This is a genomic window from Jutongia huaianensis (genome assembly GCF_014384985.1).
In the GTDB taxonomy this organism is placed as follows: domain Bacteria; phylum Bacillota; class Clostridia; order Lachnospirales; family Lachnospiraceae; genus Jutongia; species Jutongia huaianensis.
The window spans coordinates 1-57,671 of sequence record NZ_JACRSX010000010.1 but is presented as its reverse complement, the minus strand read 5'-3'; the positions used below and the strand labels follow the sequence as shown (position 1 = coordinate 57,671).

The window sequence follows — 57,671 nt, the reverse complement described above, 5'->3', positions numbered from 1 at the left end:
ATGTAAAACAATACTGTTCTTCTTTTCCCCGCAGCAAAGCAAACACCTTATCAATCCATTCTTCAAAATGATTATTCAGATCAAAGAAAATCTGCTGCCACTGAGATTCCGGCAGATGAATTGCCTTTAATATATCCTCAAAAAAATCCTGTGTCTCCATAATGGACTTCATATGTCCCATAGACATAACACCTAATCCAAAGCAATAGGTATACTGAAATGACGCATTCTTTTTCCAAAACGGATGATGCTTCTCCATACGAATAACCATTCCTTTCCGGGAAGCCACTTCCCTTAATTTTTTCCAAAACGCCTCATCATATCAGGCTTTCCAAGATATGTCATATTTTCCTTCAACATAATAACTGCCCGCTTGACTTCTCCCATCAAATATTCATTCTCTGCCCTGCTGCTTTTCAAATAGTTTCGATTCAGAAATGGTATCATTCTTCCCTCATTGGCCGCAATATGTAAATCAATGTTATAGGGAATGACAGCCATTTTACCTCTCGGAATATGATATTGCTTCTGTATTAACTCCAGATTAAACGGATTTTCCTTCTCATACCGGCCAATCAGAAATACAGATTTTTCCAGCATCGAGGCATAATTTTCAAAATAATCGTCCCAGTCTTCTTTGTCCTGATCTATATTAACTACCACCAGGTCCGCTTCCTCCAGAATCTGTACCGAACTGGCATTTCCCCTTGATTCTGTATCGATGAATACCATATCTGAAATGCTCTCCAGACTTTGAAACAGGTCCTTATGTGCCAGTTCAAACTCATAATCAAACACTTCTCTATTTACGATATAACTCTGAGGAAGATAATAGATACTTGAATATAATAGAGGAATAGACGCTTTTCTGATCAACTGCTCACTTGCTGTACCGGTATATAGCCGCTTTAAAATATACTCAATCCCATATTTATTGTAATACTGCCCGGTTTCATGAAGCATTGCGATCTTTTCCTGGGACAGGAGCATTCCATTGAGATTATTGACATTGTAATGATTTTCCAGTAAAACACTCCTGCCAATTCCCGCTATGGCAGATACGGCTGCAATGCATACCATATTGGTAGATACACCACCCTTTTTCCTGATATTACTCCAAAATGCAACTTTCATACGAATAACCACACCTTTCCAAAAACTGTATGTCAATCATATGATAATTTCATACCCCCGTAAAGATGTTTTTATTTTTTCTACGTTTTTAATAAATACGCAGCTTACATTTTGTCAGTAAAGACAGAAAATGCCATGTATGACAATGCAATTTTCTCTTTCCGCCTTCTGTGAAGCGACAGCCGGAATTTAACAGCAATCTTTCTCCATTATGTTATTCAAGATATTCTAATGATTATTTCGGCTAAATATTCTAATTTTTTAAATTTGTCCTTTAACAATGACGTAAATTGATCGGATCGCCTTTTACTATGGACGCAAAAACGATACATCCAATTAATCTCCGCCACAACAGAAGGCAAATCATCCCGGTGTATTGTATGATAACGGCTGAACCGCAGAATATAAAACAAAAATAATTCCCCTGCCACCGTAAACAGACATTTCTGACTGGATTCCTCCGGGAACTCCAGGCACCGGCTGTATACTCTGTACAACATATAATTTTTTGTAAACTCCCGCAGCTTCCCTCTAAAATTTTCCTGAAACGTCATCATTTGACTGATAATTTCTGCCGCCCCATAATCCTTTTCAAAGTAATCAAAGCTTCCCTCCAGATAAGAAAGCTCCGGCGAAGACGCCAAAAGCTCCAGACAGCCCTCCATCAGATCGTACATTCGTTGATACATGTTCCATAAAAAATGGACACTTTCTTCCATAGAGTCCGGAGCTGCCTCAGATTGTTTTCTGAGAGAATCCATAAACCACTCCAGCCATTCCTTTCGCTCCTTATCATATGGAAGCTCTGTCCAGTCAATCTCCTGACTTATTTCGCCATCTGTCATATACCAGCCTACGGTCTTCGTCCAGAGATACCCGGCTGTCACAGGGCAGGATGCCGCCATCGACATCCAGTAGTCCTGCTGCACTCTGCCTGCCAGTCTTGGAAACTTCCGGCAGGTAATACAAAGCATCTCCTCCCTGCTGTTTCTCTGTATACGGCACAAACCGTCCGGATCAAGCATCATGCAGCTTCCATCCGGACGGTTCATAAAATAATATCCATCTTGCTTTTTTTGTATATGCTGCAGGATATCCTCTTTCAGATCCGATTCCGGCAATGCATCAAACCGTTCCAACGCCTCTTCATCCACCCGAATACTCCATCCTGCACAGCATGTAGAAGGGCATTCCCCTGCCATACAGGAGAATGTCTTGTAAATGTCTAAATAATAATATCTCATCGCTTTAAAATGTCAGATCTGACTTTGCCTGAAGCAGCTTTGCCCCATTAATGATCACTGCAACGCCGGCAGCAATACCACCAACGATCAAAAGAATCCCTGTAACCAGACTAAATGCTCCTACTGATTTCATCGTTTTATAAACCTTCTCTGCCATAACGCTCCTCCATTTCTTACTTACATCCATACTCTTTATAATATGCATCAATGGCTGTTTTAATCGTATCATCGATCACGATCTTGCCCTGACACTCCTTATTGTACAGACATTCTACTACATCCTCCATGGTTACAATGGCATTGGCACCAAATCCATACTTCTCCTGAATCTCATCCAATGCACTGGCATTGCTGGAAAGACCTCTCTCCATACGGTTGAGAGAAACCATCAGACCAAGGATCTCCACATCTCCCTGTGCCTGAATGATCGGGAATGTCTCCTCGATCGACTTACCGGATGTGGTGACATCCTCAATAATAACCACCTTATCTCCATCCTTGATCTTGCTGCCCAAGAGGATACCGGTATCTCCGTGATCCTTTACTTCCTTACGGTTGGAGCAGTAACGGATCTCCTTGCCATACAGCTCATCGAAAGCCATAGTCGTAGCGACACTAAGAGGAATCCCCTTGTAAGCCGGTCCGAAAAGGACATCAAAATCATCTCCGTAATGCTCGTGGATCGCTTTTGCATAATACTGCCCCAGCTTGCGAAGCTGTGCCCCTGTCACATAGGCTCCCGCATTCATAAAAAATGGCGATTTACGTCCGCTCTTTAATGTGAAGTCGCCGAACTTCAATACGTTGCTCTCCACCATAAACTCGATAAATTCCTGCTTGTACTGTTCCATTGTATAATACCTCCTTAATTTTTCATAAAACTCTCCCACTACACCGTCTGCGAAAATCTCGACAAGAACTGTCTCGTCCTCTCCTCCTGTGGATTCTCGATCACCTGCCTGGCATCGCCCTGCTCTACGATCACACCACTGTCCATAAAGATCACCTGATCTGCCACATCTCTGGCAAATGCCATCTCATGGGTTACAATAACCATAGTCATATTCTGATCCGCCAGGCTTCGGATCACCTTTAAAACCTCTCCGGTAAGCTCCGGATCCAGAGCCGAAGTCGGCTCATCAAAGCAGAGGATATCTGGTTTCAGTGCCAATGCTCTGGCAATCGCCACACGCTGCTGCTGACCGCCGGAAAGCTGATGCGGATAATGCTCCATCCGGTCGGACAACCCCATCTTGTCCAAAAGCTCCTTTGCCTCTGTCTCGATTTCCTCGTAAATCTTCTTTTTATTTTCCTTAAAGCCAGGCTTTCCTTTCTCCAGAAGCTGTCTTGCCAGCATGACATTCTGCAACGCCGTATACTGCGGAAACAGATGAAATGCCTGAAAGACCATGCCAAAATGAAGACGCTTCATACGGATATCCTTCTCCTTGATGGAAGAGGCATCCTGTGCATCAAACAGCGTTTCTCCCTGCACAATGATCTTACCTTTGTCGGGTCTTTCCAGAAAATTCAGACAACGTAAAAGTGTTGTCTTACCGGAGCCGGAGGAGCCAATGATCGCCAATGCCTGTCCCTTTTCCAGCGAAAAGGAAATATCCTTCAGAACCGGGGTACGGTCAAAGGATTTCTCGATATTTTGTACTTCTAAAATTGCCATCCGATTGTCCTCCTATTTGAAATATTCCAGTTTATGCTCCAGCCATCCAAGGAACAGCGTGAGTATGCCACTAAATACAAGATAATAAACTGCAGTAAAGAATAATGGCCAGATCTGTCCGGAAATACCCTGAGATCCCTTTAAGAATGCCTGCCCTGCCCAGATGATCTCCTGCAGTGCAATGATACGCGCCAGCGAGGTATCCTTCACCAGCGTAATGATCTCATTGGAGATTGGAGGGACGATCCGCTTGATCATCTGCAACAGAGTTACCTTGAAAAAGATCTGCCGCTTTGTCATACCAAGTACAAGACCGGCCTCCTGCTGTCCCTTCGGCACGCTCTGGATACCGCCACGGTATATCTCGGAAAAATAGCAGGAATAATTGATGATAAAGGACACTGCTGCCGCCATAAATCTGCCTTCCTCACCACCGCTCCAGATCGTTTTGCCCAGAACCAGCCCCGGAAAGTAATAAATGATCAGAAGCTGGATCATCAACGGAGTTCCCCGGATGATCCATACGATAAGCTTCGTAAGATACCTTAGCGGACGAAATCCGGATAACGATCCAAAGGAAATGATCAGTCCCAGTGGAAAAGCCCCCAGAAGTGTCACAAAAAATAATTTTAACGTTTGTAAAAAGCCCACATTTAATGCATGAAATACAATGGGCATCTGTTCCATAATCGTTGACATCATTATACCTGCCTTTTAATATTTCTCTCTTTGCATAGCAAAAGCTGCCGCAAATGTAACATCACGGCAGCCATACTTTTTTGTATTACTGTTCGATGAGTGCCGCCTGGACACCATATTTCTCGGCTGTCTTCTTCATACTTCCATCCTTATAGCTCTCTGCAAAAAAGTCATTTAACTTCTCTGCCATATCAGATCCTTTGCGGAAACCAACACCATACTCCTCACTATTAAAGCTTGCGGTATAGGTAAGCTTCTCATAACCGGTACCCTCGCCAACCATAGCAGCTGCCATCAGGGAATCGATCACAGCGGCATCGGATGTTCCGGCAGAAATCTCCATCAGTGCATCTGCCTGCGCCTTAACGGATGTGTAATTGTAACCAAGCTTCGAAAGCTCTTTCTCACCGGCTGAACCTGCCTCTACGGCAAAGTTCAAATCCTTCATACTCTCTACAGTGCTGTATTTGTCCTTATCTGCCTCTTTTACGATGGCAACCTGCGCATTATTGCAGTATGCATTCGTGCAGGCCATAGAGCTTGTCACCTCATCAGTGAGTGTCATACCGTTCCATACACAGTCGATGGATTTTGCATCCAGCTCCAGAACCTTATTATCCCAATCGATCTCTACGAACTCAGCTTTAACGCCAAGACTCTTTGCAAATGCCTTTGCCATATCTGCATCAAAACCGATCCACTCATCGGATCCCTTCTGATAATCCATTGGCTCAAAATCCGTAATACCCACGATCAATGTTCCCTTATCCTGAATATAAGCCAGATCGGAACTGTTATCACTCTTAGAGCTTCCTTTACTTTCTGAGGATGCCTTATCGCTTGTTGTGTTGTCTGCGTTGTTCGTACTTCCACAGGCTGTCATACTAAAGCACATTGCCAGTGAAAGCATCATTGCTAATACTCTCTTCTTCATTATGTAACTCCTTCCTCGTGTCACTGTCTGTTTTCCCACTCCGGCTATTTAAAAACGCCTTATTGGGATTCGATGCTGTGCAAATCAGCTCACTCACACAGATTTCATAATATCATAGCCCAATGCAAGTGTAAAGATATTGTTAAATTTTCATGCCAATATAGCGGATAATAAACTGAAATCATCGCATACGCCAATAAATTTGTTATTTTGTATATTAAAATTAAGCCTCAACACATCCGATCAGCTCATGTATATCCTCAATGTGATGCTCCTTCATAAACTGCTCGATTCCCTCGATCACGTCCACTGTCGCTGTAGGATTATTGAAATTTGCCGTTCCCACAGCAACCATAGAAGCTCCTGCCATAATAAACTCCAGTGCATCCTCTGCGGTACGGATGCCTCCCATACCAAGCACAGGAAGCTTTACGGCGTGAGCAACCTGATATACCATCCGGACTGCCACCGGCTTTACTGCCGGGCCGGACATTCCACCGGTCTGGTTTGCCAATGCAAACCGGCGGCGGTTAATATCAATCTTCATCCCCGTCAATGTATTGATCAGGGACAGGGCATCAGCTCCACCTGCCTCTGCTGCTTTCGCCGTCTCTGTGATATCTGTTACATTGGGACTCAGCTTCATGATTACCGGCTGCTTTGCTTTCTTCTTGATCTCTGCGGTGATCTGCTCCACCAGCTTGGGATTCTGTCCGAAGGCAATGCCGCCCTCCTTGACATTCGGGCAGGAAATGTTGATCTCCAGCAGATCCACATCCTGATCTGCCAGACGCTCTACCACCTCCAGATATTCTTCTGTGGTATGACCACACACATTGACAATGATCCGTGTATCATACTGTTTCAGATATGGAATATCTCTCTCCACAAATACATCTATGCCGGGATTTTGCAGACCAATGGCATTTAACATGCCACCGTATGTCTCACAGACTCTCGGCGTTGGATTGCCCGGCCACGGTACATTTGCCACTCCCTTGGTGGTCACTGCTCCGAGACGGCTCAGATCCACATACTCACCATATTCTGCACCGGAGCCAAAGGTTCCAGATGCTGTTGTTACCGGATTCTTCATAGTCACCCCGGCAAAATCAACTGATAAATTCATATTCATCCTCCATGTCCTGTGTTTCTATAATGTGACATCCTCTGCATTAAAAACAGGACCATCCTTGCATACCCGCTTATTATGTACATGGCTGTGACTGTCTACGTCTGTAGAATTGCAGACGCATCCCAGACAGGCACCAATACCACAAGCCATTCTCTCTTCCAGAGAAATCTGCGCCTCTGTCTCCTTCTCTGCTGCATATGCCTTAACACCACGAAGCATCGGCATAGGACCACAGGCGTAGATCGTATCTGCGTCCAGACCATTTTCACGGATCGCATCAATGACATTTCCCCTCGTTCCTACACTGCCGTCCTCTGTGGATACATAGACATCTGCATATGGTTCAAATTCTTTCTTTAAGAAGAGATCTCCATCCCGATATCCCAGAACAACGGAGACCTCTGCACCTTCTTCCTTCAAAGCCTTCGCCAGAGCAAGCATCGGCGGGATTCCGATGCCTCCTCCGATCAGCACTGCCTTTCCGCTCTTTCTGGTAAAGCCATTGCCCAAAGGTCCCATAACAGGAATCTGCGCACCTTCCTCCAGTCCGGAAAACTCCTCGGTTCCCTTTCCTGCTACACGGTAAACGACACGAAGCTTTCTCTGTGCCGGTTCGATCTCACAAATGCTGATAGGTCTTGGAAGCAGACGGCTTCCCTCACCACAGTACATTGAAATAAACTGTCCCGGCACTGCCATCCCGGCAACATTATAATCCTCCGGAAACTGCAGCCACATGCTGTAGATCCCTTCTGTGATTTTCTCCTGGCTTACCACAACAGCCAGACATTTTTTCTTATCTGCCATTCTTATCTCCATTCTGTTTCTGCAATCAATGAACATCACAGGATACTGCATTATTATATGCTTTTCCCATGCGCTCCGTTATTTACGACCCTCGTTGATGTCCTGGATCATATCGATCACTGCCTGTCTGGATGCCTCCGCATAATTTCCGGCACCAAACTTTGCATATTTCTCCTGCTTGTAAGCACAGATAATACCACGGGAGGAATTAACGATGGCACCCAGACCATCTTTATTGAAGTACGGTGCCAGATCTGATGCCTTTCCGCCCTGCGCACCATAGCCCGGTACAAGGATATATGTTTTTGGCATGATCTTTCGAAGGATCTTGCCCATCTCCGGATACGTTGCACCTACGACACAGCCTACATAGCTGTAATCATCTCCCATACACTGGCTGCCCCATTCGGCAACCTTCTCCCCTACCAGCTCATAAAGCGGTCTGCCATCGATCAGGCGGTCCTGAAACTCTCCACTGGACGGATTCGATGTCTTGACCAGCACAAAGATTCCCTTTTTCTCTTCCTTACATACATCAATAAACGGATTGACACCATCACTTCCCAGATATGGATTCACGGTGACAAAGTCCTCATCAAAGCCGTAATACTGCCTGCTGCCTACCGTAACCTTTCCCAGGTGACCCACTGCATAAGCGGTGGAGGTAGATCCGATATCACCGCGCTTGATATCACCGATCACAACAAGTCCCTTCTCCTTACAGTAATCCACTGTCTTTTTGAACGCCATCATACCTGGAATACCAAACTGCTCATACATAGCAATCTGTGGCTTCACAGCCGGGATCAGATCATAAACTGCATCCACGATACCCTTATTATACTGCCAGATTGCCTCTGCTGCTCCCTCCAGAGTCTCCCCGAACTCCTCAAAGGCTTTCTTTGTCAGATGCTCCGGTACATAACCAAGCATCGGATCCAGTCCAACGACTACCGGTGCATCTTTCTTCTTAATCTCTGCCACTAATTTATTGATCATTTTTTACCTGTCCTTTCCATTATCTACTATATTCATAAACAATTTTACCATCTACAATGGTCGTTACCACCCGTCCTGTAACCTTTTTCCCGTCAAATGGGGTATTTCTGCCCATAGAAGCAAAGCTGCTGCTGTCAATCTCATATTCATGCTCCACATCGGCAATCACCAGATCCGCCGTTTTTCCCACAGCCAGATTTCCTTTATCAATTCCCAGCACTCTCGCCGGGTTGACACTCATTTTCTCTACTAACTGGGCTAAAGACAGATATCCACCCTGTACCAGTTCTGTAAATCCAAGCGCAAAGGAGGTCTCCAGTCCAACAATACCAAACGGAGCTTTCTTCATACTCTGTGCCTTCTCCTGAGCTCCGTGAGGAGCGTGATCCGTAGAAATGACATCCATAACACCTGATGCCAGAGCATCTTTTAAAGCCTGTACATCCTTTGGACTGCGCAGTGGCGGATTCATTTTAAAACGACCGTCATCCTCGGTGATCTCCTGATCCGACATCGTAAAGTGGTGTGGACACACCTCTGCCGTCACACGAAGCCCCTGATCCTTTGCCATTCCTACCAGCAACGCACTGTCTGCTGTAGAACAATGGCAGAGATGAAGCTGTGCTCCCGTCTCCTTGCTGATCAGAATATCCCTGGCAACGATCACATCCTCTACCGCATTGGTAATACCCGGAAGTCCCAGTTCTTCTGCTTTATCTCCTGCATTCATCACACCGCCGTCTACCAGCGCCTTATCTTCACAGTGTGAAAACATCGGAATCTCATATTGTGCTGCCTGCTCCATGGCATGACGGAATAACAGACTGTCCATCACTGATTTGCCATCCTCACTCAAAGCAACAATACCGGTCTCCTGCATGCCTTCAATATCTGCAAGCTCCTTTCCCTCCTGTCCAATGGTTACGGCTCCGATCGGTAACACATGTACCGGTGCATCCTTTGCCCGCTCCAGCAGATTCCGGACTCTCTCCGGAGAGTCAATGACCGGCTTCGTATTTGGCATCGGACATATACTGGTCACACCGCCGTGGGCGGCAGCCTCACAACCTGTCCTGATCGTTTCTTTATATTCAAAACCCGGCTCTCTCAAATGTACATGCAGATCAATAAAGCCCGGCATCACAACCTTGCCAAAGGCATCGATCAGTCTGTCTCCCTCTCCCAGAATATTCGGATCAATATCCTGTGAAACACGAGCTACCTTATCCTCCTCGATCAGCACATCATAAAACGCATCAATATCATTTGCCGGGTCCACCAGCTTTCCATTCTTGATCAAAATTTTCATTGCATCACCGTCCATTTCATTTCGTACTAAAAACAGGGATGTCAGCCATCCGGCATTGACACCCCTTTTCTTTTAATATAATTCTGCTTTCTCGATATCCTCCAGCATCCTCTGATTGGATATGAACTCACCAAACTCATCAGCGGATACCCAGCGGCAATCGTGAAGATCCTCAGATAGCTGTACGTCATCTTCTTCCATATCTGTATAACAAAGATATGTCAGACCAAGACTGCATACGGAACCCACCATAAATGTCCAGGTATATAAGATGCGGTCAACCTCCGCCGTAAGACCTGTCTGCTCCTGGATCATACGGATCACAGCCACATCCGGCGACTCGCCAAACTCGGCTTCTCCATCCAGAAACTCCCACTGGTAAGGATCCATGATATTATCATCGTACCATTTTTCAATAATGAGATATTTATCATCTCTCTTTACAATTCCTTTAACTAAGATCCTATATGCATTCATGCAGCCACCTCACTCCCTTATACTCATCGAAATGTGTCTTATTATACTGCAGTTAATGAATCCCTTGATTATTTTGCTGTAATATATTTCTTGGCTGTCAGAAGCTCTGCAGTAAGTACGGCACCGCCGGCTGCTCCTCTGACTGTATTGTGGGATAAACCTACAAACTTATAATCAAATACAGTATCCTCACGGAGACGTCCCATAGATACGCCAAAACCATTTTCATAATCTACATCCATGGATACCTGTGGACGGTTATCATCCTCAAGATACTGGATGAAATGCTCCGGTGCACTAGGAAGCTTCAGCTCCTGTGGTACTCCGGAATACTCTCTCCATACGCGGATGATCTCTTCCTTAGAAGGCTTCTTGCCCTCCTCGAAAGTAACAAATACAGCCGCTGTATGACCGTTTAATACCGGAACACGGATACACTGTGTCGTGATCACCGGACCGTCAGCCTTTACGATCTCGCCATTCTCAATATGACCCCAGATACGAAGCGGCTCCTGCTCGCTCTTCTCTTCCTCACCACCGATAAACGGAATGATATTGCCCTCCATCTCCGGCCAGTCCTTAAATGTCTTACCTGCTCCGGAAATCGCCTGATATGTGGTAGCAACAACCGTCTTTGGCTCATAACCTGCCTTCTTTAATGCGTGAAGTGCAGGCGTGTAGCTCTGGATAGAGCAGTTCGGCTTAACTGCGATAAAACCTCTGGTCGTTCCCAGACGCTTCTTCTGTGACTCTATTACCTCTAAGTGCTCCGGATTCAACTCCGGCACAACCATCGGTACATCAGGAGTCCATCTGTGGGCACTGTTATTGGATACAACAGGAGTCTCAGTCTTTGCATACTCTTCCTCGATCTTCTTGATCTCGTCCTTGCTCATATCAACTGCGCTGAATACGAAATCAACCTTAGAAGCAACCTCTTCTACGTTGCTGACATCCTCAACGATAATGTTTTTGACAGCTTCCGGCATCGGTGTTGTCATTTTCCAGCGTCCGCCAATGGCATCCTCATACTTCTTGCCTGCGCTTCTTGGGCTGGCTGCAATTGCAACAACCTCAAACCAAGGGTGGTTTTCCAGCAAAGAGATAAATCTCTGTCCTACCATTCCGGTACCTCCAAGGATACCTACTTTTAACTTCTTATCCATGATGACCTCCAAAATAACTTTTTCTGAAAATTGCGTATAATTCTTCTTTCGCATTTTCTCCGATTTTACACTATTATAAAGCATAAGTCAAACATCCGGCATATATTATTCCCTACAGTGCACTTGTGATTTAGGACTTGCTGTGATAAAATCATTTTTGTTACTATATAACAAGAAAGGAATGTCAATTATGAAAGCTACACCAGTCAAGGGAACCAGGGATTATCTTCCAAAGGAAACAGAGATCCGGGATTATTTACAGAATATTATTATGGAAACATACAGCAGCGCAGGATTTCAGCGTATTACCACCCCGATCATCGAGGATTCTGTCAATCTGGACAAAAGTGAGGGTGGAGAAAATCTGAACCTGATCTTTAAAATATTAAAACGAGGCAAAAAACTGGACAGTGCCCTTGCAGGGGTGCACCCGACCGAGAAGGAGCTTGCGGATATGGGACTGCGTTACGACCTGACGCTGCCTCTTTCCCGTTACTATGCCAATAACCGTAACGAACTTTTGTCGCCGTTTAAAGTGATCCAGATGGATCGTGTATACCGTGCGGAACGTCCCCAGAAGGGTCGTCTCCGCGAGTTTATGCAGTGTGATATTGATATTATCGGAAACGAATCCAGAGACGCGGAGATCGAGCTGATCCTGACTACCACAAAGGCCCTGAACCGCGTGGGACTTTCTGATTATAAGGTAAAGATCAATGACCGCCGGATCTTAAGCGATATCTTTGCTTATGCCGGCTTTTCAACGGAGGACAATGAAAAGCTTGCGATCATCTTTGATAAGCAGGATAAGATCGGTATTGACGGTGTGAAGGCAGAGCTGGAGGAAAATGGCTTTAACCAGACCTGCATTGATAAATTTATTGCTCTTTTTGCAGACGGCACCCTGACATTGGATTCCGTAGCAAACGTATGTGATGCTTCGTATGTAACGGAACTGCAGCGTATCATTGATGCTGTCACAACCGTTTCAAAGGGTACGATTCCTGTGGAATTTTGTCCTTCCCTTGTACGTGGACAGGGCTATTACACCGGCACTATTTTCGAGGTGGAAGCAGCAGGCTACAGCGGTGCCGTGGCAGGTGGCGGACGTTACGACAATCTGATCGGCAAGTTCCTGAATGAAGATATCCCGGCCGTCGGCTTCTCGATTGGCTTTGAGCGTATCTTCGGTATCTTGATGGAGCAGAACTGCTCTATTCCAAACCGCAAAAAGAAAATTGCCGTATTCTACGATACCGACACCTATGCAGAAGCTCTGATCTACGCAGAGGACTTACGGAATGACTATATCGTTTCTGTTATTGCCCGTCCAAAGAAGCTCGGAAAATATCTGAACAAGCTGGAAACACAGGGCTTTGATGGATTTGCTGTCTATGGACAGGAGGATGGCGTGAAGCTGTTTGGTGAATAAACAGCCCCGGCATATCATCCGGATAAATACCGGCGTCTTAATTTATAAATATCAAAAAGTCATCACAAATGTTCTGTGATGACTTTTATATTTTAATCAAACTATAAAATTCAATGTTCTGATACATCAAATAAACATTCTTTACGATACCCGCTCCTTCTGATACCGGCAGATCTCCTCCTCAATGTTACTGTCAATCCTGCCAAGAATATCCGGATTTGGTCTGGCCGTGTAGTACCCCTGGATCAGATCTACCCCAAGCTTGATCACCGTTTCCAGCTCCTCCGAAGTCTCTACACCCTCGGCAAGTACCTGAAAATGATTTTCATGGGCGAAGATCACAATATCCTTAACAAAATGCTGTTTCTGTGGATTATCCTGAATCCCGCTGAGCAGCATCCGGTCTACTTTCACATAATTCGGCATATAACGCAACAGATTCACAATATTAGAATATCCTGTGCCGTAATCGTCAACCGCTGTCTCAATTCCCATTTTCTCATAACCGCTCTTCATATCCGCCAGCGTCTTGTCATCTGCCTCGGTCTGCTCCGTCAGCTCCACAACCACACTATCTGCATGCTCTGTAAGCTTCTGCTTCAGCACTGCCGCTTCCTCTCCGGAAAGCTGGCTGCCCGGTATACTGTTGATAAAGATCTTTTTCCCTGCCAGTTCCTTCTCTCTCTCATCCACCAGATGAAGGATGTTGAAGAAGGTAGCTCTCTCCACATCATACAACCGTTCCAGATGAGATGCATATTTAATAATGTCAAGAGGCGATATCATTGGATAGATCTGTGCTCTCATCAGTGCTTCATACGCCACAATGGAACCATCCTTCGCACTGACGATCGGTTGGAAATGATAGACAAACAAATTCTCATCCAGCACCTTTTTCACCAAAGCAGCCTGTTCCTGCTCCTGAGCAGAAAGTGTTGCATCACCGGTAATCCGTTTTTCACTTGCTTTGCGTCCATTCTTGCGGCTCACGGCTGCATTGACCAGATCTTCCATCTCCACCAGATCCTTCACACGCTCTGTCTTGCTGCCACTAAACAGCCTCATTTCATATTTACAGTCAGAAGACCCATTATACTCCTCCAGCATCTGGTCAATCTCTCTGCGTACCGTATGAATCCTCTCATGAGTTGCTTCATCGGTAAGCTCTGCCATAATGAACTCATCATCCCCCAGCCGGCAGCACATCGCACCTTCATCCGCACACTTCTGGATGATCTGTGCAACCTTCTGAATCGCATGATCCCCCTCTGTTCTGCCAAACTTTTCGTTGATCTTGTCCAGACTCGCCATATCCATCGCCAGAACACTGACATATTTATTTTCCTCACAGGCCCTCTCCACCATTGGTTTAGAATGCTTCACAAAGCCGGTATAATTAAACATGCCCGTCAATTCATCATGAATCTTGCGCTCCTGTGCCCGGCGGTTTGTCCTCTGCAGCGCATCCATACGCCGGAAACACTCCATACCGATCATCAGATTATGTAACCACATATAATAACGTTCATCATATGCCTTTGGCTCGTTCCCGTAGCTGATCACAGCATACCCAAAACACATATCCTCAAAATAAAGAGGGGTAAAAATGTATGCCTTGGGTGTAACACTCTCCTCATAAATCTCAGGAAGCATTTGTTCTCTCGGAAAAGTTTCCGTAAATTCCAGACGATCCTCTCCTTTACCGGACGGTCCACAATGAAGCACCGGTGCAATCCGGTCTGTATAATGTCCCTTCACAATATTAACACTAGCCGGCTTGTCCTCCCGGATCCAAAGATCATTTACACAAACATGAAAGCTGTCAAACTCCCTGATCTGGTAGCTGTATGTCTGAACCGCATCCATCAGCTCCTGAAAGGTATTCTGTGAGATCCAGTCCTCTGTCAGATGATTAAAGTTAGAATAAAAGCTCTTGCGGGAAACATCAGTAGACCACTGATCCCGTACGATCTTTCGCGGTATCACACTCTCACAGTGGCAACCACAGCTTCCACCGATAAATAACGGTGGTTCATAAGTAAACTCCGGCAGTTTCTGTCCATCCAAAAGGCTTCGGATGCACTCTGCCGCATACTGTCCAAACTCCCTTGACGGAATATCCATAGATGTAATGGGACTAGGGCTTTCCTTTCCCTCCGGTACAGAATCATAACCCACAATGGCAATATCCTCCGGCACACGGATTCCACGATCTGCCAGAGCCTCGGCAACGCCGACCGCCATCAGATCATTAGCACAGGCGATCGCCTCCGGAAGCTTCTGCCTCCGTTCCATCAACTCCCGTACCATATCATGACCACCATCGTACCAGTAATCACCATAAAATATCCTGTCATCTCCGGCGTCCAGTCCATGCTCTGCCATGGCATCCACAAATCCATGCAGACGCTGCACAGAATGTGCATTATACCGGGGACCTGTCAAAAAGATGATATCTCTCATGCCGTGCTCTTCGATCAGATGAGATACCATTCTTTTAATCGGCTTGTAATGATCCAGCATGATATAGTCGTACTCGTCACTTTTCCGATCGACATATAGAAGCCGCCCATGAAATCTGCTCCGGAACTGCTCCTCCAGACGCAGCATCAGACCGGGCGTCTGCAACGTTTCCGGCAAAACAATCACACCGTCAAAAGCATCGTAATCAATTAAAGAGAAAATACTTGTCTCTCCTGCTTCCCGCTCTGACGTATCCTGATACTTCCGATAAGTGGCAAAGGTGCAGACATCAAAATCAAAAGCAAATGCCCGCTCCAAAAAACCCTGCATGAAATTTTTCTGGTAATTTTCCTCCAATTGCGAGGATAACACTGCGATTCTCTTTCTCAATGTATCGTCTCCCTCAATAATATCTCCTCCCGCAGCTCCATCATGACAAGCTTATGCTTCATTCACAATGATGGTTGTTTGGGAAGGATCAATTTCCTGCTCTTCTAAGATCAATTCTTTTATTTTTTCTGCCTTTATCACTCCTGCAGATGGATTCTTCACGCTTTCAATCGGTCCGTCCACTTCCACGTCCACCGTGGAATATTCAAAAGCAAGCGTCGTATTTAACAGCTTGCAGTTCTTCATCACAAGATTTTCCATATAACACATGCCCTGCAGACTCTCGATCACGCAGTTGACAAAAGTAATGTTTTTAGAATTCCAACCCAGATATTCTCCGCAGATATAGGAATCATATACGGTAACATTGTCACAGTTCCAAAAAGCATCCTTGGAAAGCATTTTGGCGTGATGCACCTCTACATTACGACATCCATCAAAACAGTAATTTCCCACCAGACGAAAACCATCCAGCTTTATATCACTGCAGTTCATGGCAAAATAATCTCCCTTTGCCACCACATTACTCATGGCAACATCCTTGCAATGCCACAGGGTTTCCTCTGCATGAGGCAGATCCACATTTTCCAGAGTCAGCCCATTGACCCGGCGGAATCCCTTTGGTGCCTCATATAATGTATCTTTAACAGAAATCTGATCTGTATACCAGATTCCTGCCCTTGCCATCTCAGCAAAATCACAATCCTCCACCCTGATATTTTTACAATACCATAGAGGATACTTCCACTGAAAAGAAGTCTGCCGCAGCGAAATGTCACTGCTCTCCTTCAGTGGAGATTCACCATCTGCAAATATAGAATACTCGATCGAAAGGTCTTTACTATGGAATAATGCCCTCTCCCCTGTTAATCTCTCTTCTCTTATAACCTGCATTGTATTTCTCCTTCACATTTACAATCCAGTGCTTTTCTGTCATTTTCCATAAATTCTCCAATCAAAATAATTATACATTATTCTAACCAAAAAGAAAAGCACGAAACCCTTTTCAATATTTTATGTCAACAATTTTCCACGGTGCCTTTTGTCCGTCTGGTCCCAGTTTTTGCTAAATGCCAGCCGCAACAGAAATAATACGCCACGAATACACAATTCAATACACATAGCGATCCAGACACCCCGGAGACCAAATTTCGGTGCCAGAAAAGCCGCCAGAGGCAGACGTACCAGCCACATGCTGCAAAAATTCAGACAACTTGGAATCAACGTATCCCCCGCCCCGCGAAATACACCGGAAGCAACAATAGAAGCCGCATACATCGGCTCTGCAAACGCCTCGATGCGAAGCACAGAGGCCCCTAACTGCCGTATGGCTTCATCCGGCGATAATATAGAGATCATCCATGGTGCCAGAAGATACATACATGCACCGCTCACCGCCATAACAAGCATACCAAAACAGGTAGCGATCCAGCCAAGCCGTTTCGTAAGATCATGTCTGCCGGCTCCTACACTTTGTCCGATCAGCGTAGTTGCCGCCGAACCGATTCCGTATCCCGGCATATAACAGAGACTTTCCGCCGTAATAGAGAAGGAATTTGCCGCAATAGCGATCATCCCCAATGGTGCCACGATCCTGGTAGACATAATCTGCGCACCGCTCATAATAAACTGCTCTACTGCTACCGGTACGGATATCCCGATTGCTTTCCGTATGTCTTTCCGGTAAAACTGCAGCTTCTCCTCCTTCCGAAGATGAAGCGCCGGCGATCGAAAAAGCAGGAAATACATCATACATATCATGATCACAAGCTGCGCCAGCGCAGTCCCAAGTGCCGCCCCCAGCACTCCCAGCCCCATTCCCGGAATGCACATCTGATGTCCCATCCATAAAACGTTTCTTGAAGGAAATATTAAAACAAGATTAAACAATATATCAAGGAAGCACATCAGCACATGCAGAATACTCGGAAGTCTCATATTACCGCTGCTTTGCAGCATAGCACCGGCTGCCAGGTTCATCTGCATGATCGGAAGCGCCAGAGAGTAAACCAAAAAATAATGGAATGCCTCCCGGCAGATGCTGCTGTCACCCCCAAGCCACCGTGGAAGCTCTCTGCTGATCCCGGCCCCCACACTTAGAAGAATGAGACTATACAATAAGGCTGTTATCAGTCCCTGCTTCATAATCCGTCTGGCGCCTTTACCGTCACCGGCACCGATCCGATGCGCAATCTGCACACTGAAACCGGTATTATAGGCGGAGGTCAATCCTCCCAGCAGCCATGTACTGGAAGCCACCAGACCAATCGAAGCAGAGGCATTTGCTCCGAGACACCCCACCATGGATGCGTCAATATATTCCATAATGATGGAAGAAATCTGTGCAAAAATAGCCGGAATACTTAAATGCACGATCAGAAGAAGCTGCTGTCTCATGGACAACTCCTGTCCCTCCCGCAGCCATTCTAACAGCTTTGCACTTTTATCTTTTCTCATATTTTTATCCTCAATCCGCCATAACGGCAGTTTATTTATGGTCTTGAAAGATAGCCTTCTATCCCACTTTTTAATCTCTTTAATCCCTCTAATATATTTTTGCGGGTAGTTGCAGTATTGAAACGAAGAAATCCGGCTCCATTTCCTCCAAAAATATTACCTTCTGACAGATATACTCCCGCTTTTTTTCTTAAATATACATTTAACCCCTCTGTATTATCCGTAATCTTGCTGCAATCCAGCCACAACAGATATGTCACGTCCAATGATCCCACTTTGATCTGCGGTATTTCCTTTTGAATATATTCCTTTACGGTCTTTTTGTTTTCCTGAAGATACTCACGCAGCGCATCCAGCCATTCACCGCCCTCCCCAAATGCAGCCACTGTCGCATCCACCGCAAAAGCATTTGGTTCCGCCACCTCATCGGAATTTAACGCTCTCCACATGCGATGACGCAAAAGCTCATCCGGCACCATAACCGCTGCGGTCTGCAGTCCCGCAATATTAAACGCCTTCGTGGGTGCAATTGCTGTCACACTGATACTACGGCAGATTTCAGAAACACCGGCAAAAGGAACATACTCCTTTCCGGGAGCCGTAAGGTCACAATGGATCTCATCGGAAAATACAATTACATGATATTTCCGGCAAAGCTCTCCAATCCTCTCCAGTGTCTTCCGATCCCATATATTGCCCACCGGATTATGGGGATTACACAAGATCATCATGGAAACCTGTGGATCGGAAAGCTTCTGCTCCAGGTCCTCCCAGTCGATGGTGTATCTGTCTCCGTCATATGCCAGAGGACTTTCTGCTACAAAACGTCCATTATTGATAATGGAATTAAAGAAAATATTATAAACCGGTGTCTGAATCAATATCTTTTCTCCCGGTGTTGTCAGTTTTCTCACGGCCGTGGACAGAGCCGGGATCACACCCGTACAAAAGACCAGCCACTCTTTTTCAATCTGCAGGCCGTGACGACTGCTCCACCAGTTCCGGTATGCCTCATACCAGGCATCCGGCAAAATAGAATATCCAAATACTCCATGAGCTGCTCTCTTTTCCAACGCCTGTTTTACCGCCGGCGCTGTCTCAAAATCCATATCCGCCACCCACATAGGAAGCTCTCCCTCCGGTACATCCCACTTCAGAGAACCGGTATTCCTTCTGTTGATTTCCTTATCAAAATCATACATTTCGCTCATTCTTTCCCTCCATTACCGTTTTAATCTTACCTTCCGTTTTCTATGCAGAATTTTAATGCTTCTTAGCAGCCTTATACAGCCGCTTTAGAAGCACTTTTTGCATTATTATTGTCTCCACATCGCCTGCACGCTCCAGTTTTTACCTTTCTCTTTATGATTTCCGAGATCCCGGCAGACAGTCATATGAAAGAGATCTCTCCGGCTCCTGATCCTGGCATTTTTTTCATAAATATCATTCATATATATATCGATATGTAAAATGCACTTTTCCCCTTCTTTGCGATATCCCCGATAGATCATATTGCCATCATAAACACAATGCACAATATCCTCCAGACATCGTTCCCTTGCCTCCGGTTCATACTGGGAAAGTTCTGAAATATCTCCTGTATAGATCACCTTTTGAAGCAGATCAACCATCTGTGCCTCAAACAGCGGAAATGAAAAATCCTGATTTAACAGCTGCATAATTGAAGCAATCTCCATAGCTGTCTGATTATTTCTTCGGATCAACGGCATCATCCGGATGCTTTTTACCAATAGTTTGCCCAACTGTACCAATGCATATGCAGCATAGCTGAACAATGCTCCGATAACCGGATTGATCAAAAGATTGGCATACACCATGCTATCCTGAATTAAAATCTGATATAACGCTACCAAAAATCCAATGACAGCTCCTATTCCAAAGCACCAGGCAACCCTTCGTAGTATCTTTTTGCGATTCGTTCCCTGCTCTGTTTTCCAGTAAAGCTGCTCCACCATATATCTTCTGCCCAGCCAGTCAGCCGCTCCACACAGCCGCAGACTGCGGGATAATTTCTTTTTCTTGCCGGTATCCATGGTAAAAATAATGTCACCTTCACACTTCCACCGCAAAAAGAGCATATTAACCTTTCCATTCTTTTTCTCATCAAAAAAGTCCTGAGATGTCATCGCATACTCCATCTCAAGACCTTTTTTACGAAGACGCTGCCGCTGTGCCTGCAGGATATATGCCGCATCCCCGCTGACATTTGCCGGAAACGTCTCCTCTCCGTACCACCTAAACAGTTCCTCTGCCAGACCGGCAAAGGACTGTTTCTTTGGTTCTTTATTATTAAACTGTTTCTTCTCTGTCATATGACACAAGCCTTTCCTGAATGTATGTATAACATATCATAAAGCAGAAAAATACATCATGTCAAGGGAAGAATTTTACTCCAAAGCCTGTTTCAGATCTGCGATCAGATCCTCCTTATCCTCCAGTCCACATGAGATCCGGATCAGTCCTGCCGGAATTCCGGCTTCCTTTAACTGCTCATCATTCATCTGTCGATGTGTCGAGGTGGCCGGATTCAGACAACAGGTCCGGGCATCTGCCACATGAGTCTCAATTGCAGCAAGCTTTAATTTCTTCATAAATTTCTCAGCAGCCTCACGACCACCCTTTAACTCAAAGGATACCACGCCGCATCCTCCGTTTGGCATATATTTCTGCGCTCTTTCGTAATAAGGATCTCCCTTCAGTCCCGGATAATTTACATGTGCCACCTGTGACTGCTGCTGTAAAAACTCTGCCACTGCCTGTCCATTTTCCACATGGCGAGGCATTCTTACATGAAGAGATTCCAGACCAAGATTCAGAATAAATGCATGCTGCGGGGACTGAATACATCCAAAATCCCTCATCAGCTGTGCCGTACATTTTGTAATAAATGCACCTTCCTTACCAAATTTCTCTGCATATGTAATCCCATGATAGGAATCATCCGGCTGACACAACCCCGGAAACTTATCCGCCTGAGCCATCCAGTCAAAATGGCCACTGTCAACAATCGCCCCACCGACAGCAGCTCCGTGACCATCCATATATTTGGTTGTAGAATGTGTCACAATATCTGCTCCCCACTCAATAGGACGACAATTTACCGGGGTCGGGAAGGTATTATCCACGATCAAAGGAACCCCATGTGCATGAGCTGCCTTTGCAAACTTCTCAATATCGAGCACTGTTAAAGCAGGATTTGCGATCGTTTCACCAAAAACTGCTCTTGTATTGTCCTGAAATGCTGCATTTAACTCCTCCTCGGTACAGTCAGGAGAAACAAAGGTAGCATCAATCCCCATTTTTTTCATGGTAACTGCGATCAGATTGAAAGTACCGCCATAAATAGACGAAGAAGCCACAATATGACTTCCGCATTCACAAATATTAAACAGCGCAAAAAAGTTTGCAGCCTGCCCGGAAGATGTCAGCATCCCCGCTGTACCTCCCTCCAATGCTGCAATCTTTGCCGCCACATGATCATTAGTCGGATTCTGAAGACGGGTATAGAAGTAGCCCTCTGCCTCCAGATCAAAGAGCTTTCCCATATCTTCACTGGTGTCATATTTAAAGGTAGTGGACTGTATGATGGGAATCTGCCTTGGCTCTCCATTTCCCGGCGTATACCCCGCCTGTACGCACTTTGTGTTCATTTTATAATCACTCATTTTCTTTCTCCTCTCCGTATTTGCCGGAAACCGGCGTTCTTTTCATAGTTTTTCTCTATATCTTTCAGCATATAAATATAGAATATCATTTTCCTTCCTATCCTGCAACCATTTCTCAAGAAAGAATTACACGCTCAAACGCAAATCGTCTTTCCGTGGTGCATTTCCGTGGTGCTTTTTACATTTTCATAGACTTTTTAGACAATAACCAGTATAATTATGGTATATATACGTTAATCAAGCATAGATATGCCGCTTGTCAAGAACGCGGCATCGGAAAGGGTATGGTACGATTACATGGGATTGATCAAAGCAATCGGCGGAGCGATCCGCGGTACAATGGCTGACCAGTGGAAGGAATATTTTTACTGCGATTCACTGGATGCCGATGTTCTGGTGACAAGGGGATTTAAACGCACTAAGGGCAAGTTTGGAACTAAAAACAACGGCAATGACAACATTATTTCAAATGGCTCCGTGATCGCTGTCAACGAAGGACAGTGTATGATCATCGTAGATCAGGGAAAGGTCGTGGAATTCTGTGCAGAGGCAGGTCAGTTTTTATATGATACCTCCACGGAACCAAGCTTATTCTGCGGACCTCTTGGAAAAAGCATATTAAATACATTTTCAGAAATCGGCAGCCGTATTACCTTCGGTGGCGATGCCGGCAGAGACCAGCGTATCTATTTCTTCAACACAAAGGAACTGATGGGCAATAAATATGGCACACCAAATCCGATCCCATTCCGCGTTGTGGACCAGAATATCGGACTCGACGTAGATATTACCGTCCGCTGTAACGGAGAGTATTCCTACCGGATCGTAGATCCAATTCTCTTTTACACAAATGTCTGCGGTAATATTGTAGAGGAATACAAACGTGATGAAATTGACGGACAGTTAAAATCAGAATTAATGACTGCATTACAGCCTGCTTTTGCAGAAATTTCCGCGATGGGCATCCGCTACAGTGCTGTTCCGGCCCACACAACCGAAATGGCAGAGGCACTGAACAAGATCCTCTCCGAGAAATGGGCAAAACTTCGTGGTATTGAGATTGTTTCCTTTGGTGTCAACAGCATCACTGCTCCGAAGGAAGATGAAGACATGATCAAAAACCTCCAGCGTACTGCTGTAATGCGCAATCCCGGTATGGCAGCTGCTACACTGACAGAGGCTCAGGCAGAAGCAATGAAATCTGCTGCTGCCAATACATCAACAGGTCCCATGATGGCATTTGCCGGTATGAATATGGCAAATCAGGCCGGCGGCATCAATGCAGGCTCTCTGTTCCAGATGCAGGCTGATCAGGCGCAGGCAGCACCAGCCGCCCCTCCTGCCGCCAACAGTTCCTCCGCTGCCTCTGCCGACAGCTGGACCTGTTCCTGCGGCACGGTCAATACCAGTAAATTCTGTTCTCAGTGTGGTGCTCCAAAACCGGCTCCTGCTACAGGCTGGACCTGCTCCTGTGGTGCCGTAAATACCGGTAAATTTTGTTCCGAATGTGGTGCCAAAAAACCTGCCGGAGCACCTCTTTATAAGTGCGACAAATGTGGCTGGGAACCGGAGGATCCACACCATCCACCAAAATTCTGTCCGGAGTGTGGCGATCCTTTTGATGATAACGATATGCAGTAGAGCGCTATATACCGGATATCAGGCAACTGCATCTTAAAAATTCTACTATAGGACAAAAAGCGAGCCATCTCGATCTCTCGAAACGGTTCGCTTTTTATTGTATTATTATTTGATCAATGAATAAATACTGCTTCCCGATACTTCACCATATCATAAATCTTTTTGGCTACGGATGGTTCCAGATTTAAACATCCGTGAGACCCTCTCACCTTATAATAATCCTTTGTCCACGAAGACCAGCTCTGCCATGGAGCTGCATGGAAGCCTGTACCTGACCAGGTAATACGCACCCAACTGTCTACAGGCGTCTCATAGTTTTCTCCCTTTAACACACGGTGTGTATTGTGCTCTTTAATAAAGTAAGCTCCTGTCGGTGTAGATCTTCCCTCCACCGGTCTGCCGCTGATAGTCTTGCAGGAATATGCAACCTTTCCATTACGGAATACATAAACCATCTGATCTGCCAGCGAAATCTCTGTGTAATTCTGTGTATCCCAGTCCACTGCGAAGTTATTATAATCCTTCTGGAATGCGGTATTAAGATACTCCACCTTACACTTTATGGTTAATGCTTCCTGGTTGTCCGTACTCGCATCATTAATATATGCCTCTGTAAGACTTGCGTCAATCGGCTTCTTTAGTGCTTTTAATGCCTGGCTTAATGTCTTTTCATAGTCCATCTGCCAGCCATAATCGCCGCCGTATATCTTCACATTCTTTCCATTGTGATCCTTAATGGTTCTTGTCTTGCCAACCGTTTTATATTTCAGGCAAAATGCCTCGATCCAATCGGAAATTGCCGTCTGGTCATACTTTATCTTTCCGTTTTTATATGTAATCCATTTGGAAATCTCCTCCGGCGTAATCTGCTCTGTCACACCTTCTCCCATATTCCACTTAATAAAGCGGATCGCTGCATTATTACATGCAGATAATGCTGTCTGAAGCTCCTCATCCTCTGAAGTGATCTTTGGAGCCTTATACACATCCGGAAATGCCTTCTCATCTGTCAGATCCATCTCTGTCTGCGCCTTCTGAAGCGTATCCTCGATTGCCTGAATAAATACTTTCTTTTTCAATTTATTTCCAAGCTTCTCCGCAATGCACTCATATTGCTTTTTCTCTGCTGAATACTTCACATGGGCATTCACCGGCTTTTTGATCTTGTAGCCATCCCCTGTCATCAATGCCGACTCTGATGCAATCTTTGCTACCTTCTTTGCATCGTAATCCACATCATAATCCATGGTATATTCTCTCTTCTTTCCAAAGAAAGACATGGAGCCATGCTGCGTTGCAAACAGATCATCAAATTGTGATCCAATATCAAATTTATAATCAATATCACTGCCATTAATCGTCAGGATCCCATCCTCTCTGGCTTTGATGGTCAGGCTGTAATCCTGGTGAGCCTCAATCAGCTTTTGCTTCGACTCCGCCAGCGTCTGCTTTGAAACGTCTACACCATTAATGGTTGTATTGCCATACCAGCGGTTGCCATAATATCCCTTCTGCCAGATTAAAACTGCAATGACTGCCACGATCAGCACTCCTGCAATTCCAAATACAATCCGAAGTAACCAATTTTTCTTCATGTGTCCCCCTAATCCTCTTTTCCTATCAATGAATCAATTAAATTTTACACAAACCAATTTATATCATACAACTTTTCCAAAGAAAAGTCAGCCCCTTTTTTCCGCATATTTTACACAACTTTTTCGTTCTTTTCCCCTGTTTTCCGCAACAATACGACGAACATGCCAAAAATACGGTAATATTTACCGGATATCAGTCCAAACAATAAGAAAGAATTTCTTCCGGTTTTTTGATCAATATTCTGGCACCCTTCTCCCGCAGAAAATCAGATTTCCGGAATCCCCATTCCACGATCAGACTGTCCATATGAGCATTCTGCGCAGTAGCAACATCCACCTCGGAATCTCCCACATAAACCGCTTTTTCCCGGGCAATTCCTAATTGCCGCAAAACATCATTGACCCCATCCGGTGCCGGTTTTTTAGCAATTCCTTCACGCTCTCCCACCGCCACATCAAATAAGCCGTCAAAATACTGCTCTGCCAGCTCCTTTACTGCACAGTCCGCCTTGTTGGACACAACCGCCGTTCTGATTCCCGCAGCCCGAAGCTTACGAATTGTCTCCTCAATACCCCCGTAAGGCTTTGTTTTATCCGCACAATGCACCTGATAATATTCCATAAAATAATCAAATACCTGATCGATCTCCTCTGTAGAAAGTCCTTTCGGCACACCTCTCTCGATCAATAGACGAATTCCATTTCCCACAAAGGAACAAACCTCCTCAATGGTATGCTGTGGATAGCCAAAATGTTCCAGAGTCACATTCAGACTGTCCGCCAGATCCTCCAATGTATTTAAAATCGTTCCATCCATATCAAATACTACTAAATCGTATTTCATGTCTGTTTCACGCCTTTCTGTCTATAATAAATGTGTAATCTCTCCCTGGACCGTAAGATTCCGGGCACAGGCGAAGATTTTCAAAGTGAAGCGCTTTGACGCACATTCATATTAATCATAGTCCACCTGAAAAAAAATATCCATAGACAGATACTACAATCCACCTATGAATATTTCTAATTGCTTTGTATATTTTTAATAATGTGCCAGCTGGTTCTTCATAATGTCAATGATTCCCATTCCACCGGAGATCATTCCCAGAAGACTTTCTCTGGCTGCCTCAAATTTTCCAAATAAGGTAAGCTTCTCTGTGAGGTTATCGTAGACCTTCCAGTCCCCGGTATATAAGCAGTTCTGGCCTTCATTACGGATAAAGCCTTCCACATCCTCAACCGGATATCCCAGCAAAAATCCCATTTCATGCGGAAACTCTGCTTCTCCCCGCAGAAACGCCTCATAATGCCTGCGAAACACATACAGAACCTTTCCCAGTGACAGTTCCCGATATCCCATTTTTTTCAAACTGCCTGCCACCTGTTCCTGCGCCAGATATCTTTGCAGCTCTCCCTTATTATATAACAGAACTGCCGCCTTTCCCTTTTCCTGTGCTACAATGAAATAAGAGATCCCTGCCTGCTTTAACATCCACTGTACATAAGTAACTTCCCTTTCCCGCAGCATCAGCAGATTCGATGGTTTCAGCCCCGCCAGAAGCGGAGCACACTGATATGCGATCCTCATTTCAATATTGGTTCCATCCATAGTTTGCAGCATCTGCGTTAATCCATGACTCATTCCTGCTCCTCCGTCTATTCCTGATAAATACGATCGACTCATAAAAATATATTGCTTCTCAATACGTCGGTTTTGGTATCGTTTGTTAGTTTCTACCCTCTTTGGTTAGTTTTATCTAACCAAAGATAGCATACCCTCTTCTTTCTGAAACGTCAATTCAATAATTGATGCTTTTTTATCAGTATCTTTTCTTTTAAATATTCTATGCAAAAAAAGAACCTCCGACGATATAGAGCTTTTTTAAAGAAAGAAAAACACCCGGAAATCCTCCGGTTTGTCTTTGCCCGTCCGATTTCAAGGTGTTATAAAATGATGATCTAAAATATTATAGACGAAATGCCAATATATTCCTTTTTATACAAGAAGTGTTTGCATCTGTTCTCTGGTAATATAAGAAGAAATAGCCCCCTTCTTCTGAATACTTTCCCCGCAGAAAACATTAGAAAAAGTAAGATAATGCTCCCATTGCTCAGAAGTCATCTGCTTCATATCCTCCAGAGATTTCCCATCAAATGCCAGTTGATTCAGGAAGGAACCGATAAAACCGTCTCCGGCACCAGTAGTATCTACTGCCTTTTTGTCTCTGCCCGGTACACTTGCCGATGCCTTGCGGGTATATACCTCTGCTCCATGACTTCCCTTTGTGTAAAGCACCACGGAAATCCCCAGATCAAACAAGTCCTCCAGCGCATCCTGAATCTGTTCTTTCCCGGTAATGAAAAAGAGCTCTTCATCGGACAATTTCAAAATATCACTATACGGCAGAAACTCCTTCACTGCTGTGCAAAGTTTCTCCTCATCCTCCCAGAGCTGCGGACGCAGGTTGGGATCAAAGCTGATGACCGCCCCTGCTTTAGAAGCATATTCTATAGCCTTTTTATGTGCCTCCTTCATAGGAAAATCTCCTAAAGATACCGAGCAAAAATGAAGGGCATATGCGTCCCGAAAAACATTTTCCGGCACCTGCTCCGGCTGATACAGCATATCTGCCCCCGGCTTCCGGTAAAAAGAAAACTCTCTGTCTCCATTCTCCATCAACGCCACAAATGCCAGAGAAGTATTCGCCTCATCGGTCCGGGAAATATGATCTACATTGATTCCGCTGTCCGCCAGCTCCTCCACGATCTTATCCCCAAAAGGATCCTTGCCAAGCTGCGTCAGCATTACTGCCCGTCCTCCAAGTCTTGCATAGGCACCGCAGACGTTGGCCGGGGCACCTCCTACCTTCGGCAGAAAGCATTCTGTATACTTGATTGGGCTGCCCGCCTGCTGTGGTGCAAAGTCAATCAACGCCTCCCCAATCGCTACTAAATGTTTCACAAATCCTTCCTCCTATCCGATAAAATTCCAGCCGTTCTGCCCTTCCCTCAAAACAGACATCCATATCCGGCTGTTTCATAAAGAATCTGCTTGTCATGACGACCTCTCCATGATTGATATAAACTTCCAAAACAGAGACATCCACCAGAATCCGTATACTTTCCACCTTGGAAACCCATGCGTTTCGGACAGATCTTCCTGCTCCGGTTTCGTCTTGAAAGGATAATGTCACATAACCTTTATCCCATTTTATCACACAGCCGGAGTCCATGTAAACAGCTCCCTGCTCCGTCCTGATACCTTCTGCAATAATTTCACCGCATTTTCCCGGTATAGTAACCCGGCCTGTGTTATCCGGCATCCATTCTCCTTCGCGAAGCTTCGTAAGCTCCCGCACAGGATACTGATATATTTTTCCATTGTGCCACGTCAGCTCTCTTGGAACCGTAAGACAATGCTGCCAGCCCTCTTCCATGGGATTGCTGTCATACCCTGCATCCGGAACTCCTGCCCACCCGATGAGAATCCTCCGTCCATCCGGTGCCTCAAAGGTCTGTGGTGCATAAAAATCAAAGCCCATATCCCATTCTGTCAATTCATCCATATCCTTCACATAATAGCCGGACTGGTAAATATTCTGATACCGCTCGCTTCCTCTCTCTACTCCCTGTGGACATACAGCTAAGATCTTATGTCCTTCCATTTCAAAAATATCCGGACACTCCCACATATAACCGAACGCTTCCTGTGTGGTATACATTCCCTCCAGACGGAAATGCAGCAGATCCTCGGAGCGATATAAAAGCACAGCACCCTTTTCCTCCTTCAGACGCGCTCCAAGAACCATCCGGTAAGCCCCGTCCTCTCCCACATAAAGCTTCGGATCCCTGACATGACAGGTGCATTCCTCCGGATAATCCTCATTTGTCAGAATACATGTCTTCTTCTCAAAATGAATACCATCCTCTGACTCCATACGGATCACATTGGCTCCTCTGCCGGATAAAATATAATCGTGATCTCCTTCCTCCTTGACATTGCCGGTATAAAACACATAGAGCTTATCCCCCCGGCATATAGCTGAACCGGAATATACCCCGTCCTTGTCATATGCTTCATCCGGTGCAATTGCAATTCCATGATACTCATAATGCAGCAGATCCGGGCTGCTGTAATGCCCCCACATCTTCATTCCACCCTGCGGCGTAAACGGAGAATACTGAAAAAATACATGATATCTTCCTTTATACCAGCAGAGTCCATTCGGGTCATTCAGCCATCCTGCCGGCGGCATCAGATGATATAAGGCTCTCTGTTCCTGCAGTTCTATCTGCGGTGCCTGCTTCCCTTCATATGCAGCCGCCATCTTTTTTAACTCTTCTTTTCTCTGTGTGAGAGGCATTTTCTCCGCCAGCATTTCTGTTGTTTTCATAATCATCACACCTTTCCCAAAACTGCAGATCCGGAATCACAGATACTGATCTGTCTTTAAAATTTCTTACCATCATATTAATTATTTAACACGAACCGGTTATGATCTGATCTCCCGGTTCCACCCGGCCATGCTCCTTGCGTGTTAAGCCTTCATACTCGTCGCTGTTTGTAACGATCACCGGTGTCACCAGAGAATATCCCGCCTTTGCAATCTCATCCATATCAAACTCCAGCAACAGATCTCCTTTTTTGATCTTCTGTCCGTTAGAAACCTTCGCTGTATAATACTTTCCGCCCAGTTCCACCGTATTGATCCCCACATGGATCAGAACCTCCATTCCATCTTCCCGGACGAGACCAATCGCATGCCCGGTATCGTAAACCATCTCGACCTCTCCATCAAATGGGGCATAAACACATCCCTTCTCCGGAATCACTGCCACGCCGTCTCCCAGCGCCTTTGAAGCAAAGGTCTCATCCGGCACCTCTGTCATAGGGATCAATTTTCCTTCCAGAGGACTGTAAACTGCTTTGTCATCCTGCTTGGAACCTTCCCTTTCTACACTTGTCGTATCGTCATTTTTCTCTGCCTCAGGAATCTCCTGTACTGTCTCTATTGGATCCTCCGACTTCTCCCGATATAAAATCCATGAAAGGATAAATGCCACTCCGGCTGCCACCACCATATCCAGCAGATATCCCAGTGTACAGTCTGTAGTGATCAGGAATCCAAACACACCGGTAATACCATATGCACTTGCTCCTACATGCATAATGCCTGCTACAAGACCACCTGCGGCACCACCGATACATCCTGCAATAAAAGGTTTCACATATCTTAAGTTCACGCCGAAGATTGCAGGCTCCGTAATTCCCAGGAATGCAGATAATGATGCCGGCAATGCAACGGAACGGGTTTTCTGATTCTTTGTCTTTAAGGATAATGCCAATGCCGCAGCACCCTGTGCCACATTTGCCGCTGTTGCGATCGGCATCCATGTATTGACGCCCTCGGCACTTAACAGTCCCGCCTCTAAAGCATTATACATATGATGTACTCCTGCCACAACGGTCGGTGCATATGCCGCTCCGGCGATAGCAGCTCCAATTCCAAACGGCAGTGTGATCAGCCATTTTGCCCCATCCAGTACACCATTTTCTACCACAACAAATACCGGACCGATAATGGTCAGTGTTACATAGCCTGTCACCAGAACCGTCACTAGCGGCGTTACAAAGAGATCAATGATCTCCGGTACAATCTTATGAAGCTTCTTCTCGATCACAGACATCAGCCACACGGCGATAACAACCGGGATGACATGTCCCTGATATCCCACCAGCTTAATATCATACAATCCAAACCACACAGAAGCTGTAGGAATATCCGTTGCTCCTGCCACAGACCAGGCATTCATCAGATCAGTGTGGATCATGATCATACCAATGACTGCTCCCAGAAAAATATTTCCGCCAAAGGTCTTTGCTGCACTGATGGCGATCAGGATCGGCAGAAAAACAAATGCCGCATTACTAAACAGATGAATGATCGTATAGGTGCTTGACTGTGCCATCGCCGGATACACATTGCACAAACCCTCCAGAAGTCCCATCAACAATCCGCTGGCAACGATTGCAGGGATGATCGGTACGAAGATATCCCCAAGGCTCTTGATCGCCCGGAAAAACCAATTCTGCTTTGATGCCGCCGCTTTCTTGACATCATCTTTCGTACTTGCCACATCAATGCCTGCTAACGGCGCAAACTCCTCAAACACTTTATTCACAACGCCTGTGCCAAAAATAACCTGAAGCTGTCCGGAAGCTTCAAATACTCCCTTCACCCCATCAATCTGCTCCAGCTTCTCCTTGCTGCACTTTCCATTGTCTGCGATCACCATACGAAGTCTGGTGGCGCAATGTGCTGCAGAAACAAGGTTCTCTCCGCCTCCTACACATTCCAGCACCTGCTGTGCTACTTTCTTATAATCCATAAGCCCTCCAATCCTGCAAGAGTGATTATATGAAATCCATCTCGCATATACATTCTATAGTTTTTCAAGCCTTTTTCATTAGATGTCTTTTTCTTTATATGATATCGTTCTCACATCTTGAACAAATTATAACAAGTTCATCATTTGTTGTATATTGACATTTTTCATAATTATTGTGGAATTTATTTGTGAATTTTATACAAGGCATTTACCGGATTCGTCAAAAAATCTTCTGTCACCCCCCGGAATATCTGATCATATGTCCCTTGTGCTGTCCCGCTCAATGATCTGATACCCCATTTTGATCTCCTTGCGGACATCCTCGCTCTTCTGCAGCATTTCGATCAGAAGACGTGCTGCCTCTCTGCCACTGGATTTATAGTGAAAATGTACCGTGCTCAGGGATGGCTGCAGGATCGTCGCGATCTGGGAATCTCCCATTCCGGTCACACATACTTTTCTTTCAAGCCCCGCCTCCCGCAGATACTGTAATGCTCCGGCAGCGATCATATCCGTAGCACAGAACACACCATCTATATATGGTATCGTTTCCACAATTTGTCTCATCGTCTGATAGCCCTCTTCCATCCGGAAAGCAATCTGTTTCTCTGCCACCGGCTCCAGTCCCTTTGATGACAATGCAGTCTGAAACCCCTTTTTTCTTGCAGCCCCCACTGCTTTGTCCTTTGGAGTAACACCAATATATGCAATATGACGACAGTTTTTTGTCAAAAGCTCCGCCACGTCTCTGGCACTGTGACAGTCATCCTGATAAACACAGGCATATCCCTCATACTGCTGCCCCAGAATCACCACCGGCACCTCCAGCTCCTCCAGTGCCTTCCGATGTTCCTTTCGGAAGATCGTTCCGATCAGTATGACTCCATCCACATAGTTATTCCGGAATGTCTGAAGATAGCGTACCTCTTCCCGCTCATTATTGTTGGTGGATGCCAGTAAAAGCTGATATCCTTCCTTTGCCAGCTCCTCTCCGATTCCATCTACCATACGGCCGATGGAGTCCGAGCTGATCTTCGGTATGATCACTCCGATCAGTCCCGTTTTTTTGGTACGAAGCATCTGTGCCTGAGAAGATGGGATATAACCGGTTTCTGCAATCACTCCGGCAATCCGTTCTTTTTTCTCCTCACTGACATACCCATCATTTAAATATCTTGATACGGTAGCTCTGGAAACTCCCGCCATCTTTGCAATTTCATTGATCGTCACTCCGGACCGCCTCCTTTTCATGCAAAACCTGTTCTGTTGTCCTGCCAACACTGTTCTTTCCTATACTTACATCAAAACCCCAGCTTTATTCTATCCCTTTTTTCGGACAGATATCTGCCAGACAGCACCTGTCACAATATGGTTTCGTTCTGGCCGTACATACCTCACGTCCATGAATCACCAGACGATGACAAAAATCACTGCCTTCTTCGGGAGGAATGATCCTCCATAATGCCATCTCTACCTTCTTGGGCTCCTTGATCCCGTCTACTAATCCCATACGGTTGGACAGGCGGATGCAATGGGTATCTGTCACAATGGCGGGCTTGCCAAAGACATCCCCCATGATCAGATTGGCACTTTTGCGCCCGACTCCCGGCAGCTTCAAAAGTGCATCAAAATCATCAGGCACCTTTCCTTCATACTCATCCCGCAGCATCTTCATACAGGCACTGATGTCCCTCGCCTTGCTCTTACCAAGTCCGCAGGGACGCACAATCTCCTCAATCTCACTGACCTCTGCCTCCGCCAGTGCATTGACATCCGGGTATTTCTCAAACAGCCCCTTTACGATCACATTAACACGGGCGTCGGTACACTGGGCTGCCAGACGCACACTGACAAGCAGCTTCCATGCCTCTTCATAATCCAGCGTACATGCTGCATCCGGATATTCTTTTTTTAACCGTTCTATGATTTCTAACGCCCTCTGCTTCTTTGTCATCTGTTCTCTCCTATTTTCTTTATATAAAGCTCGAATACAACGACTGCCGGAATGTTATCGCCCAAAGCAGTAACAAACCGGCAGTCTCCTCATACTTTTCCAAGTACAACGAATCAATGATCATTGATATGTCAAAACTTAATTTTTGTTGTTCTGGTCCTGTTTCATTCTTTCCCGGATATACTCCTCCAGGAACTTCACCGTGCCATCAAAACCTAACCGGCTGCTGTTGATACAGATATCATAACATCTGGAGTCTCCCCATTTCCCCTCACAATAGCTGTTGTGATATCTCTTTCTCAATCTATTGTGGCGGGCAAGTGCTGCCTTCGCTTCCTTTTCTGTGAAATTGCGACTCTCCATAACCTGCTTTACCTTGACATCCTCATCTCCCAGAATGAAGATTGGGATCAGTCCCGCGTAATCCTTCAGAATGTACTCCGAACAACGGCCTACCACAACAAAGGAACCTCCCTCGTTGGCTTTCTTTCGCAGATAATTAAACTGACGCTTCGCCAGTGTGTACTCTGACGAATTCTTTGTGCCGGAAAACTTCTTGGAAAATGCCAATGGTGCAGGCATTTCATCGCACTCACGCCACTCCTCTACATTTGCCTCATCTCCAAACACATTATCTAACAGCTCACGATCATAAACCGGAAAGTCAAATATCTGGGCAAGCTTTTCTGCAATCTTATGTCCACCTGTTCCGTACTCTCTGCTGATTGAAATAATCCATTGTTTTTCCATTATTTGCGCCTCCCTTCTTTGTATTTATCATATCATTTTTTCACAAAATCGTCAATTACACCCACATCTTTTCCACTCACTGAATGTCAATAATATCCGATATTTTAAGGCTTTTTCCATCCTCCAGCCAGATCACTTTTTCATAGACATCAATCCGCTTCAGAACTCCACATACCTTTTCATAAGAGCCGCCGCTTTTTTTGTCATCGGGATAAAAAACCGTAAATTCTGTCTCCCGTCCTTCTTCCTCTCTGCAAAGCTCCTGCAGCTTTTCGTCCAGCCGTGCCTTCTGATCCTCATCCAGCTCCATCCTTCTGCTGGTACGGCGTGCCTTCTCCTGCACTGCCTCCTTATGTCCGGTTAATGCAGCAAAAGAAGAAAACTGTGCTGCCCGCTCCTCCATAGACATATGGGGATGCGTCTCGGAACGGTGATGAGGCAGATTTACGATATCTTCATAAGGAAATGATTCCTGCAGCTTTGCAGATCCCCCTCCTGACTCTGTCATGCCCGATGCCCTCCAATCTGATTGTTCCTGTTTCTGGCGGTTGCTCCCTCCTCCAGGTTCATTCCTTTGAGGATCGCATTTTTACCAAATTTCTTTTTAATGTCAATCACCGCATGCTGCATCCGCTTCTCTCTGGCAAGTTCCTGCTCCTCCTGCTGTTTGCGAATCTCCTCCTGCTCTGCATCCTCAAACAGACTGAGCTGCTCAAACTGTGTTTCCCGCTCCGCATCTGCCTCAGGGATCACACGGTTTGCCGTGATATTGATCCGCCGGATCATGAGCTTTTCATTGACAATATCATCATATAATGACAGAACCTCCTCCATGATCAGGTGGGTAGACGAAGTCTTTCTGACAAGATTAACAGTGCCATGGGCATGCTTTGGTATTTTCCGGCCATAACGGTCCGTGGTCACCTCCCCGCGGTACCGCTTCTTTTGATCCTGCCGGAGATTGTCCACATCATAACCTACCGTCAGGACCATCTGATCCGTCACAAGGCCTTTATCCACCAGCTCCAGCACAAGAAGATCTGTCATCTCTTTGACCACGAGCCGTGCCTTTTCCCAGTCATATGGGCAAGACAATACCTGACCGGAGCCAAGACTATTCGTTGACGGCCGATAGCTTTTGATCTGGGCGATGGTGCAGGGTTCCCATCCCCAGGCATGATCGATCAGAAGCTCTGCATTCACCCCAAACAGCTTGTAAAGCAGATCCTCATTATAATAGTCGCCGGCTTTTCCAATAGAACAGCGTGCCACATCTCCCATGGTATATAACCCGGCCTGCGCAAGCTTTCTGGCATATCCCGGTCCTATCCGCCAGAAATCCGTAATGGGCTGATGCGTCCACAGGTTCCGCCGGTAGCTCATTTCATCTAACCGGGCGATCCGCACCCCGTTCTCATCCGGTTCAATATGCTTTGCCTCCACATCCATCGCAATCTTACACAGATAAAGATTCGTTCCAATCCCCGCTGTCGCCGTGATCCCTGTCGTTTCAAGCACATCCTGTATAATGGTTGCTGCCAGCTGCCCTGGTGTCTTCTGATACACTTCCAGATAGTCCGTCACATCCATAAATACTTCATCCACAGAATAGACATGCATATCCTCCGCAGCCACATACTTCAGGTAAATATCATAAATCCTTGTGCTGTACTCCATATAATATGCCATTCTCGGCGGAGCTGCAATATAATCCACTGCAAGAGCCGGATCTTCTTCCAGCTCCTGTGCCAGAACAGAGCTTCCCTCCAGCCGGTATCCCGGCGCCCTGCTTCTCCTCTCCCGGTTGATCTCCTTTACTCTCTGAACCACCTCAAAAAGTCTGGCACGTCCCGATATCCCATAGCTTTTCAGGGATGGCGAGACCGCCAGACATATTGTTTTCTCTGTCCTGCCGGCATCGGCTACCACCAGATTTGTCGTCAGCGGATCAAGTCCCCGCTCCACACATTCCACCGATGCATAAAAAGATTTTAGATCAATTGCAATATAAGTCCGTTCCTTCATAATCCTATTATAGCACCAGTCCAAAGGACATTGCAATCCTCCAGATTATGGAAGGTATGATTATTCCCGGACAATCGATTTACTACTAAAATAGGTAATGATCAGATAACCTCCATAGAGCACTGCAATAATCGCTGCCGCCAGCATTGTCGCCGTAAACAGCTGATCCTTCTCTGCCACATAAGTAAGAAGTCTGGTAGAAAACTGCATTCCAAAATAAGAATGAATCACTGCAAGCACCATTGGACAAAGGAAGAAAATGAATATCTGACGGAACAGTGCACCGTTTAACATACGATTTTCCACTCCAAGCTTACGGAGCATCCGGTAGCGTTCCACATTGTCCGCACTTTCGGACAGCTCCTTAAGGGCAAGGATGGCTGCTCCCGCAATTAAAAAAACAATGCCCAGATAAAGTCCGATAAAGGTCACCATAGCACTGAGCCCCAGACTTGCATCAGCGATCTCCTGTTTGGATGCATAAATGCAGGTACTCTTCAGCGGAAGCTTCCGAAGCTCATCCTCCAGCCTGCGCACCTCCTGTTTGGCAGATGCCTTATAATTTCCAAACAGACAATCCTCTGCGATCCATTTTTCCTGTACGACATCATCCGGTACCACCAGAAATCCCATATCTAATTTCTGGGAAGAAATGTCCATAAAACCATCCTGACATTCCTTATACTTTGGCTTTAATTTCCTGTCAAACACATTTAACTGTCTTCCCTGTGACAACACCCGATTGCGGACCGGTATGATTCCATCAAAATTGGCGACAACCATATATTCATCCTCAGCCAGTGTGTATTTCTTACCACCAAACAGCTCCATTAACCGGTTGTAATCACTGATCGTCACAATATCCTCTCCGGTATTTACAAGCATAAAAGGATACTGTTCCTTAACGTCCTGAATGGTATCTCCGCAAAACTCTGCAAAGGTCAGTTTCGGGCTGCGGTAAACCTTAACCTCACAGGATTCCTTCAAATATTTGTTCAGATCCACCTTCTTCTTTTCATATCTCTGCACCACATTGAAATGGGAATTTTCTATCTGCTTCCGGCTGTATTTCTGATCTTTTCCGGCAAAAAGATCCAGATTCATATTGACCTTAAATTCAATATCTGCCGGTGCCATTTTTTTGAGATTTTCCGCCGTAGTATTTTTGATGGCAAAGGCCGAGGTCAGCACACAGATGGTCACAAAAAGCATCAGACAGATGATGGTCATAGAAAATACCGTGGTGTTGATCTTGCTGCTGAGCTGGCGAAGGACAAAGCTGTTCAGCCCCTTATAATACAGCTTCTTAATAGACATGACAACGCGAAGCAGCAGCCCGGATACCGACCAGAAGATCAGAAATGTACTCACAACTCCCGTGACCAGGATCCATTTCAGACCATCCAGTGAGATATTCACCTTATCACTCCCCACCAGATAATAACAGCGTCCCAATGCGATCGCTGCCGCGATGAAAATGATCGTACAGATCCACGGATTTTTCATCGGTCGCTTTTCGGATCTGCGTCCTGCATAGATCAGATCGATCAGCTTGCAGCGGCTGATATTAATAGTATTAAACAGGATCACAATTCCATAAATGATCACAAAGCAGATCACAGTTTTGATGCAGGCATCCCCCGAAAAGACAAACCGGTACCTGGTCATATCTGCGTCAAACATATTTGCCACAAAGGCACTCATAAACTGAGAGGCAAAAATACCGATTCCAAGACCTGCCACCAATGAAAAAGCTCCTACCACCAATGTCTCTAACACCAATATCCCGGAAACCTTACGTTTTCCCATGCCAAGAGTCAGATAAATTCCAAACTCTCTATTCCGGCGCTTCATCAGAAAACGATTGGCATAGATGATCAGAAATGCCAGTACAAAGGAAACAAACACACTGAGTCCCGACATGATCGTTGTCATCATTTTAATGATCTCTCTGGTATCCGCAGACACATTCATCATAACCGTCTGGGAGCCTAACGAATTAAATATATAAAATATTGCCACACCAATAACAATCGTAAAAAAATAAATCGTATAATCCTTTATACTTTTTCTCATATTTTTCCAGGCTATCTTAAAGAGCATCGCTGACATCACCTCCCAACAAAGTGAGCACATCAATGATCTGTCCGAAAAATTCCTTTTTTGAAGAATCTCCCCGGTGAATTTCGTGAAACAGCTTTCCATCCTTAATGAAAATAACTCTGGAGGCATAACTGGCAGAAAAAGAATCGTGAGTAACCATCAGGATTGTTGCCTGAAGCTCCCGGTTCATATATAAGAACTTCTCCAGCAAAAGTCTGGAGGATTTGGAATCCAGAGCACCGGTAGGCTCATCTGCCAGGATCAGCTTCGGCTCTGTCACAATAGCTCTTGCCGATGCCACCCGCTGCTTCTGTCCACCGGACATCTCATAAGGATATTTTCTCAGGACATTTACAATATCCAGATCCTTTGCTGCCTTGATAACCCGTTTGTCAATGTCTGCCGCCTTTACATTCTGGATCGACAATGCCAACGCAATATTTTCATATGCGGTCAGGGTATCCAATAAATTAAAATCCTGAAAAATAAAGCCAAACCGCTCTCTCCGGAACCGGTTTAACGCCTCTCCTTTTAACTTCGTAATGTCCTCTCCGTCCACAAAGATATGGCCTGCTGTGGGTCTGTCTACCGTAGAAATACAATTCAAAAGTGTTGTCTTTCCACTTCCGGATGCTCCCATGATCGCCACAAACTCCTGCGGCTCCACATTAAAGGACAGATCATCAATTGCCTTGGTGAGACTTGACCTGCTTCCATAATACTTTTCCAAATGTTCTACCTGTAATGTTTTGTCCATTTTATTTCCCCTTTCATGTTTTCCTTATTGTATCGGGGAATCCGGTTTCTGTCGTTTTTTCAAACTGACTGTACATTACAAAAATGTAATATTGATCCGGGTATATTCTCCTTCCTCCGACTCCACTTTGATCTTATGACCCAGCTTTTCGCACATGTTATATGCGATATAAAGACCCATTCCGGTTGATTTTTCCTCCATATGATGAAAAATACGTCCATTGCTGCCGGTAAAGGACTTTTCAAATAACCGCGGCAGATCACCGGATGCAATGCCAATTCCATTATCCCATACGGATAATATTGTCTGTCTGTTATCTTTCCGGGCAGTAATCCTTATCCTGGCTCCTTCTTTACGCCTGTATTTTATACTGTTATTGACAATCTGATCCAGCACAAATTCCATCCATTTTTCATCGGTCACCACAGACAGATCACAATTTTCTACCTGAAATTCCACTTTATTTTCCAGAAGATCATCTTTATTTTTCATGGCAATATGATGAATGATCCCTGCCAGAGAACACTCCTGGATCAGATAGTCCTTCTCCGCATGCTCCGCTCTGGTATAATACAGTACCTGCTCCGTATAACGGTCGATGCGTCGAAGCTGCTCCATGTATTTTTTGTTGTTTTCATCCGGATGATTGTGGCACAAAAGCAGGAGACTTGCCACAGGAAGCTTTACCTGATGAACCCACATTTCAATAAAATCTTTAAACTCCCGCATCACTCTGCGGCTTTCATTAACATGCTCCGTCATGGATTTATTGGCTTCATACAGTGCCTCCTTCAAAAGTTCTCCATCATAAAACCGGGGGCTTTCCAATGTCTCTAACACCAGATATTTCTGATCCATCCGGTCCAGATTTTGAAAAAGCCTCCGGTAAAAAGAGTTTTTACGGTAATAATCATAAAGCAGACAAAAAAGCCACGCCACCAGAGGCACCAATACAGCCACCAGAAACAGCTCCGTTTCCACCTGACATGCCGCCAGAAAAACCGCTTCTATGATCACCCCCACCATAAATATAAGGATCTCTACTCGTTTATCCTGTAAATAACGTTTCCAATTCATAATCGACCTGAATTCCTTTCTGAACGTCTACACTAATACATACCCCTGTTTTTTTCTGGTTTCTATCACATCAGGATACCCCATCTGCTCCAGCTTTGCCCGGAGTCTGCTGATATTCACCGTCAGGGCATTGTCACTGATATATTCACTATTGTCCCATAATTCGGTCATCAGATCATCCCTCGATACGATCTCCCCCTGATGATGAAGCAGAACCATAAAGATCAGCATTTCATTTTTCGTAAGGACCATCTGATCCTGTCCACGATTCAGGACACCCTTGGCCTGCCGGATCTCAATGTCCCGATAATGGTACAGATCCGCCCCGGTATTTTCTATCCGTTTGAGAATCGCCTGAATACGCAGCAAAAGGATTGTTGGGTTATAGGGCTTCGTAATATAATCATCCGCACCATAACTCATAGAAAGCACCTCATCCAGCTCTTCCGTGCGGCTTGTCACCATAATCACCGGAATTTCCGACTTCTGGCGGATTTCCCGCAGCACCTGTTCTCCATTCATCTTTGGAATATTGATGTCCAGGAGCACCAGATCTGCACCACTGTTTAATATCTCCGGTACCGTATGTACAAAATCGGTCACAGCCACAGGCCCATATCCCGCATTTTCCAGAAGAGCATACAACTCCTCCCGGATCACCTTCTCATCCTCCACGATCACTATTTTTTTCATAATATTCCATGCTCCTTTAGAAATTCACAACCGACAAATCTGCAGCTTTATCCTTCTAACGGATTCTCCCGGATATATTCCTCCATAATCGCTGCTGCCATCGCCACCAGATCCGGACATGGCCGTTTTTGATAATACTCCTTTGTCCGTCTGGATGGCACCGGATCATCCTTACCTTTTCCCAGCCCCAGAATCTCCCGGCACACAATAGAGCCGTTGCGCACCCTATACTCGCCCGCCAGCTCCTGAATTCTTGCATAATGCTCTGATTTTGCCTCAAAATTCTTCGGCTCATCATATCCGTATAACAGACCTGCAACCATAAACATGCCGGACACGGCACCACATACCTCCCGCAGCCTGCCCATACCTCCTCCAAAAGAAGAACTTAACCTCATAGCCATGCTGTGATCCATATCATATTTATCTTCAAACGCCAGAAAAACAGACTGGCTGCAGTTATATCCCTCCAGAAATAATTTTTTGGCTTTTTGTCCATAATAGCTGTTCTCTACATCTAATTCCATTGTACTTTTCCCTTCTGCAAAAAAAGAATCAGATGGTTTGCAGTCTGCATTTCCATCTGATTCTTACTACATTCCAGTTTCATCTTAGCACAGGGGCTCTGTCGCGTCAACGAACGCACGACTACTCCTGTAGAGAACTTTCATCCTGGTCTTTTCCTAATCCGGTTATTTTTAAATAGTGCCTGTGACCACCAGCGTGCTGACTCCCGGATTTGCGACCCATGCTCCACTGACCGGATCCTGGGTATAAGTGGCTGCCGGTACCGTAATCCCTCCCGCTGCCGTCGCAAATACTCCTGTGGTCTCATCATAGGTGTACTCCGTCGGATCTGTCCATGCCGTTCCGTTAAAGGTTACGGTCAGATTTGACAAAACGGGATCAAAGGTATCTGTGATCACTGCCCCGGTCGCTGCATTGGCTGCCGCATTGCCAAAATTCTGGATTACAAAAGTATACGTCAGCGTACCGTTTTCCGTCACCGGTACCGGGCTGACTGATTTGGTAATATTCAGGTTTGGTGCACTGGCAGCACCAATCGTTTCCGTCACCCTGATCGGAGTGATCCCTCCTCCGGTGATCGTCGCCGTATTGGTGATCTCAGATTCCACTGCCAACGGAGCATTCTGATTGACTGATGCTTCGTAAATGATCGTAGCATTTCCTCCTGCCGGAACATTGATCCCGGTGACAGTCATCGGCGGGCCTGCGGTTACTGTCGGCGTTGTCTGCAGGGTACCATTGACATAATAATTGATCGTTCCGGCAACATAGGTTAATGGAACCAGTTCTCCTGTCCCAAAAGGATACGCTCCTAAATTGTCCGTCAGCGTAAGACCTGTGACCGGAGTCGTTCCGGAATTGACAATGCTCACAATATATGTGACATTGTCATTCTGCCCATAGGTCGCTCTGACAGCCGTTTTTGTTGCAGAAAGAACCTCAAGGATCTCACCCACTGCAATGTTGGAATTTGTCACGGCATTTCCATACCGTAGCTACGCCTGATTTGTAAATCGTGCCATATCGTTTCCCATCCTTTACTATGAAAGTATAGTACAGTATATGACAACTTTTTCAGATTGTTCTGCTAATTTACTCTAAAATCTACCAAATCTCACGAAACCGCCTGAATAATGGCTACATTGTAAAATGTCCTATATTCTGTACCAACATATCTGCCGTATTTCTGAGATTTTCCGTAGAAGTCTCAATATTCTTAAAACTTTCCTCCATCGCCTGAAGTGCCATACTGGTCTGGGAAGTACCGGAAACATTACTCTGCGCGATCTCAGACATTGCATCAATTCTCTGTATGATCTCTGCTCTGGCATTCTCCAGCTTTTTCATACTCTGTCCAATATTCCGGATATACTCGATGGAAATTTCAATTTCCTTCATTACACTTTCCACACTCTGCTCTGTGTTGGCAATATATTCATTCTGCCGGTCAATGACCTCCTGTGTCTGCGCCATCGTTGCAACAACCCGTTCAGAATTTATCAGAAGAGTATTCACGATCTCCTCAATGTTGCCACTGGCTGCGTTGGACTGCTCTGCCAGCTTCTGAATCTGGGATGCAACCACAGCAAATCCTCTTCCTGCCTCACCGGCACGGGCTGCCTCAATACTGGCATTTAAGGACAACAAATTGGTTTCCTCGGCGATCTCCGAAATAAACTGGGATGCCTCCCGGATGCTCTGTGCCGAGCTGTTGGTCTGTGTAGTCTGCTCTGCAATCTCAGATACCGCCCGCTTCACATCTTCACTAATACCGCGAAGCTCATCAATGGTCACAGCCGTTTTGTCACTGGCTCCCTTCATGCTGTCCGCACTGCTCTCCAGTGAGTCCGCTTCCTTTCCGGTCTGAATGATCAACTCTCCCATATCCCGCACATTGTCAGAAGCACGCCCCACATCCTCCGCCTGCCGGTTTGCTCCACCGGTAATGGTGTCCATAGCGTGATTCACCTCTCCGATACTGTTATGAGTATCCTGGGACGTCTCCTCCAATGTATTGGAGGCATCCAGAAGTGTGTCGGTACTATCTTTAATGTCTCCAATAATCTTGCATAATTCCTCCTGCAGACTGTGAACCGCTCTGGACAGGTTGCCAATCTCATCCTTTCTGTGGAGAAGCTTCCTGTTCTGTCTTACATTCAGATTACCGGAGGATACCTCTAAAACCTCTGCAATACTCTTATTTAATGCTCTGGTAATAGAGTTAGCACTGATGCCCACTGCAATACTGCAGATCACCATAATGATCACTACCATAGCCACGATGGTATTGATGATCTTAAGGACACTGCGAAATGTTTTCTGCTTTTCCTGACCTGCAAAAACTATTCCAACAGGCGCATCCTTGGAACCATCCTGATAAACCGGCACATAGTAGCCGTAATAAATCGTTCCATCTATGGAAATGTTATCACTAAAATATTCTTTGCCCTGTTCCAGCACTCTTTTTTTAATTTTATCTCCTGCCGGACTGCCCAGCAGACGGTTGCCGTCCTTATCCTTTGCCGATGTCATAATCCGGTCAGAGCCATAAAAGAAGGTCACATCCATACCGGACTCCTCTTTAATCGTGTCCACCAGAGTCTCCGACTGTGATATGTTGTAGCTTCCCTTCCAGATAGCACCATTCTCTGCCTTGAGATACGAGCCTGCATTCTGGTCATATGCTGCCTCAGTAGCTACTGCCGTTCCCTTCAGGGACTCCTCTACCTTACTGATGATAGAACCCTTTACGATCGTCGCCGCAATAATGATAATACTGGCTCCCAGTAAAAGAAGAGGTAAAATTGCGCTTAAAATAATCTTTTTTCGTAATGTAAATTTCATACAAGACCTCCATTTTTTATTTGGTGTGGGAAGTTTCAGTTATTTTAATACAACAACATTGCGGTAATACCAGTTGATCTTTCCTGTGATCGTTGCATCATCCAGAGTCTTTCCCTTTTTGCCGATCTTTTTGCCTGTATTGGTCACAAGAACACCATCAAATACATTGTTATCCCCACTAAGGATCTCGGCTGTCGCCTCATCTACCTTCTGCTGCGTGCCTTCTGCCGCAAAGGATGCCAGATCTGTAATGCTTACAAGCCCCTCGGCCATACCACCGTAATAATTGCTTCCATCCCAGGTGCCATCAATGATACTTTTCACTGCAGAAGTATAATATGCACTCCAGTTCCATATGACACTGGTCAGGCAGGAATCCGGCGTCTCCTTGCTCATATCAGAATTGTATCCAATACCGTAAACTCCCTTCTCCTGTGCCAGAGTCTGAGGATATGGCGTATCACAATGCTGTGTCATCACATCACACCCCATATTCAACAGACGCTCTGAAGCTTTCTTTTCCTTTTTCTCGTCATACCAGCTATTGGTTACATCTACATAAATCTTCGCCTTCGGATTCACTGACTCCACACCAATAGCGAAAGCATCAATGCCTCCGGTCACTTCAGAATTCGAGGAATCCTGTGCCGCTACATAGCCGATCTTATTATCCTTTGTATTCATACCGGCTACGATTCCGCTGAGATATCTTGCCTGATAGATACGACCAAAATAGTTGTTAAAATTCTTGCCATTGGACATATAACCTGTTCCATGGGAAAAATATACATCTGGATACTTCTCTGCCATGTCTGCGGTCACCTGCATATATCCCCAGCTTGTGGTAAATATGATATTGCAGCCATCTGCAACACATTCTTCAATCGCTTTCTCTGTCGCTTTTTCATCAGAATCATCTACAATTTTGCGTTCGATCTGATCATCCGACAGCAGAAGATTCTCCTGCATCCCCTTTACACCCAGATCGTGAGTGTAAGAATAACCACTTCCCTCTGATGGATCAGAAAGATACAGCACACCAACCTTAATATCCTCCTTGGCAATCCCATCGGAACTGCCCTTCTGAGTAGTATCCTCCTCATAGCCCTTATTGGTTGCATAATCATCCGGTGTCCCTGACTTTCCTGCACCACATCCTGTTAAAAGAAGAGTAGCAGATAACAACATTGCCGCCTTTTTCCATATTCTCTTTTTTTTCATACATTTTCTCCCTTAACTATTCCGTTCCTATGTATATCTGCATGATCGTTTTATTGATCTGCAGATAATCATTTCCATGAGATTTATGATATCACATTTTTAGTTTTTCGTCATTATTTCTCGTCATCTTTTTCACAAAACGACATTTTTATGCACTAACGTGTATTGGCAACACTTAAGATGACAGATCACTCTGAAAACGTGATAAATGCTCATAGGGAAGAATCAGTCTGCCCCGGTACAAACCACAACCGTCATTGATCAGACTGTTATTGGCCGCGGAAAACATATTGACGTCCAGTTTTGCAAGCTCCAGCTTCTGCAGGCGCATTCCTCGTTCATAGGCTTCATCAAAACATCTGCATTCTCCTACAGGAATGACATCTCTTCTGGCGCGTTCATTTTCCTGCCGTTTCTCGTATCCCAGATGATTTGCCGGACCGATCTCTGCGTTATCATCCATGGCCTTTGTCCGAAGCTGGACCTCCATATAGCATTTTGCCGTATCATCATAAAATGTAATATGCAAAGAACGATAACCATATTCCCCCTCATTCGATATATAATCCCGGTAATAAGGCCGGACAGCTTCCTTCAACATATCAGAACTGCTCACCCGTACTCCCTTTGCAGATTCTACCCGGAAACCTCTCTGTTCCATAAAGAATGGCAATACATTGGCAATCTCATAAAGATATCGCAACTCCTCCTTTTCCCGATCCTGCCCTTCTTTCAGATGACACTGTGGTAAAGAGATCACAACCCGGTATGCGATCAGATCCCGAAAACAATCCAGACGCTTTTTAATCTCTTCCATCGACGGAAATTGATGATATTTTTCATAATAATCATAGATGTACTCGACAATATATCCATTAAATTTCTCCTCCGCACGGATCAGAGATTTAATCCTTCCTTTAAACGTAAAGGCAAGAAACGGATATTCCTTTGCCATATACATGTAGAATTCCCGTATCTTCTGGGACTGCGCCGTTAGGAAATCATTGTGTTCCAACATGTCCATAATCTGGGACAGAAATGCACAATGCAGCAGATCCACCTCATTATGACTTTTCTGTGCCTCCTGTTCCAGATCGCTGCTGTATTTCTGCAATATCCGAAGAACCGTATCGCCCGAATATAAATAATCGTTTAATGCTATCATTTGTTTTGTACCACCCTCTCCTGCTGGTATTGTCTGCTCACCGGATCCATTAAAAAAACTTTACATTGCCATTTTATAAATCTGATACATATCTTCCTGATCCAGCTTTTTAATGCAGCCAACCGTCCGTTTTCCAAAATGACTGCACTTTTCTGCCAGACTGTGAAGCTGCTCCTCCGTCGGATTGATTCCCAGCTCCGAAAGACTTGTCGGCATTTCTACCTGATGGTAAAACTCCTCCATGGCACAAATTCCCCGAAGTGCTGTTTCTGTGTCATCCTTTCCTTTCTCCTGTCCCATTACACGGACAGCAAACTGTGCAAATCTGCCGGGATTCCCCTCCAGAACATATCTTGCCCAGCTTCCCCAGACAGCAGACAGTCCCGCACCATGCGCCACATCAAACATACCGCCCAGCTCGTGCTCCAGCTGATGACTTGCCCAGTCCCCGCCTGCCGTTCCACATCCGGTCAGACCATTATGAGACAGGCTTCCTGCCCACATCACCTCTGCTCTTGCTTTATAATTGTCCGGCTCCTTCATAAGGATCCGTGCATTCTCCATAACTGTCCGGATCAGATGCTCACTAAATCCATCCGTAAGATCCAGATTCTCTTCCTGGTTAAAATAACGCTCCATGGTATGCATCATAATGTCCACGCAGCCGCTGGCCGTCTGATACTTTGGAAGAGTCATTGTAAGCTCCGGATTCATCACAGCAAATCTGGCACGGCAGCAATCATTTCCATAGCCGCGTTTCAGCCATCCATCCTCATTGGTGATCACAGAAGAATTGCTCATTTCTGAACCGGCAGCCGCAATCGTCAGCACCACGCCGATGGGCAGGCACCCTGCAGCCACACGTTTTCTCTCATAGAAATCCCATACGTCTCCCTCGTTTGCCACACCATATCCGATTGCCTTGCCGGAATCAATGACACTTCCTCCACCAACGGCGAGAATAAAATCTACATGCTCTTTTTTGCAAAGCTCAATTCCCTGGTACACGAGAGACAGCCTTGGATTTGGCACCACGCCTCCCAATGACACAAAAGGGATTCCAGCCTGCTCCAGTGACTGATAAATACGTTCCAACAGCCCGCTTCTTTTCACACTTCCGCTTCCATAATGAACCAATACCTTTGTAGCTCCCTGTTCCCTGACCAGATCTCCTGCCTGATCTTCTGTTCCTTTTCCAAAAACCACTTTTGTTGGTGCATAATAATCAAAATTTGTCATCTCTTTGATCTCCTGTTCTATTATCTCTGACTGTGCTCCCGTTTTTTCTGCTCCCGAAACGTGATCATCATTTCTCTGGTGAGACTTAATCCCTCCGGATCATCCGGAATATCCCGGTAATCCACCCATTCTGCAAGAGAAAGCTCTGTCTCATCCAGATGAATCTCCCTCTTCTGTGCCAGATCACAAAAATACCCTAGTAAAAGATTACTGTCATATCCCCATGGCTGGCTTTTGTAATAACGGATATTTTCTACAGAAAGCCCTACCTCCTCCATGACTTCCCGCTCCACCGTCTGCTCCGCTGTCTCTCCAATTTCCGTAAAGCCTGCGATCAACGCATATTTCTTATATTCTCTGTCCGCATATTTGGTCATCAGAATCCGGTCTCCATCTGTCACCCCCACGATCACTGCCGGTGCAATCTTCGGAAATACCATATTGCCACAATCCGGACACTTCATCATCCGAAGGGTTTCATCGTGTACCATTTTATGGGCACACCGTCCACAATATTGATTATCCCGGTACCACACATATAAGTGCCAGCCGGTCGCAGCTGCCAGAACATTTTCCTTCGGAGACAACCGGCGGGTTTCAAACATTTTATGATATCTGTAACCTTCCATCACAGCTTCGCCCAGATCCATCAAAAAATAATCCTGTGTATCTACAGAAAATAGAAAAACAGCCTTCGGAAGTGTCTGTAATTTTTTCTGATAATATTCCTTCACCTGACGAAAGGTAAGAAACGTAAGCTCTCCATCCTGCTCCCGGTATAATGCTCCCCCCTCCCGGAAGCTTAAGATCCTGCTGTCCGGCGAAGGCTCCTTTCTGACAAATGTATTATAAAGCTTTTGAGGTAATATATCCTGTATCATTGTTCCGCCTGCTTTCCTGACATATTCTGTACCATTTTCCATATCTGTACTGGTTCTATTTTATAACACCCCTCTCTTTATTACAACCGGAATTGCTCCTCCTATGTACAGCTGAAATTTTGGAATGCCCTGATCATACTGTGTCAAACTATCTTCCAACACATATCAGAATGCTAAGACAAATTGTTTTGTTTTGACGAACACAGGGGATAGAAAGACGAGGTATACTATCAACATCACAAGCAAAAAGAATACATTGGCCAATGTAAACATGCAAAAATATCTTCCCTTTTGTGCAGGGTATTCTCTGGCAATATATTTAAAACTGATCAGACTTGCCATTGATGCAATCAATGTTCCCAGTCCTCCGATATTCGTGCCCACGATCAGATTGGGAATTGCGTCCGTAAATCCGGACAGAAGAATTGCTGCAGGCACATTACTCATCACCTGACTGGCAAGCACAGAAGTAACCATTTCTCTTCCGCGGATCATTCTTTCCAAAAACTGTCGAAATACTTCTATCCTCCCTAAATTTCCAATAAAAATAAATAACGCCGCAAAGGTTCCAAGAAGCGAATAATCTACTTTCATTAATGTCTTCCTATCAGCTGCGAATGTAAATACCAAAACAAACACAGTGAAAACAGACCATGGAAGAACCCTTCCCACAACAAAGAGTCCCAGAAGAAATAGCACACAATAACACCATAATTTCCACGAAAAAGATATTGATTTTTCAGAGTGTTTTTCCTCGGATAATTGATGTCTCCCATCCTCTTTACTGAAAGTAATTTTATTATCTTGTATATTCTTTATCGTTGTCTGGTCTTGTTTTTGATCATTCCTTGCATATATCCGGCTAATGCCGGATGCCAGTATGATCCATGTTATAAGCACCAAAAACGCCATCACAGAATATGGCAGCATAAGCAATATAAATTTTTCAATTCTCATCTGTGCCAATCCAAACAGATACAAATTTTGCGGATTGCCAATGGGGGTCAGCATGCTCCCCAAATTGGCCGCAATGGTCTGCATCACCACAATCCGAAGAATCCATTTTTCATCAAATAGTTCTTTTTTTCTTTGAAGAAGTATCAAGGAAAATGGAACAAACGTAATCAATGCCACATCATTTGTGAGCAGCATGGAAGAAAAAAAGCAAAGCATTACTAAAACAGAAGTAATCGCCATTCTGCCGGATACTTTCCGCAACAGCATCCCGGCAAGACGATCAAATACCCCCAACTGCTGTACCCCTGCCACACAGGTCATCAATCCAAAAAGAATACCAAGTGTCCGAAAATCAATATATTCCGGATATTGCTGATCCGGTGGAATAAATATTATAGAAATTACAGCTAATAAAATAGCAACGACTAAAACGGTTTCTTTTTTGATAAAAATTAGGATTCTTTTCATTTTCTTCCTGCTTTCCTGACTATATTCTATACTAATCCGACATTATCACCTAACGCATCTACAAGCTTTGCTTCACAGCCCCAAAGCTACCACATTAGTTCCGATTCTATTTTATAACACACCTGTCTTGATTACAACCGAAACTGCTCTTTCTGTACGGCGCTGAAATCTCGTTCTGAAGATTTTAATTCTATAAATTTTCGATTCCTTGAATTTTTCTTTCAAACCACTTGATTATTTTGCATACTGTGTTAAACTACTTACCAGCACATATCAGAATATCCGGAACACAATATTTTATTCCAAACGAATATGTACAATAGAAAGACGAGGAATTTACCAATGATCAATCCAGCTATGATATTTCGTTTAAAAAGCTCATGGGAAAAATTTACGGCTTCCCATCCAAAATTTCCAATGTTTTTACAAGCCGCTGTGAATAATAATGTTCTGAGAGAAGGAACGATTCTTGAGATCAATATTACTACACCGGAAGGACAGAATATTTCTACCAATCTCAAGATCAACCCGGAAGATTTGGAACTGATCGAGGACTTAAAAAATATGACCAGATAATTGTCTGGTCATATTTTTTTACTTTCTACTACAAGCCTTCATTTTCAGAAAATATCGTGTGGGAAGCGGCATTTTTATGTCATTATGCTGAATTTCTCCCTATATTTTCGGCACAATGCAGAAATTTATTTTACCTCTCGACACTCTATTGTATGCATGCTACAATCTTAGAAAATCGTATACGATCTATTTTTCAAAATTTCTATTATTTTTAACCACAAAATCCAAAAGGTATATCAACACAGTACACATGATCATTGTTTTTTCGAAATGTATAACATATAATAAATTGAAAGCTTTCAAGGATATTATGCTGTTTCGAAAGAAAGGAGTTTACTTGGGAGCAAAAGACATTACAGAAAAGATTTTGGCAGATTATAATGATGTGTTTGCAGATATTGCAAATGTCCTGTTATTTCAGGGAGAGCAAATGGTCTCCCCTGATTCCTTAAAAAATGAAAGAACCCTCTCCCAATATAAGTCGGGTAACGACCGGCTTCACGAGCAGGAAAGAGACATACTGAAATCATGGACAGATGGAAATATAAAAATTGCATTGATTGGCTTTGAGAATCAAACAAATCCAGACAAATATATGCCTGTACGCATTTTTAGTTATGAGTGGTGATAACCGCTACGAAAAATATTAACATTTTCCAATGAGAAAGGACAGGTGAGGACCATGTGTGATGTTGCTCAAAGATTAGAGGATAAAGGTCGAAGCGAAGGGCGAATTGAGGAGCGAATCGAAGTTCTTGTTACTCTTGTAAAATCCGGTTCAATTACAGTCGATACGGCCGCCGGGATTCTCAAAATAACAACCACCGAGTTTAAGAAATATTTATAGCAACATGTATTTATAAAAACAACCGCTGATCCGGATATGCCGAACCAGCGGTAAATCATCTGCAACTATTCAAAATGCAACATTTGAAAAGCAGTTTTCCTGCTAAAAACCTACTCTCTCAATAATTAAATTACTGGAGAAGAGAAAGAACTCCCTGATTTGCCTGATTTGCCTGTGCAAGCATAGACTGACCAGCCTGCTGAAGGATACTGTTTTTTGAGTATGCCACCATCTCTTCAGCCATATCTGTATCACGGATACGTGACTCAGCGGAAGTGGTGTTCTCAACGACATTGTCCAGATTCGCGATTGTATGCTCCAGACGGTTCTGTACAGCACCAAGAGCGGAACGCTGTGAAGAAACCTCACTAATAGCCTTACCAATAATGTCAATGGCTGCTGTAGCAGAATCCTCAGATGTCATTCCTTTTCCCTTTAATACATCCACTCCAATTCCATTAGCAGACATCGCTTTAATCTCTACCTTAATCTTGTTGGCCTCATCTGATTCAGCGCCAACATGCAGATTGAATTCCAGAGGATTTGCCTTAGTTGTAGCAGTTACATTAACGTATTTGTCAATATAATCTGCTCCTATTTCTGAGGCCGTTGTATCCGTTGGTCCTGTCTTCTGATACAACTTTGTCTTATATTCTCCTGTTGTCCTACTGCCGTTCCTGGTGTTCCTGCTTTTTTATACAACACTTTTCCTTCTTTGTACTTAAGCTTTCCAGTTTCATCGACTTCTACATACTTATCAATATCAGCTGCCGTAAGAGTATTAGAATCACCAGTGGCATATGTATCCTTATTTGCAATCTGTGATACCGTATTCTTTAATGGATTCTTATATTTTGCTTCATATGTCGTTGTTTTAGACTCAGGATCCCCCTTTAACAGATACGTTTCATTAAACTTTGTAGTCTCTGCTACACGATCCACCTCATCAACCAGCTTGTCAATCTCATCCTGTACTGCCTGACGATCATCCGCAGACATTGTTCCATTGGATGCCTGTACTGCCAGCTCGTTCATTCTCTGAAGCATACTGTGCACTTCTGTCAGAGCACCCTCAGCTGTCTGTACTGCCGAAACGCCATCCTCGGCGTTGGTAGATGCCTGATCCAGACCACGGATCTGCTTTCTCATCTTCTCGGAAATTGTAAGACCTGCGGCATCATCTGCTGCACGGTTGATCCGGTAACCGGAAGAAAGCTTCTCGGTTGATTTTGCAAGGGAACCTGTAATCAGGCCCAGCATTCTGTTTGCGTTCATTGCTGTAATGTTGTGTTGTACTATCATAGTAATTACCTCCTTGTTTGAACACAGCACATCCGTGTGCCGTGTGTGTATAAATTGTCCCGCTTATGCCTATCCGGCATACTGGCGGGTGTTACGCTGTTTTGGTTTACGATATTTTTCCGGTGGATCCGGCTCTGCATAGTAGTTGTTCTGCTCTGCCGCCTCCGGATGCATCCGCTCATACACTTCACTCCGCATAATGTCTACATCCCGTGGTGCATCCACCATGATCTGCAGATGATTTTTAGAACCCCCCCAGAAAAACGATCTTGATATTGTCACCAATCATCAGATATTCCTCCGGGCTTACTGTCAGTCTCAGCATGGAAAGCTTCTCCTTTCTGTGTCCGAACAAGTCCCTGTATCTGTTATATAAACAGACTTTTTACAGGAAAATTTTGTAAATTAGGACACATTTTCTAACGGTCTGTTTCATGAAATGATCGGACAGTTATATGTCTCGGATTTATGCTAAAATGATCAAAATTTCAATACTATTATTATCATTTTACATTGAACTTTTTTTACATTTATGTAATTACTGTTCAATATAATTTGTATTTTTATTTTTTTGTGTGTATAATGATATTGAATAATTTGTCCGAAACCGTATAAAATATTCAATATAGGAGGATGCCTAATGGATATCAAAAGAGATAAATACCTAAACGATTTAATCAACCGCATGCACAATGGAATGGTAAAAGTGATAACCGGTATCAGAAGATGCGGAAAAAGTTACCTTTTATTTCACATTTTTCAAAATTACTTATTAAAGCAGGACATCCCTGCTTCACATATCATTACGATTGAATTAGATCAACGTAAAAATAGAAAGTATCGGGAGCCTGACACGATATTAGACTACATCGAGTCACTGATAACAGATAATGCTCCATATTATATCCTGCTTGATGAAGTACAAATGCTGCAGGATTTTGAAGAAGTATTAAATTCTTTATTGCATATTGGTAATGCAGATATCTATGTGACTGGAAGTAATTCAAAATTTTTGTCTAAGGATGTTATTACTGAATTTCGTGGAAGAGGCGACGAAATTCACATTTTTCCATTGACCTTCAAGGAATTTATGGAAGCCTATGATGGAGATATTTATCACGGATGGGCTGAATATATTGTCTATGGGGGGCTTCCGCTTACTGTAACCATGAAAACCGAGGAACAAAAAATCAACTACCTGACAAATCTCTTTACAGAAACTTATCTGAAAGACATTATTGAACGACATCGTATTGAAAAAACACAGGAGTTAGATGATCTGGTGAATATTCTGGCTTCTGCCATTGGTTCATTAACAAATCCTCCAAAAATTGAAGCAACCTTTCAAAGTACTATTAAATCAACAATCAGCCTGAATACGATTCGACAATATATCGAATATTTGGAGGATGCATTTATCATCCATAAGGCAAACCGCTATAATGTAAAAGGACGAAAATACATTGGTTCTCCATTAAAATATTATTTTGAAGATGTTGGATTGAGAAATGCACGGTTAGGTTTCCGTCAAGTAGAGGAAACGCATCTTATGGAAAATGTCATTTACAACGAGTTACGAAGCAGAGGCTACTCTGTTGATGTTGGTGTTGTCGACAAGCGTGGAAAAAATGAAGATGGCAAAGAATATAAAAAACAATTGGAAATTGATTTTATTGCCAATCTTGGCAGCAAACGCTATTACATTCAATCCGCTTTCCATATACCAACAGATGAAAAACGTATCCAAGAATGTGCTTCTCTCATCAATATCAATGACTCCTTCAAAAAAATCATTGTTGTCAGGGATGTTGTAAATATTACGAGAGATGAATATGGAATTACAACTATGAGCATATACGACTTCCTATTAAGGGAGAATAGTCTGGAATTGTAAAATATAATGTTATATGGTATTTACCATAAAAACACCGCTGATCCGGATATGCCGAACCAGCGGTGAATCATCTGCGATTATTCAAAATGCAACATTTGAGAAATCCGCTTTCCTGCTAAAAACTTACTCTCTCAACAAATTACTGGAGAAGTGAAAGAACTCCCTGGTTTGCCTGATTAGCCTGTGCAAGCATAGACTGACCAGCCTGCTGAAGGATACTGTTCTTTGAGTATGTAACCATCTCTTCAGCCATATCTGTATCACGGATACGAGACTCAGCGGAAGTGGTGTTCTCAACGACATTGTCCAGGTTCGCGATTGTATGCTCCAGACGGTTCTGTACAGCACCAAGAGCGGAACGCTGTGAAGATACCGTTGCAATTGCATCATTAATAGCATCAATTGCATACGTTCCAGCCATTCCTGTTGTATCCTTAACATTAATATCTTTAATTCCCAAACCCGCTGCACTCATCGAATCAATATCTACAGTAATCTTATTAGTAGCATCAGCATCTGCACCTACATGCAAATTAAAAGACAATGTATTCTTTACAGTTGCATAACCTTTTTCAATTTCAAATGTTACTTTACCATTTGCATCTGCAGTACCTGCAGTTACAATTGCATCTCCATCAACAGCCCCAATTGAATTTGCCTGTTTCAACTCCTCAGTGATTTTTGTAATAGCATCACTTTGCTTAATAGATGTTGACTTAGAATCATCTACCGCTGTGACAGCATCTGCAGCACCAACTTTAACTTTAGAACCTACTGCTATTTTTGCACTAATTGTAGAAGCATGTAAAGAATTGCCCGTTTCAGTTCCTGCAGCATCTACCACCGTGTATTCAGTTCCATCAACAGTAATCTTTGTACCAGCAGTAGCACCAGAGACAGATGTCTGAAGATCAGACAATCCAGAACCATCGGCATAAACATCATACTCTACACCTCCGATTTTTAATTTTTCTCCTTCTTTTACTGTCATCTCAAACGATGCTTTTTTATCTCCGTCAACAAGAGTTCCATCAAAACCAGCATCATGTGCTTTCATATACTTATTTGTATCGCCTGTAGACCCCTTTAATAAGTAAGTCTCGTTAAATTTTGTTGTTTCGGATACGCGATCAATTTCTGTAGTCAACTGAGAAATCTCATCCTGAATAGCTTGACGGTCTGATTCAGAATTTGTTCCATTGGACGCCTGAACAGCCAGCTCATTCATTCTCTGAAGCATAGAATGTACTTCTGTCAAAGCACCCTCAGCTGTCTGTACTGCCGAAACGCCATCCTCGGCGTTGGTAGATGCCTGATCCAGACCACGGATCTGCTTTCTCATCTTCTCGGAAATTGTAAGACCTGCGGCATCATCTGCTGCACGGTTGATCCGGTAACCGGAAGAAAGCTTCTCGGTTGATTTTGCAAGGGAACCTGTAGTCAGTCCCAGCATTCTGTTTGCATTCATTGCTGTAATGTTGTGTTGTACTATCATAGTAATTACCTCCTTGTTTGAACACCGCACATCCGTGTGCCGTGTGTGTATAAATTGTCCCGCTTATGCCTATCCGGCATACTGGCGGGTGTTACGCTGTTTTGGTTTACGATATTTTTCCGGTGGATCCGGCTCTGCATAGTAGCTGTTCTGCTCTGCCGCCTCCGGATGCATCCGCTCATACACTTCACTCCGCATAATGTCTACATCCCGTGGTGCATCCACCATGATCTGCAGATGATTTTTTGAGCCTCCCAGAAAGACAATCTTGATGTTGTCGCCAATCATCAGATATTCCTCCGGGCTTACTGTAAGTCTCAGCATGGAAAGCTTCTCCTTTCTATCTCTTTTTATCTGCGAAGTCCAAAAGGATTTCAGAAATGAAATAAAAAAAGATACAATTTCTAACAAAATGTTGTATTCAAGGTATAATGATGCTGTAAATTGATCAATAAGTTGTGCATTTTTGTACAGAAGGAGGACACATGGGAACTACAAATCCAATCAGGGGAAAACGGGAACTGGAAAAATTCAAGAATTATTATTTAGAAAAGGAGAAGTACCGAAATTATCTGCTGATCATTATGGGATTAAATACGGCTCTGCGAATCAGTGATATATTAAAATTACGCTGGAATGATGTATACGATTTTCAGAACAAACGATACCGATCACATATCTGTCTTGTGGAACAGAAAACAGGAAAAAAGACCATGATCGCCGTAAATCATTCCCTGCATGAAGCACTGGTAATGTGCCGCAAGGATCGAAACGAAGAGGATTTCCTGTTTTGCACACATTCGGACCCATCACATGCCATCAGCCGTTATCAGGCCTACCGTATTATCCGCCGTGCCGCCGAAGGATGTGGACTGGAGGGACATATCAGTTGTCATTCCCTGCGTAAAACCTTTGGTTATCACGCCTGGAAGCAGGGCGTTCCACCCGCAATGCTGATGAATATATACAATCATTCCTCTTATCAGATTACAAAACGGTATCTTGGAATTGAACAGGATGATATGGATTATGTCTTTCGGAAAATCGATCTTTAAAGCGCACCGGACGGCATTTGTTCATTCTATATAGAGAAGATAACAGATTAATTTCACAATTTTTTATAATAGGGGTTAAGATTCCTCACTTACTGTCGATATAATTTGTGTAAACAAAAATGCAACATTTTGTTAGAAAGTGTTGCATTTTTTGTATGCTATTATGCAGAATTCAGATGTCAATATCAGGAAACAAAAAACGAATAT

At 44.5% G+C, this 57,671-nt stretch carries 53 protein-coding genes and 1 pseudogene (1 of these 54 running past the window's edge); 6 read left to right on the top strand and 48 right to left on the bottom strand.

Features of this window, described 5'->3' with window-relative positions; all coding sequences use genetic code 11:
- From H8704_RS08410 to asd, 14 genes are all read right to left on the bottom strand, one after another.
- Nucleotides 1-271: the 5' end (the start) of a right-handed parallel beta-helix repeat-containing protein gene (locus tag H8704_RS08410; RefSeq protein WP_249297955.1), read on the bottom strand. 920 nt of this gene lie to the left of the window's left edge; 271 of the gene's 1,191 nt are visible here — the first part of the coding sequence; its start codon is at nt 269-271; its stop codon lies off the left edge, out of view.
- Between the two features lie 23 nt (nt 272-294).
- Nucleotides 295-1,134 carry a hypothetical protein gene (locus H8704_RS08405; protein WP_249297954.1) on the bottom strand — a complete coding sequence of 280 codons (840 nt, stop codon included), beginning with the start codon at nt 1,132-1,134 and terminating at the stop codon, nt 295-297.
- A gap of 218 nt (nt 1,135-1,352) precedes the next feature.
- On the bottom strand, nt 1,353-2,378 hold the full coding sequence (fliB, locus tag H8704_RS08400) for a flagellin lysine-N-methylase (protein WP_283241969.1): 1,026 nt from the start codon (nt 2,376-2,378) through the stop codon (nt 1,353-1,355).
- A 4-nt stretch (nt 2,379-2,382) separates the two neighbouring features.
- Nucleotides 2,383-2,535 carry a hypothetical protein gene (locus H8704_RS08395; protein WP_022464380.1) on the bottom strand — a complete coding sequence of 51 codons (153 nt, stop codon included), beginning with the start codon at nt 2,533-2,535 and terminating at the stop codon, nt 2,383-2,385.
- Between the two features lie 16 nt (nt 2,536-2,551).
- A complete protein-coding gene (gene pyrE / locus H8704_RS08390) occupies nt 2,552-3,229 on the bottom strand; it encodes an orotate phosphoribosyltransferase (protein ID WP_022464381.1) in 678 nt (225 codons plus the stop codon).
- A gap of 38 nt (nt 3,230-3,267) precedes the next feature.
- Nucleotides 3,268-4,056 carry an amino acid ABC transporter ATP-binding protein gene (locus H8704_RS08385; RefSeq protein WP_118676493.1) on the bottom strand — a complete coding sequence of 263 codons (789 nt, stop codon included), beginning with the start codon at nt 4,054-4,056 and terminating at the stop codon, nt 3,268-3,270.
- A 12-nt stretch (nt 4,057-4,068) separates the two neighbouring features.
- The gene (locus H8704_RS08380) at nt 4,069-4,755 is read right to left on the bottom strand and encodes an amino acid ABC transporter permease (RefSeq protein ID WP_249297978.1); all 687 of its coding nucleotides are present in this window, start codon (nt 4,753-4,755) and stop codon (nt 4,069-4,071) included.
- 85 nt (nt 4,756-4,840) lie between these two features.
- Nucleotides 4,841-5,689: a transporter substrate-binding domain-containing protein gene (locus tag H8704_RS08375; RefSeq protein WP_249297952.1), complete on the bottom strand. Its 849-nt coding sequence runs from the start codon at nt 5,687-5,689 to the stop codon at nt 4,841-4,843.
- Nucleotides 5,690-5,912: 223 nt separating this feature from the next.
- The gene (locus H8704_RS08370; protein WP_249297951.1) at nt 5,913-6,818 is read right to left on the bottom strand and encodes a dihydroorotate dehydrogenase; all 906 of its coding nucleotides are present in this window, start codon (nt 6,816-6,818) and stop codon (nt 5,913-5,915) included.
- Nucleotides 6,819-6,842: 24 nt separating this feature from the next.
- Nucleotides 6,843-7,631, bottom strand: coding sequence for a dihydroorotate dehydrogenase electron transfer subunit (locus H8704_RS08365; protein ID WP_022464386.1), 789 nt, complete (start codon nt 7,629-7,631; stop codon nt 6,843-6,845).
- 78 nt (nt 7,632-7,709) lie between these two features.
- Complete coding sequence (gene pyrF / locus H8704_RS08360) at nt 7,710-8,630, bottom strand: orotidine-5'-phosphate decarboxylase (protein WP_118676497.1); 921 nt, start codon at nt 8,628-8,630, stop codon at nt 7,710-7,712.
- 19 nt (nt 8,631-8,649) lie between these two features.
- A complete protein-coding gene (locus H8704_RS08355; protein WP_249297950.1) occupies nt 8,650-9,939 on the bottom strand; it encodes a dihydroorotase in 1,290 nt (429 codons plus the stop codon).
- 72 nt (nt 9,940-10,011) lie between these two features.
- Nucleotides 10,012-10,416, bottom strand: coding sequence for an NUDIX domain-containing protein (locus tag H8704_RS08350; RefSeq protein ID WP_022464389.1), 405 nt, complete (start codon nt 10,414-10,416; stop codon nt 10,012-10,014).
- Between the two features lie 68 nt (nt 10,417-10,484).
- Nucleotides 10,485-11,582 (bottom strand): aspartate-semialdehyde dehydrogenase, encoded by a 1,098-nt coding sequence (gene asd / locus H8704_RS08345; protein ID WP_118676605.1) that lies wholly within the window; start codon nt 11,580-11,582, stop codon nt 10,485-10,487.
- 190 nt (nt 11,583-11,772) lie between these two features.
- Between asd and hisS the strand changes: the two genes are divergently transcribed.
- A complete protein-coding gene (gene hisS / locus H8704_RS08340; protein WP_249297949.1) occupies nt 11,773-13,014 on the top strand; it encodes a histidine--tRNA ligase in 1,242 nt (413 codons plus the stop codon).
- 141 nt (nt 13,015-13,155) lie between these two features.
- Here the strand turns inward: hisS and H8704_RS08335 are convergent, their stop codons facing one another.
- The 6 genes from H8704_RS08335 to H8704_RS08310 form a co-directional block, all read right to left on the bottom strand.
- On the bottom strand, nt 13,156-15,867 hold the full coding sequence (locus H8704_RS08335; RefSeq protein WP_249297948.1) for an EAL domain-containing protein: 2,712 nt from the start codon (nt 15,865-15,867) through the stop codon (nt 13,156-13,158).
- A 51-nt stretch (nt 15,868-15,918) separates the two neighbouring features.
- Complete coding sequence (locus H8704_RS08330) at nt 15,919-16,761, bottom strand: DUF3737 family protein (RefSeq protein WP_022464393.1); 843 nt, start codon at nt 16,759-16,761, stop codon at nt 15,919-15,921.
- Between the two features lie 120 nt (nt 16,762-16,881).
- Nucleotides 16,882-18,324: an MATE family efflux transporter gene (locus tag H8704_RS08325; RefSeq protein ID WP_249297947.1), complete on the bottom strand. Its 1,443-nt coding sequence runs from the start codon at nt 18,322-18,324 to the stop codon at nt 16,882-16,884.
- 35 nt (nt 18,325-18,359) lie between these two features.
- A complete protein-coding gene (locus H8704_RS08320) occupies nt 18,360-19,526 on the bottom strand; it encodes a PatB family C-S lyase (protein WP_249297976.1) in 1,167 nt (388 codons plus the stop codon).
- A gap of 114 nt (nt 19,527-19,640) precedes the next feature.
- A complete protein-coding gene (locus H8704_RS08315; protein WP_249297946.1) occupies nt 19,641-20,657 on the bottom strand; it encodes an inorganic phosphate transporter in 1,017 nt (338 codons plus the stop codon).
- 75 nt (nt 20,658-20,732) lie between these two features.
- Entirely contained in the window at nt 20,733-22,010 is a 1,278-nt protein-coding gene (locus H8704_RS08310) for an O-acetylhomoserine aminocarboxypropyltransferase/cysteine synthase family protein (RefSeq protein ID WP_249297945.1), read from the bottom strand.
- A gap of 297 nt (nt 22,011-22,307) precedes the next feature.
- On the opposite strand from H8704_RS08310, the gene H8704_RS08305 reads away from it, so the two are divergent.
- Nucleotides 22,308-23,651, top strand: a complete 1,344-nt coding sequence (locus tag H8704_RS08305) for an SPFH domain-containing protein (protein ID WP_249297944.1) — start codon at nt 22,308-22,310, stop codon at nt 23,649-23,651.
- A gap of 113 nt (nt 23,652-23,764) precedes the next feature.
- Here H8704_RS08305 and H8704_RS08300 read toward each other — a convergent pair whose 3' ends face one another.
- From H8704_RS08300 to H8704_RS08190, 23 genes are all read right to left on the bottom strand, one after another.
- Entirely contained in the window at nt 23,765-25,246 is a 1,482-nt protein-coding gene (locus H8704_RS08300; RefSeq protein WP_249297943.1) for a L,D-transpeptidase family protein, read from the bottom strand.
- 193 nt (nt 25,247-25,439) lie between these two features.
- Complete coding sequence (locus H8704_RS08295) at nt 25,440-26,090, bottom strand: HAD family hydrolase (RefSeq protein WP_249297942.1); 651 nt, start codon at nt 26,088-26,090, stop codon at nt 25,440-25,442.
- A gap of 195 nt (nt 26,091-26,285) precedes the next feature.
- Nucleotides 26,286-26,885, bottom strand: a complete 600-nt coding sequence (locus H8704_RS08290) for a DUF3793 family protein (RefSeq protein ID WP_182439557.1) — start codon at nt 26,883-26,885, stop codon at nt 26,286-26,288.
- Between the two features lie 354 nt (nt 26,886-27,239).
- Nucleotides 27,240-28,205, bottom strand: a complete 966-nt coding sequence (locus tag H8704_RS08285; RefSeq protein ID WP_249297941.1) for a carbohydrate kinase family protein — start codon at nt 28,203-28,205, stop codon at nt 27,240-27,242.
- Nucleotides 28,168-29,637, bottom strand: a complete 1,470-nt coding sequence (locus H8704_RS08280) for a glycoside hydrolase family 32 protein (RefSeq protein WP_249297940.1) — start codon at nt 29,635-29,637, stop codon at nt 28,168-28,170. The genes H8704_RS08285 and H8704_RS08280 overlap by 38 nt, the downstream gene beginning before the upstream one ends.
- Nucleotides 29,638-29,722: 85 nt before the next feature.
- A complete protein-coding gene (locus H8704_RS08275; RefSeq protein WP_249297939.1) occupies nt 29,723-31,633 on the bottom strand; it encodes a PTS beta-glucoside transporter subunit IIBCA in 1,911 nt (636 codons plus the stop codon).
- 255 nt (nt 31,634-31,888) lie between these two features.
- Nucleotides 31,889-32,884, bottom strand: a complete 996-nt coding sequence (locus H8704_RS08270) for a LacI family DNA-binding transcriptional regulator (protein ID WP_283241968.1) — start codon at nt 32,882-32,884, stop codon at nt 31,889-31,891.
- A gap of 64 nt (nt 32,885-32,948) precedes the next feature.
- Nucleotides 32,949-33,587 (bottom strand): endonuclease III domain-containing protein, encoded by a 639-nt coding sequence (locus tag H8704_RS08265; RefSeq protein WP_249297937.1) that lies wholly within the window; start codon nt 33,585-33,587, stop codon nt 32,949-32,951.
- A gap of 138 nt (nt 33,588-33,725) precedes the next feature.
- Nucleotides 33,726-34,337 carry a cytidylate kinase-like family protein gene (locus H8704_RS08260; protein ID WP_022464408.1) on the bottom strand — a complete coding sequence of 204 codons (612 nt, stop codon included), beginning with the start codon at nt 34,335-34,337 and terminating at the stop codon, nt 33,726-33,728.
- Nucleotides 34,338-34,413: 76 nt separating this feature from the next.
- A complete protein-coding gene (locus H8704_RS08255) occupies nt 34,414-34,845 on the bottom strand; it encodes a YolD-like family protein (protein ID WP_249297936.1) in 432 nt (143 codons plus the stop codon).
- Nucleotides 34,842-36,362, bottom strand: coding sequence for a Y-family DNA polymerase (locus tag H8704_RS08250; RefSeq protein ID WP_249297974.1), 1,521 nt, complete (start codon nt 36,360-36,362; stop codon nt 34,842-34,844). The genes H8704_RS08255 and H8704_RS08250 overlap by 4 nt, the downstream gene beginning before the upstream one ends.
- Nucleotides 36,363-36,422: 60 nt before the next feature.
- A complete protein-coding gene (locus H8704_RS08245) occupies nt 36,423-38,465 on the bottom strand; it encodes an FtsX-like permease family protein (protein WP_249297935.1) in 2,043 nt (680 codons plus the stop codon).
- Entirely contained in the window at nt 38,455-39,222 is a 768-nt protein-coding gene (locus H8704_RS08240; protein WP_249297934.1) for an ABC transporter ATP-binding protein, read from the bottom strand. The genes H8704_RS08245 and H8704_RS08240 overlap by 11 nt, the downstream gene beginning before the upstream one ends.
- Before the next feature lie 75 nt (nt 39,223-39,297).
- Nucleotides 39,298-40,299: a sensor histidine kinase gene (locus tag H8704_RS08235; protein ID WP_022464413.1), complete on the bottom strand. Its 1,002-nt coding sequence runs from the start codon at nt 40,297-40,299 to the stop codon at nt 39,298-39,300.
- Between the two features lie 27 nt (nt 40,300-40,326).
- Entirely contained in the window at nt 40,327-40,992 is a 666-nt protein-coding gene (locus H8704_RS08230; RefSeq protein WP_249297933.1) for a response regulator transcription factor, read from the bottom strand.
- 47 nt (nt 40,993-41,039) lie between these two features.
- Nucleotides 41,040-41,519, bottom strand: a complete 480-nt coding sequence (locus H8704_RS08225; RefSeq protein WP_249297932.1) for a C-GCAxxG-C-C family protein — start codon at nt 41,517-41,519, stop codon at nt 41,040-41,042.
- Nucleotides 41,520-41,690: 171 nt separating this feature from the next.
- Entirely contained in the window at nt 41,691-42,497 is an 807-nt protein-coding gene (locus H8704_RS08220; RefSeq protein WP_243101647.1) for a hypothetical protein, read from the bottom strand.
- Nucleotides 42,498-42,657: 160 nt separating this feature from the next.
- A complete protein-coding gene (locus tag H8704_RS08215) occupies nt 42,658-44,364 on the bottom strand; it encodes a methyl-accepting chemotaxis protein (protein ID WP_249297931.1) in 1,707 nt (568 codons plus the stop codon).
- 39 nt (nt 44,365-44,403) lie between these two features.
- A complete protein-coding gene (locus H8704_RS08210) occupies nt 44,404-45,585 on the bottom strand; it encodes a BMP family ABC transporter substrate-binding protein (RefSeq protein ID WP_249297930.1) in 1,182 nt (393 codons plus the stop codon).
- 175 nt (nt 45,586-45,760) lie between these two features.
- Nucleotides 45,761-46,750, bottom strand: coding sequence for a nucleotidyltransferase family protein (locus H8704_RS08205; protein WP_249297929.1), 990 nt, complete (start codon nt 46,748-46,750; stop codon nt 45,761-45,763).
- Between the two features lie 60 nt (nt 46,751-46,810).
- Nucleotides 46,811-47,989, bottom strand: coding sequence for an iron-containing alcohol dehydrogenase (locus H8704_RS08200; RefSeq protein WP_249297928.1), 1,179 nt, complete (start codon nt 47,987-47,989; stop codon nt 46,811-46,813).
- A gap of 20 nt (nt 47,990-48,009) precedes the next feature.
- A complete protein-coding gene (gene nudC, locus H8704_RS08195) occupies nt 48,010-48,870 on the bottom strand; it encodes an NAD(+) diphosphatase (protein WP_249297927.1) in 861 nt (286 codons plus the stop codon).
- 165 nt (nt 48,871-49,035) lie between these two features.
- Nucleotides 49,036-50,295, bottom strand: coding sequence for an SLC13 family permease (locus tag H8704_RS08190; protein WP_249297926.1), 1,260 nt, complete (start codon nt 50,293-50,295; stop codon nt 49,036-49,038).
- Between the two features lie 342 nt (nt 50,296-50,637).
- On the opposite strand from H8704_RS08190, the gene H8704_RS08185 reads away from it, so the two are divergent.
- Nucleotides 50,638-50,871 carry a hypothetical protein gene (locus H8704_RS08185; protein ID WP_022464423.1) on the top strand — a complete coding sequence of 78 codons (234 nt, stop codon included), beginning with the start codon at nt 50,638-50,640 and terminating at the stop codon, nt 50,869-50,871.
- A 367-nt stretch (nt 50,872-51,238) separates the two neighbouring features.
- On the top strand, nt 51,239-51,499 hold the full coding sequence (locus H8704_RS08180; RefSeq protein ID WP_249297925.1) for a hypothetical protein: 261 nt from the start codon (nt 51,239-51,241) through the stop codon (nt 51,497-51,499).
- Nucleotides 51,500-51,848: 349 nt separating this feature from the next.
- Here H8704_RS08180 and H8704_RS14535 read toward each other — a convergent pair.
- From H8704_RS14535 to H8704_RS14530, 3 genes and pseudogenes are all read right to left on the bottom strand, one after another.
- A pseudogene (locus H8704_RS14535) lies at nt 51,849-53,020 on the bottom strand (flagellin N-terminal helical domain-containing protein).
- 69 nt (nt 53,021-53,089) lie between these two features.
- On the bottom strand, nt 53,090-53,302 hold the full coding sequence (locus H8704_RS08165) for a carbon storage regulator (RefSeq protein WP_330605903.1): 213 nt from the start codon (nt 53,300-53,302) through the stop codon (nt 53,090-53,092).
- Nucleotides 53,265-53,345, bottom strand: a complete 81-nt coding sequence (locus H8704_RS14530; protein WP_408611196.1) for a carbon storage regulator — start codon at nt 53,343-53,345, stop codon at nt 53,265-53,267. The genes H8704_RS08165 and H8704_RS14530 overlap by 38 nt, the downstream gene beginning before the upstream one ends.
- A gap of 315 nt (nt 53,346-53,660) precedes the next feature.
- Between H8704_RS14530 and H8704_RS08160 the strand changes: the two genes are divergently transcribed.
- Nucleotides 53,661-54,914 carry an ATP-binding protein gene (locus H8704_RS08160; RefSeq protein WP_118680085.1) on the top strand — a complete coding sequence of 418 codons (1,254 nt, stop codon included), beginning with the start codon at nt 53,661-53,663 and terminating at the stop codon, nt 54,912-54,914.
- Nucleotides 54,915-55,053: 139 nt separating this feature from the next.
- Here the strand turns inward: H8704_RS08160 and H8704_RS08155 are convergent, their stop codons facing one another.
- Both H8704_RS08155 and H8704_RS08150 read right to left on the bottom strand, forming a co-directional pair.
- On the bottom strand, nt 55,054-56,409 hold the full coding sequence (locus H8704_RS08155) for a flagellin N-terminal helical domain-containing protein (RefSeq protein WP_249297923.1): 1,356 nt from the start codon (nt 56,407-56,409) through the stop codon (nt 55,054-55,056).
- 69 nt (nt 56,410-56,478) lie between these two features.
- Nucleotides 56,479-56,733 (bottom strand): carbon storage regulator, encoded by a 255-nt coding sequence (locus tag H8704_RS08150; RefSeq protein ID WP_118676545.1) that lies wholly within the window; start codon nt 56,731-56,733, stop codon nt 56,479-56,481.
- 161 nt (nt 56,734-56,894) lie between these two features.
- Here H8704_RS08150 and H8704_RS08145 point away from each other — a divergent pair, with 161 nt between their 5' ends.
- A complete protein-coding gene (locus tag H8704_RS08145; RefSeq protein WP_118676547.1) occupies nt 56,895-57,464 on the top strand; it encodes a tyrosine-type recombinase/integrase in 570 nt (189 codons plus the stop codon).
- Nucleotides 57,465-57,671 lie beyond the last annotated feature (207 nt).

Excerpts from the sequence above, each read along its gene's own strand:
- H8704_RS08405 (WP_249297954.1), bottom strand. The coding sequence starts at position 1,134 with ATGAAAGTTGCATTTTGGAGTAATATCAGGAAAAAGGGTGGTGTATCT.
- fliB (WP_283241969.1), bottom strand. The coding sequence starts at position 2,378 with ATGAGATATTATTATTTAGACATTTACAAGACATTCTCCTGTATGGCA.
- H8704_RS08395 (WP_022464380.1), bottom strand. The coding sequence starts at position 2,535 with ATGGCAGAGAAGGTTTATAAAACGATGAAATCAGTAGGAGCATTTAGT.
- pyrE (WP_022464381.1), bottom strand. The coding sequence starts at position 3,229 with ATGGAACAGTACAAGCAGGAATTTATCGAGTTTATGGTGGAGAGCAAC.
- H8704_RS08385 (WP_118676493.1), bottom strand. The coding sequence starts at position 4,056 with ATGGCAATTTTAGAAGTACAAAATATCGAGAAATCCTTTGACCGTACC.
- H8704_RS08380 (WP_249297978.1), bottom strand. The coding sequence starts at position 4,755 with ATGTCAACGATTATGGAACAGATGCCCATTGTATTTCATGCATTAAAT.
- H8704_RS08375 (WP_249297952.1), bottom strand. The coding sequence starts at position 5,689 with ATGAAGAAGAGAGTATTAGCAATGATGCTTTCACTGGCAATGTGCTTT.
- H8704_RS08370 (WP_249297951.1), bottom strand. The coding sequence starts at position 6,818 with ATGAATTTATCAGTTGATTTTGCCGGGGTGACTATGAAGAATCCGGTA.
- H8704_RS08365 (WP_022464386.1), bottom strand. The coding sequence starts at position 7,631 with ATGGCAGATAAGAAAAAATGTCTGGCTGTTGTGGTAAGCCAGGAGAAA.
- pyrF (WP_118676497.1), bottom strand. The coding sequence starts at position 8,630 with ATGATCAATAAATTAGTGGCAGAGATTAAGAAGAAAGATGCACCGGTA.
- H8704_RS08355 (WP_249297950.1), bottom strand. The coding sequence starts at position 9,939 with ATGAAAATTTTGATCAAGAATGGAAAGCTGGTGGACCCGGCAAATGAT.
- H8704_RS08350 (WP_022464389.1), bottom strand. The coding sequence starts at position 10,416 with ATGAATGCATATAGGATCTTAGTTAAAGGAATTGTAAAGAGAGATGAT.
- asd (WP_118676605.1), bottom strand. The coding sequence starts at position 11,582 with ATGGATAAGAAGTTAAAAGTAGGTATCCTTGGAGGTACCGGAATGGTA.
- hisS (WP_249297949.1), top strand. The coding sequence starts at position 11,773 with ATGAAAGCTACACCAGTCAAGGGAACCAGGGATTATCTTCCAAAGGAA.
- H8704_RS08330 (WP_022464393.1), bottom strand. The coding sequence starts at position 16,761 with ATGCAGGTTATAAGAGAAGAGAGATTAACAGGGGAGAGGGCATTATTC.
- H8704_RS08325 (WP_249297947.1), bottom strand. The coding sequence starts at position 18,324 with ATGAGAAAAGATAAAAGTGCAAAGCTGTTAGAATGGCTGCGGGAGGGA.
- H8704_RS08320 (WP_249297976.1), bottom strand. The coding sequence starts at position 19,526 with ATGTATGATTTTGATAAGGAAATCAACAGAAGGAATACCGGTTCTCTG.
- H8704_RS08315 (WP_249297946.1), bottom strand. The coding sequence starts at position 20,657 with ATGACAGAGAAGAAACAGTTTAATAATAAAGAACCAAAGAAACAGTCC.
- H8704_RS08310 (WP_249297945.1), bottom strand. The coding sequence starts at position 22,010 with ATGAGTGATTATAAAATGAACACAAAGTGCGTACAGGCGGGGTATACG.
- H8704_RS08305 (WP_249297944.1), top strand. The coding sequence starts at position 22,308 with ATGGGATTGATCAAAGCAATCGGCGGAGCGATCCGCGGTACAATGGCT.
- H8704_RS08300 (WP_249297943.1), bottom strand. The coding sequence starts at position 25,246 with ATGAAGAAAAATTGGTTACTTCGGATTGTATTTGGAATTGCAGGAGTG.
- H8704_RS08295 (WP_249297942.1), bottom strand. The coding sequence starts at position 26,090 with ATGAAATACGATTTAGTAGTATTTGATATGGATGGAACGATTTTAAAT.
- H8704_RS08290 (WP_182439557.1), bottom strand. The coding sequence starts at position 26,885 with ATGAGTCATGGATTAACGCAGATGCTGCAAACTATGGATGGAACCAAT.
- H8704_RS08280 (WP_249297940.1), bottom strand. The coding sequence starts at position 29,637 with ATGAAAACAACAGAAATGCTGGCGGAGAAAATGCCTCTCACACAGAGA.
- H8704_RS08275 (WP_249297939.1), bottom strand. The coding sequence starts at position 31,633 with ATGGATTATAAGAAAGTAGCACAGCAGGTGCTGGAATGTGTAGGAGGC.
- H8704_RS08270 (WP_283241968.1), bottom strand. The coding sequence starts at position 32,884 with ATGAAAAGGAGGCGGTCCGGAGTGACGATCAATGAAATTGCAAAGATG.
- H8704_RS08265 (WP_249297937.1), bottom strand. The coding sequence starts at position 33,587 with ATGACAAAGAAGCAGAGGGCGTTAGAAATCATAGAACGGTTAAAAAAA.
- H8704_RS08260 (WP_022464408.1), bottom strand. The coding sequence starts at position 34,337 with ATGGAAAAACAATGGATTATTTCAATCAGCAGAGAGTACGGAACAGGT.
- H8704_RS08255 (WP_249297936.1), bottom strand. The coding sequence starts at position 34,845 with ATGACAGAGTCAGGAGGGGGATCTGCAAAGCTGCAGGAATCATTTCCT.
- H8704_RS08250 (WP_249297974.1), bottom strand. The coding sequence starts at position 36,362 with ATGAAGGAACGGACTTATATTGCAATTGATCTAAAATCTTTTTATGCA.
- H8704_RS08245 (WP_249297935.1), bottom strand. The coding sequence starts at position 38,465 with ATGCTCTTTAAGATAGCCTGGAAAAATATGAGAAAAAGTATAAAGGAT.
- H8704_RS08240 (WP_249297934.1), bottom strand. The coding sequence starts at position 39,222 with ATGGACAAAACATTACAGGTAGAACATTTGGAAAAGTATTATGGAAGC.
- H8704_RS08235 (WP_022464413.1), bottom strand. The coding sequence starts at position 40,299 with ATGAATTGGAAACGTTATTTACAGGATAAACGAGTAGAGATCCTTATA.
- H8704_RS08230 (WP_249297933.1), bottom strand. The coding sequence starts at position 40,992 with ATGAAAAAAATAGTGATCGTGGAGGATGAGAAGGTGATCCGGGAGGAG.
- H8704_RS08225 (WP_249297932.1), bottom strand. The coding sequence starts at position 41,519 with ATGGAATTAGATGTAGAGAACAGCTATTATGGACAAAAAGCCAAAAAA.
- H8704_RS08215 (WP_249297931.1), bottom strand. The coding sequence starts at position 44,364 with ATGAAATTTACATTACGAAAAAAGATTATTTTAAGCGCAATTTTACCT.
- H8704_RS08210 (WP_249297930.1), bottom strand. The coding sequence starts at position 45,585 with ATGAAAAAAAAGAGAATATGGAAAAAGGCGGCAATGTTGTTATCTGCT.
- H8704_RS08205 (WP_249297929.1), bottom strand. The coding sequence starts at position 46,750 with ATGATAGCATTAAACGATTATTTATATTCGGGCGATACGGTTCTTCGG.
- H8704_RS08200 (WP_249297928.1), bottom strand. The coding sequence starts at position 47,989 with ATGACAAATTTTGATTATTATGCACCAACAAAAGTGGTTTTTGGAAAA.
- nudC (WP_249297927.1), bottom strand. The coding sequence starts at position 48,870 with ATGATACAGGATATATTACCTCAAAAGCTTTATAATACATTTGTCAGA.
- H8704_RS08190 (WP_249297926.1), bottom strand. The coding sequence starts at position 50,295 with ATGAAAAGAATCCTAATTTTTATCAAAAAAGAAACCGTTTTAGTCGTT.
- H8704_RS08185 (WP_022464423.1), top strand. The coding sequence starts at position 50,638 with ATGATCAATCCAGCTATGATATTTCGTTTAAAAAGCTCATGGGAAAAA.
- H8704_RS14530 (WP_408611196.1), bottom strand. The coding sequence starts at position 53,345 with ATGCTGAGACTGACAGTAAGCCCGGAGGAATATCTGATGATTGGTGAC.
- H8704_RS08160 (WP_118680085.1), top strand. The coding sequence starts at position 53,661 with ATGGATATCAAAAGAGATAAATACCTAAACGATTTAATCAACCGCATG.
- H8704_RS08155 (WP_249297923.1), bottom strand. The coding sequence starts at position 56,409 with ATGATAGTACAACACAACATTACAGCAATGAATGCAAACAGAATGCTG.
- H8704_RS08150 (WP_118676545.1), bottom strand. The coding sequence starts at position 56,733 with ATGCTGAGACTTACAGTAAGCCCGGAGGAATATCTGATGATTGGCGAC.
- H8704_RS08145 (WP_118676547.1), top strand. The coding sequence starts at position 56,895 with ATGGGAACTACAAATCCAATCAGGGGAAAACGGGAACTGGAAAAATTC.